This is a genomic window from Paenibacillus typhae (assembly GCF_900099765.1).
In the GTDB taxonomy this organism is placed as follows: domain Bacteria; phylum Bacillota; class Bacilli; order Paenibacillales; family Paenibacillaceae; genus Paenibacillus_AQ; species Paenibacillus_AQ typhae.
Genome location: NZ_FNDX01000046.1, coordinates 1 through 48,576, shown reverse-complemented (window position 1 = coordinate 48,576; position 48,576 = coordinate 1). Strand labels below are relative to the sequence as shown.

Here is a 48,576-nt window from a genome sequence, read left to right as displayed (position 1 = left end):
AGCAGCGAGTAGATCATGGCAGGAATGTTTAGCTCCTGCGGCCGACCACGGTGGTTCTTTTTCCGAAGGACGTGCAGGACCGGAGCCAGATCTAAGTGTTCAAAGATTTGGCAGTATTTATTTTCTGGGCGCATCAGGAGCAATTCCTCAAAGGAAAATAGCTCTTCTTGTCGAATTGAATAGATAGGGATTACCTCTTTTCTTTCTCGGGTGTCGGTTTGGTCGCCTATAACTTCGAGAATTTGGGGAGGTACTCCTTTTTCTATGCTCAAAAAATCCAAGCGCAGCAAGGGTTTTGGATTATGAAATTGTCTCCAAAGTGCAGCTATTCCAGAAAACAGAGCGTTTCTCCTCCATATAGCTGTAGAAAGTACACTTATTTAGTTTGACGGACAAAATGTGCTGGGCCGAATGCGTTGTATTGGTGGATCAGCGTTGGCAGGCCGGCATTAGCGGCTCAGTATCAGTGGCGGGGCATCAGTAACTCAGCATCGAGAACTCACTATTAGCACCTCAACATTAGCTACTCAACTTCAATAGCTCAGCACCCAACTCACTATAGATAACTCGGCCATCAGGAGCTCACTATCAGCGACTCAACTTCAGGAGCTCAGCATCAGCAACTCAACTTCAGCTGCTACACTGGCAGATCAGCATTAAAGCTCAGCATGTTCACTCCAGCATTAACACAAGCGACGCCGCTGGACCATTACAAAGCAGCATGTGCCTAACAACGAGCATGGAACCTCTATCCTGCTATAGTTACTGTATTGCAAGAAGGGGCATCCCATCTGGGACGCCCCTCCTTTATCGCTTCGCCCTAATCAACGGCAGCGCCTTATCCTCACGTTTCACGCGGCAGAGCGGGAGCATCTCTTCTCCCTCCTCACCCAGCGGAACGCCAGCAACTGCCACCTCATGCTTCACCAGCGGAACGCCAGCAGCGGCTCCCTCACACTTCCCCCAGCGGGAACAACAACGGCACTACCTTGCCCGCAACGACATCGATCAGCCCGAAATCCGTAATCTTCAGCGCCGGGCTGACCGGCAGTGAATGCGTACTGATGGACATGATCGGGTTGTAGTGGTTGTAGCCCAGCGACTCCATCGCTGTGCGCAGGCCCAGCACCCGCTCCGCCGTCTCGGCGAGCGGCGCCTCGGTCAGGATGCCACCGACCGGCAGCGCCAGCAGGGCCAGCACTACGCCGTCACAGACGACGCAGAAGCCGCCCTGCTCGGCAATGACCGTGTTCGCGGCGAGCGCCATGTCCTCGGCGTTGTGTCCGACAACGAGCAGGTTGTGGTTGTCGTGCGAATACGTCGTCGCGATCGCACCGCGTTTGATCGTGTCGCCGCCGATCAGGCCGTAGGAGCGGCCGCCGGTTTTGCCGTACCGCTCAAAGGTAGCGATCAGGCCGCAGCCGGTGTCCTGCCATTGCAGCAGGCCGTTCTTCACTTCGGCCTCCACATGCTTTTCTTCGGTAAACGTGGACACGTTGTTGACCGTCATCACACGGGCGCCGTAGCGGCCGTCAGGCAGCTCCGGGCGCACCGCGAAGTCACCGGCGCTAAGCGGCGCGAGCTGCACGCTCCGGTAGAAATGCGCCGGGAAGCGCGGCGCAGGTGCAGGCTGTGCCTGCGGCCGGCTGCGGTCCCAGACCTGCGCGCCGCGCTTGTACACCGCCTCAATCGTGAAGCTGCTGAGGTCGGACAGCAGCAGGTAGTCGGCGGTTTTGTTCGGCGCGATCACGCCGCGGTCGTCCAGCTTCATCCGCCGGGCCGGCGTGTAGGTGGCCGCATAGACAGCGGCCTCTGGTGCCATACCCATAGCGATGGCCTTGCGGACGAGATGATCCAGATGGCCGGTCGCCGCCAGCGAGTCGGTCATTACATCGTCGGTCACGAAGCAGAAATGCTCGCTCACCGGATGCTGGATCAGGTAGTCGACAACCTCCGGGGTCATCGACTTCTCCTGAATCTCGATGAACATCCCGGCGGCAATCCGCGCGGTCAGACCCTCGATGCTCTGATGGGTGTGATCGGAATCGATCCCGGCAAAGATCAGCTGGTGCAGGTCGAGGTCCAGCAGCTTTGGCGTATGCCCCTCGATAACCAGACCGGGGTACTTGCTGCGGACGTGCTGGAGAATCTGGTTGCTTTTGCAATCGGGATCACGAATCACATCGACGAAATTCATCACCTCGCCCAGGCAGATCATCTGCTCCGTCGCCATCAGCTCATCAATATCGGCAATTTCAATCGAGCCGCCCGTCGTTTCCAGCGGAGTCGCCGGCACCGAGCTCGGAATCGCGTAGAACATATCCACCAGGCAGTCCTGGCTGGCCCGGATCATCTCATGCACACCTTCAACGCCGAACACATTGGCCATCTCATGCGGCTCGGGAACAATCGTCGTCACCCCATGCTGCAGAATACCGTAGGAGAACGTCTCCGGTGTAATCATCGTACTCTCAATATGCAGGTGGATATCGATCAGCCCGGGCACCAGATACTGCCCCTCAGCCTCAATTATCTCTCTAGCTGCGAACGTTTCCGCACCAAGCTGGCCGACATAGAGAAAACGCCCGTCTTTTACAGCAACATTCGCCGTCTCGAACCGTTTATAGTAACTGTTGTACACTTTAGCGTTCAAAATAAGTTGATCTGTAATCATCATGTCTGCTCCTTATGAAGCGCTACTGCACCAGCACCAGCTTCTCTTTTGGAAAATAAACCGTAACCCGCTGTCCCTGCACGAATGGCTGCTCCATCTCCTGATTCACCGTGAACACACCCAGCTCCGTCTCCACCTGATACTGGTAGCTGCGGCCGAGGTATGTGCTGATCTGCACCGTTCCCGGCAAAATGTTACTGGCCGTGCCCGGCTCCGGACTGGCTGCAAACAGCTGCAAATCATCAGGACGGATCGCCCCGAGCAATCCTGTGTTACCGAGGCCCTCCGGCCGTTTGGCAGCCTGGAACTTCAGCGCCCCTCTGCTAAGTTCAATATCTGAACCCGTATCATTCCGTCCGTCAAAAGCGATAAAGTTCCCGAACCCGATAAACCGGGCCACGAACTCGCTCGCCGGATATTTGAAGATGGCTGACGGCTTGTCGAGCTGCTCGATTTTGCCATTGTTCATGACCGCCACCTGGTCGGAGATCGAGAAGCATTCCTCCTGGTCATGCGAGACATAGACGGTCGTGATGCCCAGCTCCTGCTGGATGCGGCGGATTTCCACACGCATGTTCACCCGCAGGTTGGCGTCGAGGTTACTCAGCGGTTCGTCGAACAGCAGCAGATCCGGCTCAATGACGAGCGCCCGGGCAATTGCCACCCGCTGACGCTGTCCGCCGGACAGGGCTGCCGGAAGTCTTTTCTCAAAGCCGCCCAGACTGACAATCTCCAGCATCCGGGTTACCCGCTTCTTCACTTCCGCCTCCTTCAGCTTGCGCAGCCGCAGGCCGAACGCCACGTTATCAAACACCGACAGATGCGGGAATAACGCATAGCTCTGGAACACGAAGCCGAAATTACGCTTTTCGACCGGAACCTTGGTGTAATCCTTGCCGCCGAACATAAAAGCTCCCGCTTCCGCATTCAGAAACCCGGCGATGAGGCGCAGGGTCGTTGTTTTGCCGCAGCCGCTGGGGCCGAGCAGGGAAAGCAGTTGCCCTTTTGCCAGCGACAGATTGAAATCCTCCAGTATCAGACGGTTGTCATAAGCAACCGATACCTGCTCAAGACTTAAAAGTGACATTGCGTTATGCCTCCGTTATCCTTTAATAGGCTATCTTTTGGTAAAATAAGCGAATCCCATCAGCCGCTCGATGACGAACATCAGCGCTGCCGTCAGCACCATCAGAATGACGGAGATTGCGGCAATCGTAGGATCGAAGTAATTTTGCACATAGGTCAGCATTTGAATCGGCAGGGTACTGATCCCCGGACCGGTCATGAAGACGGAAATATCCACGTTGTTGAACGACTCCAGAAAAGCGATCAGAATCGCCGCCAGAATCCCCGAGCGGATGTTGGGCAGTACGATTTTGAAAAACGTGTACAGCCTCGAAGCTCCCAGGCTCTGCGCCGCCTCCTCCACCGCGAAATCGAAATTCTCCAGACTTGAAGCAATAACCCGGATAATAAACGGCAGCATAATCACTGTATGTCCTATCAGCAAACCGGCCACAATCGGCAGCCCGTAGACGACTATCAGGTAGCGCAGCAGCGTGAAGCCCAGCACAATCCCCGGAATCAGCACCGGTGACAGGAAAATCGCATTCAGCGTATCCCGCCCGCGGAACCGGTAACGGCTCAGCGCATAGGCCGCAGGCACACCCAGCAGGAGCGCCAGCAGATTGCCGAGCAGCGAGATGATAATCGAGGTTTTGAAGGTGTCCATAAAGGCGCTGACCTCAAAAATATTCCTGTACCATTTCAGCGAAAAGCCCTCAGGGGGGAATTTCAGGACCGTGCCCGGCTCAAAGGAAGTAATCGAGATGATTACGAGCGGACCCAGCAAAAATATAAAGACCAGCAGTGTGTACAAGGACAGCGCGCGGTTGCCTTCCTTCATGTTCTCACCCCTTCGGATTCAGGCGGTTAGCCCAGGCATTCATCAGCCCGACCACCACAAATGTAATGACAATCATAATGACCGCGATGACCGAGGCCGCCTGCCAGTCGTTCAGCGTCATGGCGTTCTGGTACAGGAAGGTGGAGACCACCCGTTCCTTACCGCCGAGCAGCGCAGGCGTTGTATACGCCGTAAGGCTGCCGACAAAGACGAGAATGCCGCCGATAATCAGGCCCGGCACCGTCAGCGGGAAGGTGATTTTGCGGAATGCGGCAAACGGGGAAGCCCCCAGACTGCGCGCCGCGCGCACCAGCTCGTGATCCAGATTCTCCATCACGCCGAGAAGGGTGATAATGATCAGCGGCAGGAACAGATGCACAAGTCCGATCATCATCGCCGTCGGCGTATAGAGAATGTCGAGCGGCTTATCGATCAGCCCTATGTTGACCAGGAAGGAGTTGATCAGCCCTTTTTTGCCGAGGATAATCATCCAGCTAAACGAACGAACCACAGGGCTCGTCAGCAGCGGAAAAATCGACAGTGCCAGCAGAATGCTTTTTTTGCGGGCGCTTGCCCGTGAGATATAATAAGCCGCCGGATAGCCGAGCAGCATGCAGACCAGCGTTGTCACCACACTCACCCGGAGCGTAGTCAGCAGGATGCGGTTAAAGTAACCGTCCCGGAAAAAATGCAGATACCCTTCCAGCGTCAGCTTCCCGTCCTGTACAAAAGTCGAGGCAACCGTCAGCGTAATCGGGACCAGCATGAAGGCCGCCAGAAATAATAGGCCCGGCAGCAGCAGGTACAGTGCTTTTTTGTTCATTCTATTGACTCCCGTCCTTCTTCTGCTATTGATTCAGGCTGTTAAAGCTATTGCTGTTCAAACTGTTAATGAAGCATTCCAGAAAAGCAGGTGCGTCCACCTCCAGGCAGACACCGGCGTTCGCCGGCCGTCCCAGCCGGTTCTGGAAATCGCAGACGGTCTGGCCGTCGCAAAGGTCACTTCTTGTCTCAACATCCACATAATAATCACGCACAGTAACGAACGAGCGGTTCAGCGCTACGCCTACCGCCAGCGGATCATGCAGCGCACAGGCCTGTACACCGTTCCGTTCCCAATAACGCTTACGGTAATCCGCCGTACTCTTCTCCACATAATCGCGGATCACCGGATTCTGCAGCCTCGCTATATCATCTGCGCTTAGCAGCGCCTTGCGGGTCACATCCAGCCCGACCAGCGTCAGCCTGGGAAAACCGGCTGCCAGCACCAGCTTGGCCGCCTCCGGATCGACGTACATGTTGTATTCGGCCGTCGGCGTAATGTTGCCGAAGCCCTGCACCACGCCGCCCATCACAATCACCTCGGCGGCATGCTCCGTCAGCTCCGGGCATTTGTGCAGCGCACGTGCCAGGTTGGTCAGCGGTGCGGTCATAATCAGTGTGACCTCACCGGGCTGCGCCAGCACCTGGCGGATGATGAAATCCTCCGCCCGCTCCGCTTCAGGCTGCTTCGTTACCGTCATGCCGGTAAGCGCGCCGCCAATTCCGTCCGAGCCGTGTACACGGTGCTCGAACACGCTATCCCGGACCAGCGGCTTATCCGCCCCGCGGCAGACCGGAATCTGCCCGGACACGCCGAGCAGCTCCAGAATCTTGCAGGTGTTCAGGGTCGCCTGATCCAGTGAGACATTGCCGCTGACCGTGGTGATTCCGAGAATATCGAGTTCTCCGCTCGTTACAGCCAGCATAATGGCCAGCGCATCGTCCACTCCAGTATCTACATCCAGAATGACCTTCTTACGTGCTGTCATCCTTAGCCGCCGATCTCACGGTTGAAACGGTCGGTCCACTCGGTAATGTGCTGGTTCACGAACGACATATCCAGCTTGCGCAGCTGGCCGATAACATCCGCTCCGTAAGTCACGCCCACCGCCTCTTCAGGTGTCAGCATTACGTTCATGTTAACCGGAGAATCCACTTTTGCTTTGGCGGATGCCGCCTGTACTTCTTCACTCAGCTGCCAGTTAATGAATTCCTCAGCCAGCTCTTTATTGTCACTGCCTTTAACTACGTTAACGGTGTTCATTACGGCATATGCGCCTTCGGAAGGTGCCACAAATTTGGCATCAGGCACAGCCGCCTGCAGATCCTTGAAATACATTTCCATGATCGGGCCGCCGGCGATTTCCTCCTGGCCGAACATGTTTACATACTCCGAGGTCTGGCCGTAGTATTTCACAACATTGCTGTCCAGCTCTTTCAGCTTCGTGAACGCTGTATCTTCATTGAAGTCTGCGTTGCCTGCAGCAAGGGATGCCGCGTCAACGATCATCGGGCCTGCTGTAGCGGTAATCGCCGGCATCGCCAGGTTTTTATCAAACTTGGTCCACAGATCGCTCCATGCGGTTACTTCCCCTGAGGTCAGAGCCGGATTGTAGGCAATACCTAAACGTCCGATCGTGTACGCAGGACCATACTCTGCGCCAAGGGGCGCTTTTGCGATATCATAAATATTCTGGAGGTTCGGGATTTTGCTGCTGTCGATCGTATCGAACAGCCCTTCGTTAATAGCCTGCTGAGCATAATAATCAGACAGATAGACTACGTCCACGTCGGAGCTGCCCTGACGGATTTTGTTCAGCCGCTCGGCGTTGTTGCCGATTTCCACGACGATTTTGACGTTATGCTCTTTCTCAAACGGAGCGTAGACCGATTCCTTGAAGAAGTCTTCCGAGAAGCCCCAGGTGGAGATAACCAGTTCTGTCGGCTCTCCGGAAGCTGTATTTTGTGTTGCTGCATTGTCAGTGCCTGTGTTGTTGGTGGTCGCCGCATTGTTTGCGCCGCAAGCCGCCAGCATTGAAGTCAGGGCCAGTGCAAGGCCGGTTGTCATGATCTTTTTCATTAGTAAATAACCTCCCAGAAATGTTTGTATGGTCTATTTTTTCAATAAAAAAAGAAAAGCATTCTTGTAGGAACAAGAACACTTTTCTTTGTGTAAACAAAGTCAAGAGCTACCCGTTATAGAAGGACGGTCTTCGCTTAAGATAGATCAAAAGCAAAAATCCGCAGATATTAAGATGAAGCTGTTATTCTCCGGCCAGTATCATATTCGTAAAAGCCCACTGGGTCGGTGCATCGTAATCTCTGAGCAGAACCTCAATCGTCAGGCCCATCTCTTCTTCAAGCCTTTCCTTAAAACGCTTCTTAAACAGCAGCGACATCCGGAAGTCCACTTCCTGCTTAAGCTCCGGCGCCTCCCCTTCCAGGGCGGTCGACCGTGGAGACCTGCGGTGCTTGGCGTGAAAGGTAATGACCCGCTGATCGACAGTTACGCGAAGCAAGGTCGTCCCGAAACCAAACAATTCCTTGGAGATCTCATTGTAGATCTGGCACATCTTTTTCTTCTGCTCGCTGTTTTCCAGTTCTGCCATGAAACCACCTTTGAAAACCAGAATATCGTACAATCACATCGAGATTAATTGTTATTATACATAGTTAAAGTATTTTCGGCAACAAAAAAACTAAAACTAACATGAAAGTAACGCTAAACACGAACATTTACCGTTATGCACATAGGGAATGATCAGGAAGAGGCAGCGGTGTGCTCATACAGTACGCCGGTGATTCAAGGGCATTTTTGCCTTTGATTCCGCCATCTCGCCCGCGTCCGCTGAAATCAGAGGCATTTTTGCCCTTCACTTTTATTATTCCCAAGACAAATAAAAAAAGCCAGGTTTCCCTGGCTCATTCATACTATTCATTTAATTAATCACGTTGTTTAATTAAACCTGTTAATCCTGTACCTTCAAGTGGAAGCAGCCGCTCACATAGTCACGCTGGATGTCCGGCAGCGCCAGCCCGGCTTGCATCAGCCGGTCACCGCCGAAGACTTCACCGCTATCCAGCACCGTATAGTCGAGGTCCGGGTTCAGGCCGCGGACTTTCAGCGTCCGGCGTGCCGGATATGGCACCGCCATTACGCGGAAGTAATACACCAGCGCCTCGCGCTGATCATCGGAAACAAACATCCACGCCGTTTCGTTACCTTCGAATGGACTCTGCAGGCGGTACAGGTTCCCTTGCTGCACGAGGCTGCGGATTTCCTTGTAATTCGCAACCTGCTGCTTCACCAGTTCCTTTTCCTCGTAGGTGAACTTCGTCAGGTCAAGCTCGTAGCCGAAGTTACCGGACATGGCGACATCCCCGCGGAACGACAGCGGTGTAACCCGGCCGACCTGGTGATTCGGCACCGCCGAGACATGCGCACCCATTGCGCTTATCGGATACACCAGGCTGGTGCCGTACTGAATCTTCAGGCGCTCCGCTGCGTCGGTGTCGTCGCTGGTCCAGGTCTGCGGCATGTAGTAGAGCATACCCGGGTCGAACCGGCCGCCCCCGCTGGAGCAGCTTTCAAACAGAATATGCGGGAAATCACCCGTAAGGCGGTCGATCAGCTCGTACAGCCCCAGCACATATCGGTGGGCAGTTTCACCCTGCCGCTCAACTGGCAGCTCAGCAGAACCAATCTCCGTCAGGTTACGGTTCATATCCCATTTCACATAAGCGATAGGCACGCTGGAGAAAATTTTGCTGAGTGCATTATACACATAATCCCTTACCTCAGCACGCGTAAGATCAAGCACCAGCTGCCAGCGCGCTTCGGTGCGCCGGCGTCCGTGCACATGCAGACACCAGTCCGGATGTGCACGGTACAGATCGCTGTCCGGGGAGATCATCTCCGGCTCAACCCACAGGCCGAACTGCATGCCCAGGTCATTGACCCGCTTCGCCACGTCGGCCAGTCCGCCGGGCAGCTTGCGCAGATCCTCGGTCCAGTCACCGAGGGAAGAATTGTCGGCATCACGCTTGCCGAACCAGCCGTCATCGAGCACGAACAGCTCGATGCCCAGCTTCGAGCCTTCAGCAGCAATATCCACCAGTTTATCAGCATTGAAGTTGAAGTAGGTCGCTTCCCAGTTGTTCACCAGGATTGGGCGTTCCTTATCACGGAACGTTCCCCGCACCAGACGTGTGCGGTACAGGCGGTGATAGGTCCGCGACATGCCGCCGAGGCCTTCAGCAGAGTAGACCATTACCGCTTCCGGTGTCTGGAAGCTTTCTCCGGGAGCCAGCCGCCAGGAAAAATCAAACGGATTCAGCCCGATGCCCAGCCGGGTATGGCTGAACGCGTCCACTTCGGCTTCAATGGCAAAGCCGCCGCTGTAGACCAGCGAGAAGCCATATACTTCTCCATGGTGCTCGTCGGTTCCAGGCTTGGCCAGCGCAGCGAACGGATTGTGCTGATGGCTGCTCATGCCGCGGCGGGACTGCAGTGCCGTCGTACCCTGCTCCAGCCGTCTTCGGGTCAGATTTCCTTCCCGCGACCAGCCGCCGGACAGATAGATCAGATCGAATTGGCCGTCTTCCGGGAAATCAACGGAAGCGCTCAGCGCGCGCAGCAGATCCAGCGGGGCCTGCCCGTCATTGACCAGCTCCACCGAGCGGGCAATAACATCCGTGTCACGGTACACGGTATACCGCAGGATTACATTCAGCGAGGCATAATCATCGCGCAGCGTAATCTCCAGCGTATCCGCTTCATCCGGGGACTCCACATATACAGACGGAAGTCCGGCAAGCTGCGGCTTGCCTGCCAGCACCCGGTATCCGGTATATTGCAGCTCTGTAATCCGCGTGCCGTCCTGCAGCTTGACCTGGTAAGCCGGCACCCGGTAATCTCCTGTGCCGTACTGCGGATATTCCTGCGGAAGCCGGTCAAGCGCAGTGCCCACACCCAGATGCGGCAGTCCGTCCAAATTGCCGTCATGGCGCAGCTTCTTGCCCCAGTATACGTGTATCGGATAGTTATTATATAGGCCGATAATATAGCTCATGCCCTTACTCTGCAGATGAAAGATCCCCTTGTCTTCCTGTACCCAAATCGCCATTTTACGGCTCCTTCTCCCTAAAAGTTAGGTGTATTTTGTTCCACTCCGCCAATTTGTCCGCGCCTGGTGAATGTAGTGGGAAATAGAGGGATTCTTCCCTCTATTCCGGCCTTGGTGGCCCACTTCAGCCTCATTTAGTGGGATTTTCCCCTTTGATCTGAGCCTGGCAGCGCCCTTCAGCCCCGATTAGAGGGATTTTTCCCTTTGATCTGACCCTGGCGGCTCCCTTCGGCCCCAATCAGAGGGATTTTTCCCTCTATTTCGGCCCGGATGGCCCCCATCAGCCCCAGTTAGAGGGATTATTCCCTCTATTTCGGCCCCGGCGGCACCCTTCAGCCCCAGTTAGAGGGATTTTTCCCTCTATTTTGGCCCTGGCGGCCCTCTTCAGCCTCATTTAGAGGGATTTTTCCCTCTATTTCAGTCCAGGCGGCCCTCTTCAGCCCCAATTAGAGGGATTTTCCCCTCTAATCCGGCCATGGTGGCCCCCATCAGCCCCAGTTAGAGGGATTTTCCCCTCTAACTCAATACTTTGCGCAAGCAGACTTCCAACTTGCGCATCATCATGGCTATGCGCCCGCTTTACTTCACATAATCCGCCATTGAGCGGACTTCCAGCCCTTGCGGAACAGCAGGAGTGAAGTCCGGCGCACCAGCACCAGCTTTCGCCCCATTCATTACTCCGGCACCAGTAGCACCCGCTTTCGCCCCATTCATTACTCCGGCACCAGTAGCCGCAGCTTCCACTCCAGCTCTAGCCCCGTCATTTCCACCGGCTTCCAACCGGGCACTTGCCGCAGCCTCAGCACTTCCTCCAGCCGTTACCCCGCCACGCCGCAGGAACTGCACCGTCTTCTCCTCCCCCGGAAGCAGGTCGAAGAAGTTGTCGGAGAAGATGCCCTCCTGCTCCGCCGTCAGGTACACGCCTCTGGCCAGCACGTCGCTGCTGACCGTGAAGCTCAGGCCGCCGCTGCCCGGCACCTCTGCTACTGTCAGAGCTGGCCGTGCCAGCTTTAGCTCCTTGGCCTCAGCAAAGTAGTGCTCCTTGCGCTCAAGCAGCGTACCGTCCGCCGCCTCCAGAGCAGCTACCAGCACCACCTGCTCCAGCGAACTTCCCCCTAGCAGCTCCGCCACCGGCACAGTGAATACCACCGCTGACGAATCAGCGGCCAGCTGCACAGGCTGCTTCCACTCCTTCAGCACCGCTCCGCTGAAGTCATGCAGCCGGACTACCAGCTCTGCGGCCAGCGCTTCCCGCAGGTCAGACACTGCATGAACCTGCAGTTTCTCACCGTCCATCGCCTCCACAGAGAGCAGGACATCCTTGAAGCTCCGGCGCGCTGTATACTGCAGCGCCTTCCAGCGGCCGTAGTAGTCCATACCTGCCCAGGAAGCCACCGGCCAGCAGTCATTCATCTGCCAGTACAGGGTGCCCATACAGTAAGGCTTGTTCCGGCGGTGGCTCTCAATGGCCATCCGCATGGCCTCTGCCTGAAGAATCTGGCTCATGTACAGGAACGAGCGGAAATCCTTCGGCTCCGGCAGATAGATGTCCATATATTCCTTGATGATCTGATTGCCCCGGCCGTTCTTCTGGTGGGCCAGCATGACTTCCGACTCCAGCTCCATGTCCTTTTCTTCCGCATAGGTCAGTACCGATTTCAGCTCAGGGAAGGACTGGAAGCCGTATTCGCTCATGAAGCGGCCAACCTTTACATTGTAGTTCTCGAACGGCTCAATACCGTGCCACACACCCCAGTAATGAACGTCCCCGTCGCCTGCAATCCGTACAGCGTGCTGGTCGATATCATTCGTGAGCTCACGGAGCGGAGAGGACGGCCAGTATTCCATACCCGGATGATGAGCCGCTACCGCCTCCGGCAGAATCCGGTGAAAAATCTCTTCATAAGCAGTCCACAGCGTCGCACGGATTTCGGCACTCAGCTTCTCCTTCCAGCCCCAGCCCTTATTCTCCTCGAATTGCGCCCAGGCAGAGTCAATCTCGTTATTGCCGCACCAGAGAGCAATACATGGATGATTGCGCAGCCGTTTCACATTATAAGCCGCTTCTTTTTGCACATTCAGAAGGAACGCCCCGTCTCCCGGGTACATGCTGCAGGCAAACATAAAATCCTGCCACACCAGCAAGCCGTATTCGTCACACAGCCGGTAAAAATCCTCTTCCTCATAAAAGCCGCCGCCCCACACCCGCAGCATATTCATATTCGACGCTGCCGCTGATGCGATCTCATGGCGGTAGCGTTCTTCCGTTACTTCCGTAATGAAGCTGTCGTTCGGGATATGGTTCGCCCCCTTGGCGAATACCGGCACACCGTTCAGCTCAAACTTGAATGAGGCGCCCTTCGCATCCGGTTTGCGGATCAGCTTGATCTCGCGCAGACCGGTCTTCACTTCAGCACCAGCCACGGCCGCCCCGTTCTCCAGCAGCTCTGCCCGGAACGATGTTAACTCCGGCGCTCCCAGCCCGTTGCACCACCACAGGCGCGGCTGATTAATCTCCAGTTCAAGCTCCACTGTGCCCTTACCCGGTTCCAATGTAACTTCCCGCGTCCACTCCTGCCCTTCAGCAGTAATCCGCAGCGTTCCCGCCCATGTTTCCGGCGTATCCACTTCCACTATGGCTGTCACGCGTGCCGACGCCTGTTTAACCTCATCCTGCCGGATGTACACATCAGCAATCACAGCAGCATCCCTTCCTGAAAGCACCGCTTCACGCCAGATGCCGCTGGTCAGAAAGCGCGGGCCCCAGTCCCAGCCGTAATGATAAGGCGCTTTGCGGGCAAACACGCTGATCCGCTGCTCCTGCAGCCCGCCCAGCTCAGACTGGTCATTCGGTGCCGGCAGGTCATAGCCGAGATGCTCCAGCTTCGGCAGGTCCTCTTTTACAGCGGAGCGGAATTTCACCAGGATTTCATTTTCTCCGGCCCGCAGCAGCCCTTTGACATCCACCGTCCACGCCAGGAACATATTATCTGCAGAAAGCGCATGCACATTATTCACGTAGACATCAGCATAAGTATCCAGTCCGGCAAAATTAAGCTCGGTAACCGTCAGGCTCTGCCAATCCTCATCCAGCTGCAAGATCGTTCTGTACTCCCAGTCCTTTTTGTCGATCCACTGCAGCTCGTGCTCATTCTTTCCATAAAAGGGCTGCGGAATCAGCCCGTTGCGCAGCAGGTCCGTATGCACCGTTCCCGGCACAACTGCCGGAAACCATTTTTCCTCACCGCAGGCCCTGAATTCCCAATTTGTTAAAGCAAGCTGTTTGTGCGTCATGAGTCCTCCTAAAAGTTTTGTTAGCCTATGCCCTCTATACTTGCTTCGTACAAAACTCGCTCCGAAAGCATACGCTAAAAGTTTTGTGAGCCTATGCCCTCTATACTCGCTTCGTACAAAACTCGCTTCGAAAGCATACACTTAATTTTTGTGAGCATACACTCTAATCCCGTTAATCAATAAATAATGGCGTTTTCAGAATCTCGTACGATAACCATTGTATTTTGTTATTATATTGTTAGCAACAACCTAATTATAATCCTAGAAAGAAAACAAATAAAGACAATAAATAATAAATCAATACATTTCTCAGGCCAGAAAATCACGCTATAATATCCATGTAAACGCTAACAATAAAACGAAAAGGGGACAAAGCAATGAGAAACAAGTTATTTTCGTTATCTTTTGTTATTATTATGATTCTTTCTCTATCCCTGACAGGCTGCGGTTCAAACAACAATAACAACAATGCCGCTACAGCTACAGACGAACCCGCAGCGACTGCTGCTCCTGCCGACAACGGCGGAAATGCAGCAGCGACCACTGAACCGGCAGCCCCAAGCGGCGCAGACATCAGCGGCAAAATCACCTTCCTGACCAACAGAACCGACATGATCGGCAAAGAGTATGACGAATATGTCAAGCGCTTTAATGAAAAGTATCCGAATATCAAGGTTGAATTTGAAGCCTCACAGACCGACTACAACCAGCAGGCAAAAGTCAGAATGGCCAGCGGCGAGCTTCCTGACGTTATGTTCATCCCGACCATCCCTAACTCGGACCTGCCGAAATATTTTGCACCGCTTGACGATCTCGGCCTGACGGACCAGATTACCTTTAAAGATTTCAAATCCTATGAAGGCCAGCTGTACGGTATCACCACCGGTAACTCCACTACAGGAATTGTCTACAATAAAAAAGCGTTCGCCGATGCCGGCATCACCGAAATTCCCAAGACCTGGGATGAATTCCTCGCTGCCTGCGAAAAGCTGAAAGCAGCCGGCGTTGTGCCGCTCGCTTCCAACTTTAAAGACAAATGGCCGCTGAACGACTGGGTATACTCCGTTCCCCGCATTATCGACGGCGACCCTAATTTCCCGAACGAAAAGCTGACCTCCGATACTCCTTTTACCATGGACAACGGCTACGGCAAATCGCTGAGCCTGCTTAGAGAGCTGAATGAGAAGGGCTATCTGGAAAAAGACATCAACTCCACCAACTGGGAACAATCGAAGAAAGACATCGCATCCGGCAAATTCGCCATGTACTATCTGGGCAACTGGGTTATCAACCAGGTTATCGGCGCAGGCACAACTTCGGACAATGTAGGCTTCTTCCCGCTTCCTTATGACAATTCAGGCACGATCACTGCACCGCTGAGCCCTGACTTCTTCTATGCAGTAGCCAAGAACAGCAAAAATGTAGACGCTGCCAAGGCATTTGTCAAATGGATGATCGAAGAATCCGGTTATGAGGATTTTGCCGGCTTCATCTCTCCGCTTAAGGGCAAAGAATCCAACCTGACTCAGCTGAAGGAATTCCAGGCTACCGGCGTAGTCCTGCAGGAAGGCACTGTGGATGACGCCAAGGTTACTGAAATCACCAACAAAGCACAGCTCGACCTGCCGGCTATGGCTCAGGAATTCGTTCTGGCCAAAGATCCGCAAACCGTCTTCGACAAATGGAACAAAGCATGGGCCAAAGCCAAAAAAGACCTCGGCTATTGATCCTGTAGACACGCAGCAGCTTAGCTGCGCATAAACTTCGGCGCAAAATGGATTATGCCTTCTCCGGGTAATCCATTTTGTCTTCATACCCATGAAACGCTTTTACGGAAAGAAGGTTGAAGACATGTTCGGCACATTATCCTATAACAAACAAAAGATGATTATCATCATTTCCTTTCTGACCATTCCGCTGCTGCTTCTGGCAACGTTCACCTACTACCCTGCCCTTAAGCTGGTCTATTACAGCTTCACCAACTGGGACGGCTACAGCCCGGAGAAACCTTGGGTCGGCCTGGACAATTACCGCGAGGTGTTCGGCAATCCGGATATTTTCAAGGTGTTCACGCATAACTTTGCCTACTTCGTCATGGGGATTGTCCAGAATATCGTCGCCATCTACTTCGCTGTCGTACTGAGCAGCAGGCTGCGCGGCAAAAATGCCTTCCGCATTATGCTCTTCCTGCCTTATATTATGAACGGCGTCGCGGTGGCTTTTATGTTCGGCTATGTTTTTGATACGACCAACGGCTCCCTGAACCTGTTCCTGAACAGCATTGGACTGACCGGACTCAGCCAGACCAGCTGGCTCGGTACCGAAGGGCTGGTTAACTACTCGCTTGCTTCCACCGGCTTCTGGCGGTTTATGGGCTATAACATGGTCATCTACATCGCTTCTTTGCAGGCTATTCCGAAGGATATTTATGAAGCGGCCAAAATAGACGGTGCGGGCTCTTTTCAGACACTATGGAGAATTACCCTGCCTAACATGAAGCCGGTCATCCAGCTCAACCTGTTCCTGACCGTTACCGGCGCGCTCGAAGTATTCGATCTGCCGTTCGTCCTGACGAAAGGCGGCCCTGCCGGCGCCAGTGAGACTTATGTGCAGAAGGTCGTCGATACGGCATTTGCTTTTAATAACTACGGACTGGCTTCGGCGATGAGCATCATCCTGCTCTTCTTTGTCGTCATTGTGCTGCTGGTGCAGCAGCTGGTGCTTAGCCGGGGAGGAGACAAATAATATGACCCGCAGCAAATTCCGCACTGTTGATTTTCTCAAATACGTTACGCTCCTGATCGGGGTGTTTGTCGTCCTTTTCCCGCCTTACGTGGTGATCGTCAATGCCTTCAAATCTACGGATGAATTCAACACCAGCAGCTCGATGGCTCTTCCGAAAAGCTTCCTGAACTTCGACAACTTCATCGCCGTGTTCCAGCGCGGGGGTCTGCTCAGCGGCTTCGGCAACGTGCTGGTCATCATCATCATTACATTGACCCTGAACATTCTGTTTGGCACAATGGTGGCATACGTGCTGGGCCGCTTCAATTTCAGACTGAAACCGCTTGTATTCGGAGCTTATCTGGTCGCCACCATCATTCCGAGCATCACTACCCAGGTCGCCACCTTCGGTATTATCAAAAGCCTGGGACTCTACAACACGCTCGGCGCTCCCATTGTTCTGTACATCGGTGCTGACGTGATCCAGATCATTCTGTATCTGCAGTTTATCCGTAACATTCCGTTTGATCTAGACGAGAGTGCTATGGTAGAAGGCGCTTCCCTGTTCAAAATCTACCGTTCGATCATCTTCCCGCTCCTCACTCCGGCGACAGCAACGCTGGTGATTCTGAAGACGATCAGCATCTACAATGACATGTACATCCCTTACCTTTATATGCCCAAACAAAGCCTTGGCGTAGTGACCACGATCCTGATGCGGTTCCAGGGGGTCAACTCGGGCGAATGGAATCTGATCTGTGCGGCGATTCTGCTGATTTTGCTGCCGACAGTCATTCTGTACTTCTTCCTGCAGCGTTATATTTTTGAAGGAGTCACCAGCGGCGCGGTAAAATAGGGGTGTACGGAAAGGAACAACTTCAGTGGTTTCCTATATCCTGAGCATTCCCCGCAGACTCTGGCTGTTCCTGGCCAACCTGCCGATGGAGCGCAAGCTGATTGTCGTATTCATCTTTGTGCTTTCCCTTCCGATCACCTATGTCAGCTACCTGTCCTCGCGCTCTACCTTCAATTCGGTGCTGCAGAGCTCCACGAAGAGTGCCGGGCAGATGGCGGGCAATGCTTCGGATACCATCGACAGATATATCGCCGACCTGAAAAGATACACCGCATTGCCGCTATACAATACCGATGTGCAATTTTATCTGGAGCAGCAGAACACCGACTGGGAAAAGAATACCAGCATGTCGATGTTCCTGAGCTATTTGATCCATACCAAAGAAGAAATGACTGCCGTATACCTGGTGGATAAATACGGCTATGTATTCTATGACCGGGCTCCCGGAATTAATGAGCTGTTCCCGTCAGAACGGATGGCACAGTGGCGCAGCCTGACGGAAGAAGCCGGGGTAGCCCCCGTTGTGCAGGGCCGTCATACCCTCCGGGTGAACTCCGGCGAGCACCGGGAAGTGTTCAGCGTGATGCGCACAGTCTCCTCGGTCAGCATGCTGAAGCCGATCGGGATGATTGTATTCGATATCGACATCAAGCTGTTCAAGGGCATCGCCGATCCGGTAAACGCCGTCACCCAGGGCAACACAATCATTGTTGATGAGCATGGCGGGCTGGTCTATGGCGGTATTTCTGCTGAGTCAGCCGGTTCTGCCCATGCAGACAGCCCGGACCGGGAGCAGCAGGATATCGCTCTGCTGCTGGAGAAGACAGGCGCGCCGGAAGGCCATTTTCAGATCAGGCTGGAGGAGCAGGATTATCTGGCCGTATACACCGTATCGCAGAAAACCGGATGGACAACGATGGTCACAATCCCGCTTGAACGTATCCTGACTCCGGTGCAGAAAACCCGCAACACGCTGATTTTGACTACACTGGCGATTGTCGCCATTGCTCTGGTGGTAGCCACCTTTATTTCCCATGCGCTGACCAAGCCGCTGAAATCGCTGGTCCGCCTGATGAAGCAGGTGCAGCATGGCAATCTGGATGTCTGGCTGTCACCCAAATATAATGATGAGATCGGAATGATCGGCAGCCACTTCAACCGGATGATTATCCGGGTCAAGGATCTGATCCAGGAAGTGTCGCTGACGGAGAAACGCAAGCAGAAGGCCGATATGCGTGCCTTGCAGAACCAGATTAACCCGCATTTTATTTACAATACGCTGGAGTCCATCCGCATGCTGGCAGAGAGCAGCGAAGATCCGCGTGTAGCAGAGCTGACCTACTTGCTCGGACTGCAGATGCGCTACGGCATCGTTCGCAGCGAGGAAATGGTAACGGTCCGCCATGAGCTGGATCATGTACGCAATTATCTCAACCTGCTGCATATCCGCTTTCCGGATAAGTTCAGGCTGCAGATGAATGTTCCGGAGGCGTTTCTGCCGCTTCCCCTGCTTAAGCTGGTGTTTCAGCCTGTAGTCGAAAATGCGGTATTCCACGGCCTGGAGGCAAAAGAAGGTCCGGGTACCCTCCTGATTACCGCCTGGAGCGAGGATGGGAAAACGGTATTTTGCGTTGAGGATGACGGTGTCGGCATGGACGGGGAAACGCTGCGGCTGTTGAACAGCAACCTGCTGAACAGCACCGACAGCGAAAAGTTTGGCATCGGGCTGCGCAATGTCAATGAGCGGCTGCGCCTGCATTACGGCAGCGCTTGCGGCCTGCAGGTCTTTAGCGAGCCGGGCCGCGGCACCCGTGTCATCATCCGGATTGACACTCTTGCTGATACACGCGATACGGAATGATAGGGCAGTATAGCCAGGAAAGGGGGAAGCCGCATTGCTGCGTATAGTAATCGTAGATGACGAGGTTCTGATCCGTGAAGGCCTGGCCCGGATGATCAGTAAAGAGAGCAGTACCTTCTGTGTCGTTGGTACCTATGCGGACGGCAAGCAGCTGCTGGATGAGCTGCCCTCCCTGCAGGTGGATGCCGTCATTACCGACATCCGCATGCCGCAGATTGATGGCCTGGAGCTGATCAAACGGCTGAAAGTCAGCCACCCGCAGATCCGTACGCTGCTGATGAGCGGGTTCACGGAATTTAATTATGCCCGGGAGGCGATCCGCAGCTCAGCTGTGGATTACCTGCTGAAGCCGATTAACAAGGAGCAGCTCTTTGAGGTGCTCTATTCGCTTGAGCAGGAACGGAAGCAGCAGCAGGACAAAGAAAACCGCCAGCGCGCCGGCCTGCTCCTCTCCCTGCTGCAGATCCAAGAGCCTGCGGCTGCGCTGATAGGCGGCATTCTCCTGCCCCTTCCCTATTTCACAGTCACTGTAGTGAAAGGCGGCCGTCTGGAAGGCGCTATCGCCTATGCCGACCGCCTTCGGGCAGATCAGAGGATTATCTCTGATCTGCTCGAGGTTCATAAAGGGCTGCTGGCCTGGGTCCGCTATTCCCCGGAGCCGCTCACGCCTGCAGAGCGCCGGGAACCGGCCGGCGGGATCGGAGCGGCCTGCCCGCAGCAGCGGCTGCACCTTGGAGTCAGCCGCTCTTATGACGATCCGGCCCGGCTGCGCACCGCTTATCTCGAGGCCAAGCTGGCCTGTGATGCAGGAATCTATAACCCGCAGCCGCTGCATTATGCTACTATTGAAGAGTTGAAGCCTGCCGGTCACATGGCCTCTGCAGATCCCTTTCTCCCGGTCCGGGGGCCGCTCATTCATGAGCTGCAGATTCTGAATATTTCCGGGGTCCGGGAATGGGTTCACCGGCTGTTCTGCGCCTTCGAGGCTGAGCAGGCCGATCCGGAGCTGATCATCCGCTGCCTGCAGCAGGTGGAGGAAACGGTACGCAATGAGCTGAAGGAATTTGAAGAGACTCACCGGCAGCAGAGCCGTCCGAGGCTGGAGGAAAGTGTGAGAGCGTGCATGAGTCTTGGCGAGATCGAGAAACTGTTCACCTCCACATTAACTGCTGTACTGGAGGATATCCGCACCCGCCGGCTGGAGCTGTCCGGGACGGCCGTTGAAACCGTAAAACGCTGGATCGCCGCCAACTATAAGCAGCACGCCGATCTGAACATGCTTGCCGGAATGGTATTTCTGACACCCAGCTACTTAAGCAAGCTGTTCAAGCAGGAGACGGGTCTGACCCTGACCGACTATGTGATCGAAATCCGTATCCGGACGGCCAAGCTGCTGCTGAAGAATGCCCCGGATCTGAAGGTGCACGAGATCGGCACCGAGGTCGGCTATCCCGATCCCGCCTATTTCAACAAGCTGTTCAAAAAAACCGTCGGCGTCACGCCGAATGAATACAAACGAATTTCTCACGTGTAAGGAGTCCTTGATTTGCACCCACAGCATGACGACAATGAAATTCAGGTATATGAAACTACTGAGCTATATGGTGAAAAAGGGCGCTTCCGCGTCCTCCAGTTCTCCGGCGATGCCATCCAGGGCGCGCTTGACCTGGAGCAGCCGAAGCGGGTTGTGTTCGAATACCCGCGGGCGATGATTCATTTGATGGAATACAACAGGCCGTTGTTTCAGGATGTGTTCTTGATCGGGCACGGGATCGGCACGATTGCCGGGTATTTTGCAGAGAAGCGCTTCAAGGTAGCCGAGGTGAATGAGGAGGTTGTCCGCTACAGCAGGTCCCATTTCGGCTACACGCAGGACAATGTCCTGATCGGCGACGGCCGGAGCCTGCTTGAAGCGGAGCGGGACGGCCAGTATGATTACATTCTGCTGGATGCCTTCACCGCTGCCGGTACGCCGCAGCATCTGATCTCCAGCGGATTTTTCGGTCTTACCCGCTCCAAGCTCCATTCCGGCGGCTCCATCCTCATGAACCTGATGGGCAAAAGCGAAAACGACCGGCTGATGGGCGCCGTCCACACGACGCTCAGCGAACACTACCCTTATGTTGAAGCCTTCGCCCTGCCGGCCGAAGGCGCTGCCGATGTCCGCAACATCCTGCTGATGGGCAGCGGCCGCCCGGTCCGCTACCAGGCCCGCCAGCTGGCCGGCTTCGTCCCGGTCACCCTCGGCCAGGGGCATGTGATCCGGGATTGAGGCGTTTACGTTCCTGTAATCACTGTCACTGTATCTCCAGGCAGATCAGACATACATCATCCAGCTCGATCTGCTTGTCTGCTTTTCCTGAAGCAAGCACTGTATCCATAACCATGGAGATCGGCTTATCTTTTGTTTCTCTCATTACTTCCGACAACAGATCCAGCTGCTTTTTCAATAATCGTCCTGGGCTTTCTATTAAGCCATCTGTATAGAGCAGCAGTCTGACTGGGCCCTTGAACAGAATCGTTTGTTTCTCCGCCTTCAGCACCGGAATCAGACCGATAGGAAGACAAGAGGACTTAAGCTCCGATATTTTCCCGTTTCCGTCCATCAATATCCCGCTTGGATGCCCCGCATTTATATATTCGATCGTTCTATTCTTTAGATCCACTAATAAATAAATGGCAGTGAAATAAAAGTTTGCGGCAGGCACAGCCCCTTTAAAAAGCTTATTCATATGATTATTAAGTTCGGTGATTACTTCTTCAGGACTAAGATTGGCCTGAATGATCCCTCTAAGCAGCGAACGGGTAGACATACAAATAAGTGCTGATGACACTCCATGTCCCATTACATCCATGATCAATATGCCATACCGGTGTTCTTCTATACGGTACCAGGCATACATATCTCCTCCAAGGCTCTTGGAGGGAATATAGCGGGCATCTATAGAAAACGCCGGAGTGTAGATAGGAGGGCTGAGAACACTCTTCTGCACCTCTCGCGCCAAGTCCAAATCGGTCTGGATATTTTTCTCAACCAGCTTTTTATGGGTAATGTCCAGTACTACGCCGTTTACTGTAGTCTTCCTGTTCCTTTCATCATAAGAAGAAAACAACCGGCTCTCTACCCAGCGCATTTCACCACTTGAGTGGATGACCCGGTATTCCAGAGAGGTATCAACCGGAATCTTTTTTGAGGCGGCGCTGATTCTGTTATTCACCAAAGCTTTATCCCCATCATAAATTTGTGCTGCCCATAAACCAGGATATTCATAGTATTCCTCGGGTGAATACCCGAATATCTTCTCGCAGGCGGGTGAAATGGTTAGTAATTTATTCTCATCTGCATCATAAGACCATAAAATAATGTCGATACTTCCAAAAATATTATTCAGCTGAGTTTGGGCATCAGCCAGTCTACGCTGCATCCTTTCAAATTCTGTGATATCTTTGGCAAAACCGATGACTCCCTTAATTTCTCCGTCAGCCTTAAGGGGGACACTGGATAAATCAAAGGTAAGATATTCACCGTCTTTACGCCGCATTTGTAATTTTCTTGATGTAGAACGAAGGCTTCCCCTGATGATATCCGCAAAGGTCTGCTGAACTAACCTCCTGTCTTCAGGACGGAACAGGCTTGAAAACAAGGTGTTTTGAATTTCTGCTTCTGTATATCCGAGAAGCTCCAGCAGATTCGGGCTTGCAGTGTTCAGTGAACCATCCAGATTGACCACATAGATGCCTGCGTTGTTATACAAAAATAATGATTTATAGCGCTGTTCACTTTCCTGAAGCTTCCGCGTGTTATCAATTTCTTGTCTATGCATAATATAAAGAGGCAGCAAAATAACGCATTGAGTAAATAGATCAACAACAAACTCATAAGCAAACTTTTTATCAACAAAGATCAGATTATAACAGTCTAGTAACAAGAGAATAAGGAGGATTAGTTGAAACCTGTATCTCTGATGCCATTTCCCCAAGATGTTAAGGGAGGTATTGTTCATGTCACTCTCCTTCCTCTTCGCATTAAGAGTGTGACATAGGCTCCAGAGGGGATTAGTTTTACTTCATCCATAATTCCTTTAATAAGGACAAGTCCCCTCCCCCTTGACCCCGTTTTAACGGGAGAGAGCGGATCATTATGCAGCTCATAGGCCTCTCCGCTTTGGCAAATGGTTATCTCCATAACGTCCGATTGTACCAGCCAGGTTATTTTGAACATACAATTTCCTGCAGGACAGCCATGCTCGAATGCATTCATGCAGGCCTCTTCCGTTACGAGCTGCAGCAAAATGGAATCATGCTCGGAAAAGCCTGCCCTGGCTGCAATTGTCCTGGTGATTTCCATAGCTAGTGCAATGTCATCGGCTCTATAAATAACTAAAATTTGACTGTATATCCCCTCAGAGAGTCCATTCATCACTCTTCACCTTTACAATAAGCATACGCTTCGTTTATATCCGGGAAAATCTTCATCAGGGTACGGAAATGAACGATTTCAAATATTTCGCTTACAGTGGCTTGCACTCCACCGATCAGGATCTCCTTATTGGCTCTTCCTGCACTGAGCACGGCGTCTGCAATTACACCCAGCGCAGCGCTGTTCAAATAGGAGACTTCCGTAAGGTTTAATATCAGTTTGGTCTTCTGCGAATCTGACAAGCTCAGAAGAGCTTTGCGGAAATCATCTACATTCTTCAGCGTTACATCTGACTTCCAATTCAGCTGCTCCACTTTATCCTTCAAGGAATTCTCCATGCCTCATCCAACCTCTTTCCGTTTAGGTTCAAGTTTCAGCGCCTTCTCTAAATTCAATAAATGGATAAACTGTTGGTTTTCCTTATAAATGGCTTCAAGCAGTTCCGAATTTATTAGCAAGTGCTCCGGTGCCGGCTCCAAATGAGCCTGTGAAAGGAGACATACCTTTGAAACCGCATCCACCAGCAATCCGATCTCATGGCCTGACACTTCACAGATCAGAATACGGGAGCTGGATGAGCATCCGTTGTCAAGCATCCCCAATCTGGATTTGAGATCATATAGCGGAAATAGTAATCCTCTCAAATTAATCATACCCAGGACATGGGACGAAGCCGCAGCCAGCATATGAATCTCCTGGACGGGGACAATTTCTTTTATTTTACGGACGGGAATGGCAAAATCCATTTCTGCCAGACTAAAGGTTATATACTTTTCACTTTGTGAATCCATGATTTCGCTGTCATTCGCTTTAGGCAGGTGAGTTTCATAATGCGAGCCTGCCTCACGGATAATGTAGCGTACATCCAGTATATGTGCGACATTACCATCTCCCAGAATGGTAGCTCCCGCAAGATAGGGGACATTCCCGATATAGTGCCCCAATGATTTAATTACAATCTCCTGGTTTCCGATCGTTTGGTCTACAACCAGACAGACCCGCTGATCCGCCAAGCCAATAATTACAACATACAGTGGATTCTGATCATGATCTCCCTCTGTCTGCACCTGCAGCTTGCGGTGCATACGGACCAGCGGAAGCACCTGATTGCGGAATTTACACACTTCTCTCCCTTGCACCGTAAAAATATCCTCAGTTCTCAGTCTGAATATTTCAATTACATTTATTAAAGGAACTGCATATGTGCTTGTTCCAAGCTTAATGAGCAGAGAGCGGATGATTGCCAGCGTCAACGGAACCTTGATGGTAAAGACGGTTCCTTCATTAGGCGTCGTCGCAATATCGATAACTCCGTTTAATTTCTCAATGTGTGATTTTACAATATCCATCCCCACCCCGCGTCCGGACAAATCTGTGACTGTCTGGGCAGTGGATACGCCGGAACGGAAAATTAGAAGTACCAGCTCCTTTTCAGTCATTTGTTCAATCTCAGCAGCTGTCACAAACCCTTTGCGAAGCGCCGTTTCCTTAACCTTCCCGACATCAATCCCCCGGCCATCATCCGCAACCGTAATGATAATCATATTTCCCTGATGGCTGGCCCGGAGTACAATTGTTCCTTTGCGCGGCTTGCCCATAGCAGAACGTTCCTCGGGCAGTTCTAGCCCATGATCAGCAGAATTACGTAGAATATGAATCAGCGGATCACTAATTTCTTCAATTAAGGTACGGTCGAGCTCGGTTTCTTTACCCTCAATGTGGAGCTCAATTTCTTTATTTGATTTTTGCGCAAGATCACGCATCATCCGCGGAAAGCGGCCAAATAAATGTTCTATCGGTATCATCCGGGTTTTCATCATGCCTTCCTGGAGATCTGACACTACTGTGTTCAAATGGCCCGCGATATCATTCAGGTCATTAATATCACTATTATTTCTGAACTGCTCGCTTAATCTGGAACGGATGCTGTGGAGTCTTGTATTGTCAATGATCAGCTCCCCTACTAAATTCAGCAAATTCTCCAGACGCTCCACATCAACACGGACCGTTCGGGATACCTGCATCTTACTCTCCGGTAACACCGTTATCGCCTTTGCTTTATCCCTTATATTGTCTTTGTTTCTTTCGATCTCTGGAATCTCTTTCCCTTCTACAAAGGTATCCAGATTCAAATTTGTAATATATTCGATATGAATAGAGTCTATCTGGGAGATCTGCTTCAGACTCTGAATAATGTCGTGCTCTACTTGTTTGGTTATCAGAATGTAGACTACAGTACCCGAAAATAAATTATCCTTTTCTATGAGTTCCAGCTCCGGGTAGCACACAGCAATCTCACCATGCTCTGTCAGATTAATTTCAACAAGCTTGGCCCGGACATATTTCATCGACTCTTCTTCAGCCAAATGGACATGTATGGCCATAACTTCATATCCATCTGTCAAGGCCGCTGCAATCTTTCCCCTCTGGGTACTATTGAAAACGATATGCAGAGCGGGTGCCTGTGGTTTGGTTACCTGTTCAACCGGGTGGGGAACGGCCGAATTCTTGATTGCTTCCAGCCGGTTCATCAGAACAGAAACATCCTCCTCCTCCATCACACCAGTTAAGATAGAGCACCGGAGCTGCTTAATAAAATCTACGCATTCAAACAAAATATTCAGTAAAGTACTTTCCACTTCCAGCTGTCCTCCCCGGATCAGCTCAAATACGTTTTCCATTTGATGTGTCAGCCTATTGAGCTGCTTAAAGCCCATTACCGCCGAAGATCCCTTTAAGGTATGGGCCGCCCGGAATATTTTCTGTATGGTATCCCCGTGACAACCTGCATTTTCCAGTAATAGCAAGGACTCATCCAAACACTGCAGCTGCTCGTCCATCTCATCCAAAAAAACACCCAGATACTCTGAATTATAAAAGTCATTCATTCTTTATCGCGCCCCCCCCCCCATATTGTTCCCCCCTTCACCCAATAGACGCTGAATGTTCAGAATACTGATCATCCCGTCAGCAACTTGTCCGATCCCCTCCATATATTCGCTTCCCATAGTCTCGTTATCATCGAGAGGAGGCTCAATCTCCTCAAAAGAGGTTACCTTCTCCACCGCGTCAACGATAATTCCTATAGCCTCCTGCTGGTATCGCACCACTATGATGCGTGACTGAGCATGTATAGGGGTGTCAGGTATACCAATTCTCCTGCACATACTGATCACCGGCACAATTCTGCCGCGCAAATTAATGACCCCGCGAATGAATGGTCTACTGTTAGGCACTGCTGTAATATGCTGTAATTTAATAATTTCATCTATATCGCGAATGTTTATAGCGTGCCGTTCGTTTCCCAGACGGGATATAATGTATTGTTCAGACCCTCCAGCCGGCATATGTTCTCCTCCTATAACTTGAAAGCCGATACAGAACTGTTCAACTCATCGGCTAGTCCTGCAAGCATTTGTGAGGAGGAGGCCGTTTCCTGGGCAGCGGCTGCCGATTCCTCGCTTCCTGCGGCTACGGCTTCAATAGAGAAGAGTACCTCACTCGTTTGAGCCGCCTGTTCCTCGCAAGCTGCAGCGATGCTAGTGATTTGCTGGGTGGTTTCGTTGACGCGGTAGACAATCCCTTTAATCAGTCCCTCGGTACGCTCTGACAGTGCGCTTACCTTACTGACAGCCTGTACACTCAGGACGGTGTTCTTCTGCATCCCCCGGATAATATGGGCAATTTGTTTCGTGGCTTCGCTGCTGCGCTCTGCCAGCTTGCGTACTTCATCAGCTACAACTGCAAATCCTCTGCCCTGCTCTCCTGCACGCGCCGCTTCAATCGCCGCGTTTAAGGCAAGCAGATTCGTTTGTTCAGCGATTTCATTAATAACTTCGATAATTTCACCGATTTTTTGCGAGTCTTGTTCAAGCAGTTCCATCTTTTGAGATAAGTCATTCATACCCTGACTGGATTCCCTTACGGCATCGCTGCCTTCTTCAGCACCCTGGCGGGTTTGAATGGACAGCTCTGAAACCACCTCGGCATTTTTGGCGACCTCATCAATTCCTCTGACCAGATCCTGTATAAGCTGATTCATGTTTTGAGCTGCCTGGGCCTGCGACTGGCTCCCGGTAGCGATCTGTTCGGTAGTTGCCGATATTTGCTGGGAGGAAGCAGCCACGCTCTGGGCGGATTCCACTGCCCCACCAATTAGTTTTCTTAAGCTGGCCGTCATATCATTCACAGCCGTGGCGAGTCTGCCAAATTCGTCCCGATTCTTAATGTTTACCTGCTCTCTCAGATCGCCACCGGCCATCTTAATCATTAAGGAGAGGATATTGGATACTGGCCCGACAATTCCCTGTGAGATAATTAAGGCTAGTCCAATGGCAATCACTGTAGCGAGGACCCCAAAGATGAGGATCGTAGTTCTGCCTGAGGTGTAACTGTCTACCGTAATTTCTATTTTGGTGTTTGCACTGTTCACCAGATCTTCAACTGCAAGATCAGCAGTGTCCAGCGCCTGCTGCAAACCAGGGAGGGCATCCAGTAACAGTTGATACCCCTTGATATTATCATTTGCCATTCCCGCTTCGATTACATCCGGTACGAACGCGTTATAGTTATCGATACCCTGCTTAATCTTCTCCAATGTCGATCTTTGCTCGGCATTCAGTTGAAGTTTATCGTATGCTTTGATACTCGCTGTGAGTTTGTCCTGGTCTTCCTTGATTGCCGACTGAATTCCGCTAAATTCAGAACTGCGAGTTTCCAGAATAATCTTCATTAAGTCGCCCCGCAGCTTATAGAGATCCGCACGGATATTCTCCATGTTGACTAATCCCGGCAGGTTATAGTCGCGCATTTCTTCAGAGTTACTGTTCATCTGTCCCATTTTCACAATCGATAAACCGCCGATGAACAGAAGCAATGCGACAATAGCCAAAAAGCTGCCCAATAATTTCACACGGATATTGAATTTCAATGTAAACACTCCTTTTGTAAAGTAATCCCTTTTATGAATTTAAATGCGTTTTCGGATTATAGCCTCAAACAAGTTATTGTGAAATATTTCTCTTAAATTATCGTATTTTAAGGTCTTTGTGCCTATCCCCGCTAATTCCCGTTTATTACTAAAAGCTTCCTATAGCTCACATAGCTCATATAGGAACTGATTCCTATAGTTGAACTTTCCCGTAGCCGAAACGGAACAAAAAAAGAACAACAGCGATTCTCCAGTTACGGGAAAATCGCTGCTGTTCTCATTTATTGTGGCAGTAAGAATAAAGAGCACTATCCCCTCCACTTAAAAATCTACTTTGGAGACTGCCTCTTCGGGGCAGGTTCTGGTGAGGGACCTTGATACATTTGGGAGATGGCTTGAACACGGCCGCTGACTCCAAGTTTTTCATAAATCTTAGTAATGTGATTTTTAACAGTATGCGCACTGATAAACAGCTTTTCGGCGATTTCCTTATTGTTTAATCCATGCATAACGTGGGCTAATATCTCTTCTTCTCTGGCCGTCAGTTGAACCCTGATTTCCAGCCGGGGCTCCCTTGCCCCCGGTGCCAGGGAGCTCAGATAAAGTTCAGCGGGCCGCAATATGGACTCTTTGACGGGAACCGGAAGAGTTACCTTCCAATCCCTTCCCCCTTTCTCCAAGTACCAAACCATGATAAGCAAGACTGTACCCAAAAACTCATAGGGCTCTATACCCGTTCTCTCCTTGTCGCTCCGTCCCTCCCTGCAGGACTGATATTGACGCAATACAATAACAAGAGGGGTCTCACCGAAATATTTGGTTAGCAGTGCAGGATCATATTCAGTAAGAACACTAGCATTGCCTATCAGTTCTACCTCATCATTTGGACGGTTCAATTCCCGGAGAAATCCAACCGTTAGCTCTTTGGCTTTGGCACTCTTGTTGTAGGCTTCAGGATTCCAGATTAGCAGATTATCATGGAGAAGATTAAATATAGCTGTCTGGGTTAAGGGAACGGTGACCGTCTCCAATTGCATTTTAGTTATGACCAGGAAATGGATGGCATTTAAAAACATAGTGCTTTCCTTCATCTTCCGTTCATTCTCAAAATGTACAGCTATTACACCCAAAAGTCTATGCTCCAAAGCTATAGGGAATTCCAGCAGGCTCCTGCCCTCCCATTGCCTCTTTATAGGTCTGCGAAGCATGGCAACACCAGGCCTGTCATCCGCAAAATAAGTTGCCTCCACATTGGCGGCGTATGCTGAATAACCATCTGCCTGGTCTTTAAAAGGGGTATATATGTCCATCCCTCCGCCCCTTTGTTGATATAGCAGAAGGCACAGAAAGGTACTGTCAATTTGTTGATGTATGGATTTCACCAGTATTTGCAGAAAGGTGTCCAGCTCCTTGATCACCACAGCATCCTGAGCCAGCTCCTGAAAGATCCCGATCCGTATCCGCCGCCGCTCAGTTATGATCTCATTATTCAAGGCATACAGTGCAGAAGATATCTGATTAGCTACCAGCATCCCCATATCCGCAAGTTGTTCAGAAATCTCCGGCAGTATTGAACTCCCGCCAAACAGGACCCCGAATAACTGATTATCATATTTGATCGGGTAGCAGATGATTACCTTTGGTTTTATTCCCCTCATCGTGAAGAAAGAGGCTCTGGGATCCCGGTCTGACTTCTCCCAATACCCCATTTGTTTGGTAAGCCCCACCTGACCGAGGTAACCTTCTCCCGGATAAAATGAAGCTCCAAGCATTGCATTGTCTTCGTTCAAACCCACCGTTTCGGTAACACGGAATAGCTCCCCGTCTAAATCATTAGCGGCATAACCTGTAAATTCAAGTCCCATCACACGGTTAAAAATAGTTAGTACACCCTGGAGCCATGTTGGACTGGTAGAATCCATCAAACGGACAAGATTCATCAATTGCAGTTTATACGCATAATGATCCTCATCCTGTTCCCGCTCCAGAACCATCCCCATAATCTCGGCCAATTCTTCCATCTGATTAAGAATGCGTTTAATGTGTTCTGCCGTAAAGACACGCGCACCACAAAGAAAGCGCTCCCATAATTTATGTTCCTCAAGTGGTTTGGATTGATACACCATGCCCTCAACCCATTCTTTAGTGTTTTCATCTACCAGGATCCCCGCAAGAATAAAATAAGGCCTAAATTGCTTGGTTACTACAGGAGCAATCAGGAGTTTGAATCCTGAAGAGGTTTCATATACAATCGGCTTTTGTATGTCCTTAACTTTTGTTAGAATATTAGGTATTGCATTCTTCAGGCTATTGCCTGCGAACTTTAACACATCACCAAATTCTTCAGATAATCCAGAAGGCTGCGTTAAGCGATCATCCTCTTGATTTGTTACTACCATCATCAATCCGCAAATAGAAGAGTATGCATTTTGTAAAGACTGCAAATAGACAGCCGCTTTTTTCTTCATTCCATCAACCTCTCTCCCCGGCTAATAAATTTCGTTCTATTGAGGCCATATTCCTGCTTTTTGCGCGTTTTTTTACATATGAAGATAAAGATCACGCAAGGCTTCCTTTCATATGCGTAATCATACAATATCCGGATTCATGAATTCCATTATTCAGCCTCGCCCTTTACCATAGACTTCCCGCCTGCATCGGGAACCGGATGAATACGAGCTCGTCCCCATCATTCAGTACCAGAGGCTCCTGCAGCCGCTGACATGCTTCCCCACGTACAAACACCTTATACAGCCCGTCCTCAAATCCCAGCAGCGCAGCTTCCAACGCTTTCCCCAGCTCAGGCAGATTGTCGTTATAGACCGTTCCGAAGCCGGTTTTACCGCTGCCCCGCTGATTGTTAATGGCACCACCCGTCAAAAAGTGAATCAGCTCGCCGCGCCCCTGCTTATCAGTAAGTTCCTTCATCTGTGTAGCCACAACGGCAGTAATCAGTTCCTCCAGGTTGCCCGGAGTCTGAGCAAGAATCAATTCACGGCGTCCCAGCACCGGCTTGCGTTTGCCTCCACTTTTCACAGTTACATACAGCCGCATGAAGTATTCCCCCTCCTCCGTCTATAACGTTCCGCTCTAATAAACAGAGCATCCCAAATTATTACCCATTTTACACCATTAATTCCCAGAAATCCTAAGAAACCGAAAGAATGCTCCAGCTGCTCAAAATTCTCCTGCAAAGATGTACTTCCCCCTGCCTCCATGACTCTAGGAGCAAACCGCTAGCCCCTTTTTTTGCCTGCACGGCGGGGGTTCCACGCGGTTCTCCCTTTTATCTGCATTTTTTGCTAAAATAGAAAGGTCGGCGCATTCTTTTCTTTACAAGCGCCAGTCAATGAAAACGGAGGCATCACCTGTGGATTATATTATTCTGGACATCGAATTCAACGGCCGCAAATTTGCCAGCGAGCATCCTATGGAGGTCATTGAGATTGGAGCCGTCCGGTTAGACGCTTCCCTGCAGTTTAAGGATGAGTTCACGGCCTTAATCAAGCCTATATATTTCTCTACCCTCAATTCGTTCATTAAGAAAAAAACCGGCATCCCGCAGGAGGACATCGACGTCGCCTCCCGGTTCCCCAAAGTCATCACCGCTTTCCGGAGCTGGCTTGATCAGAGTCCTGACGGTGTGCTGCTGCTGACCTGGGGCGGCGAGGACATGAAGCGGATCATCCAGGACGTGCGTATGCACAAAATGGACGAGTCCTACTGGATGGAGGCCACTTATTTTGATCTGCTGAAAGGGCTGCTGCGCGCCCGCGGACTTACCAACGATATCAGCGTAGAAGGTGCGATGGCGCTGCTCGGCCTTGAGCCTTCCGGCTCCGCCCACCGGGCTCTCGACGATGCGCGGATGACGGCGGAAATTTTCCGTGCGGTATTTGAAGAGCTGGACTTCTCACGGTCCCAGCATTTTGTGGATACCTTCTCCAACGCCAGAGAACGCAAAACGGTCAAAATCGCCATCAAAGCGATGACCGCCCAAAAAATCGTTCCTACCTGGGAGCTGGTAGCCGAGCATTACTTCAAGGGCGAGGGCGCTTTGGCTGATCCGCGGAAGGTCGCGGAGCTGCAGGCGTACTTTACAGCCCAGCTCGGCAAAAAATAATAAGGCTATCTGCGGCTGCGGCAATTTTCCATAAGGGCTTCCTGTGGGAGATTGCCGCTTTTTGTATGACTGCTTTGCTCTCCGGTTACGCTAAAATTAGCGTTTGACATTGCCGTAACGTCAAGGTGTAGAGTTGTTTTTGTAAGCAGGAGCTTACAGACGTAAGGCACGATCATCCGGTGAATGAACCAAGGAGGTGGCGTACATGGAATATACCGTGCAGAAGCTGGGGGCGCTGGCGGGCATCAGTCCGCGGACATTGCGGTATTACGATGAATTTGGTCTTCTCAAGCCGGCGAGAATCAATTCCTCGGGATACCGCATTTACGGCCAGGCGGAGGTCAATCTACTGCAGCAGATTCTTTTTTACCGCGAGCTTGGCCTTACACTGGAGGCAATCCGGGACATCGTGACCTCCCCGTCCTTTGACGGCGCCCGGGCCTTGCGGGAACACCATGAGCAGCTGCTTCAGCGGCGGAAACAGCTGGATGAGCTGATCGCAAACGTCGAGCAGACACTGGCCCAGTCCGAAGGGAGAATAACCATGAGCAATGAAGAGAAATTTGCAGGCTTTAAGCAGAAGCTGATTGAGGATAACGAGCAGCAATACGGACAGGAGATCCGCGGGAAATACGGTGAGGAGGCCGTCGAGAAGTCGAACTCCAGGCTGAGAAATATGACGGAGGAGCAGTATGCCGCCTGCCGGCAGCTGGAGGAGGACATCTTTGCCGCACTTGAGCAGGCGATGGAGGAAGGCGATTCAGCAAGTGAGCTGGCGCAAAAGGCTGCCGACCTGCACCGCCAGTGGCTCGGCTTCTCCTGGGATACCTATACGAAGGAAGCCCATGCCGGATTGGCGCAAATGTATGTCGATGATGAGCGCTTCACCGCTTATTACGACAAGCGCCGTCCCGGTATGGCCGCCTTTCTGCGGGATGCCGTGCATGTCTATACGGGAGCGAAGCAGTAGGATTACTGTAGAGCGGACGCAGTCAAGTTATATAAAAAAGCACATGAAAAAGGCAGCCGGTTTCCGGCTGCCTCTCTTTCTGATTTTAATCATCATAACCATCGTTATCGTCATCATCGGAATCTACATCCGTGTACAGTACCTTGCCTGTATAGGCATCAACGCCGACTTCCGTCGATGTCCGTCCGTTTCTGATTTCCACCTCATAGACAGCCGTTCCGTCATCCCGGTCAAGGTCTACATCCGTTACCTTTCCCGCGACTTTGGCTGTTGCCGCCTCTGCCGCCTTGGCTGCAGTGATCAGCGCCGCACCTGATGCTGCGGATGAGGACGTATAGTGATCATCATCGTCATTGTTGTCGGTTTCTTTGCGCACACTCAGAACTTTACCGGTATAAGCATCGACTCTTACATCGATCTCCTGGTTTTTCTGCTGAATATCGATGTCGTAATAAGTACCGCTTAGCTTCTTCTCCAGATCAATGCTCTCCACCTGACCCGGTGCCGCCTTCAGGGCAATCTCTTCCGCTTTGGCCACACCGATCAGCGTTTTGCTCTGAGTCTGCTGGACCGCTGATGCCGCTTCTGCTGTTCCGCTCCGGATTTCATTGATGCCGTAAGTCCCCCCGAGAATGATCGCCGCTGCTGCTACACTGCTGAGTAATTGTTTCTTCATCTTTTTCCCCCTCCTGGTTTTAATCTGGCCTGCTCATGTATTTAATATAAGGCTTCAACATGAGAGGACAGCGGCAGCAAGATTAGAAATCGATGAGAAAACACTTCATTTCTTGCTCATTCATGATCATCATCCGGCTCTTCCCAGGTAACCGAACGGATATTACCCGATATCGCATCAACCTGTACTACCGCCTCGCGGTCATCAGGCGTTGAAATCTCCACCAGGTAAAAGGCCCCGTCTTCATTGATTCCGGTATCCACGTCATCTGCCTCCCCCGGTACCTCCTGCAAGGCCAGCTTTACAGCCTCGGCCTCGGACACTACCCGCTGCGGCGGGGATGTTGAGGGCGCGGGAGGAGTTGCCGAAGCTGCTCCTGCCGGCGGTGAGGCTGAGACCACTGGAGCTCCTGAAGCATCGGGACTTGGCTGGACTTCCGGCGTAGGTCCAGGCGCAGGAACCGCCTGCAGCAGCACAATGGATATGATCTCGCCGGTAGCACCGTCCAGCTTAACCTCGTACAGTCCCTGAGCTGTCTGCAGCTTGGCTGCGTAATTGCCGGCTCGCTCGCTTAGCTGCTGGATCGTCCCAGGGTACTCCTCCAGCAGTGCCTGCTCTGCAGCCTCCCTGCTGAGCAGCGGGCCTGTTTCTTTCCGGAAAAACCATAGGCAGGCTATTGCCAGCAGGAGGACGGCAGCGGCGATCAGTATTGTTTTGTATGGAATGTTCAGGTGTATTCTCGGTCTGCTCATGTTCTTCCCCTGCTCTCAGCGGCAATCCGGATGGTGACCGAGGTCCCCCGGCCGGGTGTACTGTCCATGGACAGCTCCGCACCGATTGCCCCGGCTATCTCGGCAGCGAGCGACAGGCCGAGGCCTGCCCCGCCGCCCTGACGGCTTCTTGCCGTATCCACCCGGTAAAAGCGGTCAAATATTCTGGGCAGCTCGTCCGGAGAGATACCGATCCCGCGGTCGGTAATGACGATAATGCTCTCGCGGCCGGCAGCCTCAAGACTGATGGTGATAGCTTCATCACTGTATTTACGGGCATTATCCAGAAAAATAAACAGCAGCTGCCGCAGCTTGGCTTCATCAGTGTATCCCTGGACTGTCCCCTGCGAGCGGACAAGAACATCCCTTCCATACGCTTTGTAAAAAGCTTTGGCCGAAGCCCGGGCCAGCTCCCCCAGATCCATAAGCTTCATGGAGAGTACCCACTGCTCCTGATGCTTTGCCAGCAGCAGCAGCTGCTCTGTCAGCTCCTTCATCCGGACTGCCTCGGAATGGATCGCCTCGACCGATTCATTGAACAGCTCCGGATGAGCGAGTCCTCTGCGCTTCAACAGACTGGCATAGCTCTCGATGACAGTAAGCGGTGTGCGCAGCTCATGCGAGGCATCGGACACAAACTTCTCCTGCTTGAGATAATTGCTCTCCAGAAGGGCAATCATCCCGTTGAAGGTATGTCCCATCTCCACCAGTTCATCCTTGGCATCATCCTGCAGCGTCAGCCGCCGGAATTTCCCGCTGTCCTTGATCTCCCGCATCGTGGCGGTCATCAGGACAATCGGCCGCATAATCAGCCCGGACAGCAGCCGGCTGGAGAGCAGCAGCGGAATCAGCGCAAATGCAGTCGCTCCGGCAAGCACAATCCTGAGCACCCTTAGCGTACTCATCGTGCTCTCCAGACTTTTCGTCATCTGCACATTCATTACCGTCCCGTCGATCCAGATGACCGGAACGGATACGAAGGCATAGGAACGCCCGTCCAAGCTGAGCATACGGGTCTGCCTCTCCTGATGGTACGCAGGCTTCAGCCGGCTAAGCTCCTGTTCCGAGGCCGAGGTTACAGGCGCCGGTCCGCCCCCGCCTTCGGCCAGCAGCCGGAGCATTCCCTCAACCGGGACATAAGCGCGGAGAAGCTCGGCCGGAGGCACCTCCCCGGCGGCCCTGCGCATATCGGCGGCGATTTTGGCTGTCTCTGCCCCGGCCTGCTCCAGCTCATTCTCGGTCAGCAGCCGGCTGAACACCGCATAGATAAACAGATTCATAATGATCAGAAGCACGGCGAACAGCACGTTGGAATAAAGGTAGATTTTGCTGCGCAGCTTCATGGATTATCCTTCAGCACATAACCGATGCCCCGTACCGTATGGATAAGCTCACTCCCGTTATCCAGGGCAATCTTTTTACGGACATAGCGGATATAGACATCCACCACATTGGTGTCACCGTAATAATCATAGCCCCAGACGGCGGACATGATCTGCTCCCTGTTCAGTACCTGGCGCTTGTTCTTCAGCAGGTATACGAGCAGGTCGAACTCCCGCGGAGTCAGCTCAATGCTCCGGCCTGCGCGGATCACCTCACGGGTGGCCTCGTTCAGCTCCAGATCCTCTGCCCGCAGCCAGGAGTCCGGCTCCCTGTCTGTTTCCGCTGTCCTGCGGCTTGCCGCCAGTCTAAGTGCAGCCCGTACACGTGCCAGCACCTCCTCGATCTGGAAAGGCTTTGTAATATAATCGTTTGCGCCCAGGTCAAGCCCGGAGACCTTATCTTCAACCGAGCTTTTGGCGGTCAGCAGCAGAACTGGAGTATGGGCATCACTGGCCCGGATGCGCCGCAGCAGCTCAATTCCGCTGAAGCCGGGCAGCATCACATCCAGAAGCAAGAGCCCGGGCTGCTGCTCCTGGTACATTTCAAGCCCGCCGGGGCCGCTGCCGGCGATGGATACCTGATACCCCTCGCATTCCAGCTCAATCTGCAGCAGGCGGGCGATTTTCTCCTCATCCTCAACAACCAGAATGGATTCCGTCATGGGCATTTCTGCCTCCTTTTCCGGCGTAAGCCGATTTCGATGTCTTCCTCCATCTCCTTGTAGTACTGAATTTTGCCAGCAATCTTCTCCAGATTCTCGCCGAGCTTAAGCATCTGCTGCTCAACCCTGAGCTGGTGGGCTTCCAGCATAAGCCTGCGCTCATGCACAGTAGAAGGTCCTTGGCTGCGCAGACTGGAATATCGCTTCATCTCGCGGATCGGAATATCCAGCTCCCGCAGGATCACCAGAAATTGTACCCATGATACATCTGCCTCTGAATAAACACGGTATCCCTGTTCACTCCGCGCCACGCCCTCCAGCATTCCTTCTTTCTCGTAATAACGCAAAGTATGTGCGGAGAGTCCCGTTAAGCGGGACATTTCCTGAATCGTAAGCAGCTTGTCCATGGCTGCATTTTACCACAACAAATAAACAGTTGCATTAGAGCGCGCTCTAAACTGTACGCTTGGATCAGAAACAATAATTCACTCAAATGGAGGGCTAACTTATGACTGTCGAACGATACGAACGCGGATGGGAGAAGCTGATGGAGGTGGATGGCACCGGGGGAGCCAAAGTCATTGAATCGCTGAAGACATCTCTCCCGATCTGGGGCAATTCATTATCGAGTTTGCCTTTGGCGATATTTACACCCGCGAAGGGCTGGATTTGCGGCAGCGCCAGCTTATCACGATCTCCTCGCTCACCGCTCTGGGCGGCTGCGAGCCACAGCTTAACGTTCACATCAATGCCGCGCTTAATGTAGGACTCACTCCCGAGCAAATCGTGGAAGCCATCCTGCTCTGCGCGCCCTATTCCGGATTTCCGCGTGTGCTGAATGCAACCTTTGTGGCTAAAGACGTCTTTCATTCACGGGGAATAACGGTGCAGGATCAGCATAAAGACAGCTCCAACTGACGGAGCTGTCTATAATCAGCTGATTTCTTCAATGCCCGCGGATCATAGACTGCGGTGCAGCAGCTCCAGCACACTGCGCAGCTCGGTTACCGCCACCTGGCCCGGAGCGGAGGGCTTGTGCGCTGCACCAAAGGTCAGCGCCGAGCCGAAGATTTCCCCGGCCAGGCGGCTTATTACCCCTTCCCCGGCCATGGACATTGTAATAATCGGACGGTCCGCATATTGCTCCTGCATCCTATTGGTTGCCGCCAGCAGCGTCAGCACATCCCCCGGACTCCCCGGCATAACGGCAATCTTCGGCAGATCGCCGCCCAGCTCCTGCGCCCTGCACAGCCGGGATACAATCTCCTCTTCGGACGGCGTTCCCTGAAAATCATGATTGGACAGGATTACGAATACTCCGCTAGCGTGCGCAGCCGCAATCAAATCACGAACGGTATTCTCCTCGTTGAACAGCTCCACATCAATAATATCGACCAGGCCGCTCTGGGCGGCAGCCTTATTCAGCTGAATATAATAGTCCGTGGAAATCTCCTTCTCTCCGCCCTCTCTGGCGCTGCGGAAGGTGAAGATCAGCGGAAGGTCCGGCAGAATGGCCTGAATCCGCTCCAGTGCTGCTATAACCGCCGTGATATCTTCCACTTCAGCAAAGAAATCGCTCCGCCACTCCACTACATCCGGCGCGAGAGCCCTCAGCGCCCCGGCCTCTTTTTCCAGCTCAGCCAGGGTCCCGCTAACCAGCGGTACACAGATTTTAGGCATTCCCTCGCCTAGCGTTACCTCTTTAACCGTTACAGTGCCGCTCACCATGCTCAGCTCCTTATGTATCTGAATATGCTTATTAACCTTAGGGTCTAGCCGACTCCTTGAGGAACTGTTCAACCTCCGCCAGCTGCGGCAGGGATGGAATTGCCCCCTGCTTGCCTACCGCCAGAGCCCCGACCGCATTGGCGAAACGGACGGCCTCGGTAAGCGTCTTTCCGGAGGTCAGCTGATAGGCCAGCGCCCCGTTAAAAGAATCCCCCGCAGCTACCGTGTCGACAGCTTGCACAGGAAACCCCGGAATGTGCCGGCTTCCGGCATGATTCACAATCAGTGCCCCTTTGGAGCCGAGCGTGACGATAATATTCTCTACACCTTTTTGCAGCAGAAGCCGTGCGGCCTGCTCGGCATCCGCGATGCTGTTCACGGCCATTCCCGCCAGGATGCCCGCCTCCGTTTCATTGGGGGTCAGATAAGCCACATGCTGCAGCAATTCATCAGTAAGCACGCGGGCCGGGGCCGGGTTCAGAATTACCGGAATGCCATGGCTATGAGCCATAGACGCTGCCTGTTCACACATGGAGAGGTCTGTTTCCAGCTGCATCACCACCATTTCCGCCTGGCGGATAACCGGTTCCAGCGCTGCGATATCCTCCCGGCCCATTTCGAGATTCGCCCCGGGCACCACGATAATCCGGTTCTCTCCTTCCTCGTCCACCACGATGGAAGCCACACCTGTAGCCTGTGTCTCACTCTGCCCAATATAATCAGTATGGACCCCCTCTTGCCGCATTACCTCAAGCAGCTCACGGCCGAATCCATCCTTGCCCACTCTGCCGATCATCGTCACTTCTGCGCCCAGACGGGCTGCGGCTGCCGCCTGATTCGCCCCTTTTCCCCCGGGAGATAAGGCAAAGGCTTGTCCAAACAAGGTCTCTCCGGCCTCAGGAGCCCGGCTTGTGCGCACCACCATATCCATATTCAGACTGCCGATTATTACGATTCCCAATTTTTTCACCATCCTTAATAGTTACTTTCTATCTTACTCGGATTTCCCCGGTTTAATCAAACATCAAAAGACACGACAGGATCTGCCGTGCCTTAGCGAATTTACAATGTATATTATTTTCCCGTTGGCCAGTCTCTACCGCAAAACCCTACTCTTCGTAGATGACTACAGATTGGGATACCGGCTCCCATTTAACGGTAGCTTTCAAGGCTTCACTGACAAAGCGGGCTGGCACCACGGTAGTGCCCTTAACGATTGCAGGTGTTACCTGGAGAATGACCTCCTGACCGTTGACATACGCAGTCTTCTTATCGATAAACAGCTTCACGGTAGTGCCTTCCCGGGTCATGGTGACAGAACGTTCCTTCGCATTCCAGATCACCTCGGCCTGCAGGGCCTCCGCAATCGCTTTGAACGGTACTAATGTATTTCCTGCTTTGAGAACCGGAGCAACCTCTGTGGCGGATTCTTCGCCGTTAACATACAGCTTGATCCCTTTTTGACCGGTTTGTGCATAGAGCTCGCCAAGCTTTCTGTACGAGTTGAGATTCTTGACATTGGCCAGAATAGCTTCCTTCTGTACATACACAGCATCCGTTACACTTCCCTGCTGCTTCAGCATTTCCGCCAATGCTGTCAGCGCGGCATCCTTATCCTGAATGGCTTCCAGCTCAGCTTTCATTTGCGGTGTCAGCTCCGTGTTATATTTAGTCAGCAAGAGTCCCGCAATAACAGCCCCTGCCGGCTTGTCCTTCACGTTTTCGATCGCATTCAGAAGCCCCTTATATCCATTGTGGCCCTTGTTTCCATATGTATCATAAGTGACCGAAGTAACGCTTTCCTTACCCTTTTCATTGCCTTTGTCATTGCCTTTGTCATTGCCCTTCTCTTTGTCCTTTTCTTTCGCATTGCCAGATGTAGGGTTCGCTGCAGGTGCAGCTGCTTCTTTATTGCTGTTACCGTTACCGTTGCCGTTACCCTTTCCGTTACCGTTTTCAGATTTTGCCAGCGCTGCTCCCGACATCATGCTTACCGCCAAAACACAGCTTGCCAGAATACTTAGGATTTTTTTCATGTGCTCAGTTCCCCCTATGTTGTGTTATGCTTCATCCTTTATTTCGGCCGCCATCCTCCGTCTGATAAACAAAAATGAAGATTTGGGAAGTTCAGCTCAGTCCCGAAACTGCCATACTCCCTCGGCACTAGCCAAGGATACCTACTGCGTGCATAATTTCAGCCTGCTACATTTGTGCCCTTTTTCCAGGCAAAATTGTTTTTCAAACTTCGCTGTGCTTTTTTTCAGCAAATGTGCTAGAATAAGTGTGCAATCGCTTCCAGGGAAGTTTTTGCCGTTTTGAGCAAACGTTTGCACCTTAGATGTAGCCTGCAGCAGCACCTGATTATAATCCAATTCGTATTTAGGAGGCTTATCAAGTGAACCAGAACAAATTACCGTCTGTCGCTTATTTCAGCATGGAGTATGGCCTGCATTCCGACTTCAAAATGTACGCCGGCGGCTTAGGCATTCTTGCTGGAGATTACATCAAAGGTGCAAAGGACATCGGTGCCCCCATCATCCCGATCGGGCTGAAATGGAAGCAGGGCTATACCGACCAGAAGATTGATGCGAACGGCAATCCCTATGACTCCTACCACAATTATGTTTATGATTTTCTTGAAGATACAGGCGTTAAGGTCACCGTAAAGGTGAGAAAAGTGGATGTGGTCTGCAAAGTCTGGAAAACAGACAAGTTCGGCAATAACCCCCTCTATCTGCTCGATACGGACATTCCGGAGAACGGTGACGCCTGGATTACCGGCCAGCTGTACGGCTGGTTCGGCGAAGAACGGATTGCCCAGGAGATTGTGCTCGGGATTGGCGGGGTAAAAGCAATGCGTGCGCTGGAAATTCCAATCGACGTCTATCATTTTAATGAAGGCCATGCGGCCCTTGCTGCCATCGAGCTGATCCGCGAGAAGATGTCCGGAGGCAGCACCTTTGAGGAAGCCTGGAAGGCTACGCGCGAAGAGGTGGTATTTACTACCCATACTCCGATAAAAGAGGGCAACGAAACCCACCCGCTGGACCGTCTCGAGTACATGGGCGCTTTTAACGGCCTGACGCGAGCACAGATGGAGCGGATCGGCGGCGAGCCGTTCAATATGACCGTGGCCGGCCTGCGTCTGTCCCGCATCTCCAATGGTGTGGCCCAGCTGCATGCGGATACAGCCAACAAAATGTGGAAGGAAGTCGCCGGCAGATCGGAAATCATCGGCATCACTAATGCAATTCACACACCTACCTGGGTGGACGAACGGATCACACGCACCTACGAGGAAGGCGGCGACCTGTGGGCTGCGCACAAGGAGATCAAGAACGAGCTGATCGGCTTCATTGAAGAGCGCTCCGGTATCGCCCTGAATCCTGAGAACCTGCTGATCGGCTTCTCCCGCCGGGCTGCTCCATACAAGCGCAGTGACCTGATTTTTTCCCAGCCTGATATCATTGAGCCTTACCTGCAGGACGGCAAAATCCAGATCGTCTTCTCCGGCAAAGCCCATCCGCTGGATGACAATGGCAAAAAAATCGTCAGCAACCTCGTCGCCATGATGAAAAAGTATCCGAAGAGCGTAGTCTTCCTGGAAAACTACGATATGACCATCGGCGCACAGCTGACCCGCGGCTCCGACATCTGGCTCAACAATCCGCGCCGTCCGCTGGAAGCCAGCGGCACCTCCGGCATGAAGGCTGCGATGAACGGCGTGCTGAACTGCTCCATTCTCGACGGCTGGTGGCCGGAAGCCTGCATCGACGGCGAGAACGGCTGGCAGATCGGTGAAGGCTTCGAGACAACGGATTTTGCCGTGCTCGACAAGCATGACAGCGACGCGCTGTACGATACCCTGCTGAACCGCGTACTGCCAACCTTCTACGAAAACCGTGAGAAATGGGTGGAAATGATGCGCAAGAGTATCGAAACCACCCGCACCGAGTTCGCAACCAAACGGATGCTGGATGAGTATTACAGCAAAATGTACATCAAGGAGTAGCCTGTCAGCTTCTCCTCTACTCCACGATATTGGAATAACATCAAGCCTCTGTCTGCTTCTCGCGGATGGGGGCTTTTTTTGAGGATTAGACTAGGAAAATAAAGTTTTTATACGTCAGTTTGCAGGCCCATAATTGGCCAGACTTAACTTAACTGCGAACCGCTAGCCTGTTTTGAGTTTTACAACCATATTCTTCATGTTTAAAATTATCATTAACAAAGACGAGGGGTCAATTGAAAACCTGAAGAAGGTCAAACAGCAATGAAAGGGGTTTAACAATGAAGATTCTCATCGTTGGCTATTTTAACGAGATCTCAAAATCAAATATAGCAAGATACTTTCCGCAAGAATGGAATGTTGTAATTGTCCCGCCCGGAGAAGAAATGCTGCATCATATTAAAGATTGTCAGGTTATCATTCCCGAGCATATTAAAGTGGATCACCGCCTGCTTTCTATCGCAAAAAATTTAAAACTGGTACAGACGGGTGCAGGATTTGATAACGTAGATGTCCCAGCCTGCACTGAGCTCGGTATTTGGGTGGCCAATGCTGCAGGAGTGAATGCACAGGCAGTGGCTGAGCACGTCATGGCACTGATATTGTCATATTATAAAAACATACCGTTTCTTGATACCTTCATGAAAAACAGGATGAATGAAAATCAACTGAACTATACAGGGAGTGAATTAGAGGGCAAAACGGTTGGGATTATCGGTTTGGGTGCTATCGGAAAAAAAGTAGCGGCATTTTGCAGTGTTTTTGATATGAATGTGCTGGCTTATGCGAGAAATCCCGCTGTACAATCTGATTCTTTTGTGAAAATGAGTGATTTCGATACGCTTGTAAGCACATCGGACATAGTCAGTGTACACTTACCCTTGAATCAGCAGACTAAGCAGCTGATCAACAAAACGACATTCAAGAAAATGAAGAACACCGCTCTTTTTATCAATACAGCCCGCGGCGGGATAGTCAACGAAAGAGACTTGATTGATGCATTAAAAAACGGCGATATTTCTGGCGCATGCCTGGATGTCTTTGAATCTGAACCGCTTCCTATCGACAGTGAGCTGCGGAATCTGGGTAATGTGATACTCACTCCCCATACAGCAGGAATGCCCGATGGTCGAAAATTTCATAAAAAACGGTATGATTTCTTTGTAAGCAATATAAAACGTGTAGAAAATGGTGAAGAGCCTGAAAGCAGGCTCAATCAGTTGTTATAATGGCGAGGGGAGCACGGAAGCGCTGCAGACGGGCCAGCTGTTGCAGCGCGGCGCTCTCTTGATGCCCATTCTAATACATACTGTTTATTACCTGACCCATTTTCGTTACCGAAAACCGCGTAAATCAGCCTCCCTCATCATCTCCACTTTTTCCTCCGGCACCTTAACTAATCTTATCCAATACCTTAACTGTCAGATCGTAACAGCTTATACCCGTTCTACTTTCCGCATATTGTTAATTATAATAATTATAAAAAAGGATTGATTTCTTTAAAATTTTTGTTAATATAGAACTTATACTAATTCTAAATTCAAATCCTATACCGAGGTGATTGTATTCATGAGTCAAAGCAACAACAAACTAACCACAAGCTGGGGCGCCCCCGTCGGAGACAACCAGAATTCAATGACAGCAGGCTCACGAGGACCTACTTTGCTGCAGGACGTTCATCTGCTGGAGAAGCTGGCCCATTTTAACAGAGAGCGTGTTCCTGAACGGGTTGTCCATGCCAAGGGAGCGGGTGCTCATGGATACTTTGAGGTTACACAGGATTTGTCCCAATATACCAAGGCCGCCTTTTTGTCTGAAGTAGGCAAGCGTACGCCTATGTTCATCCGCTTCTCGACTGTAGCCGGTGAGCTCGGTTCTGCTGATACGGTCCGTGATCCGCGCGGTTTTGCCGTTAAATTTTATACAGAGGAAGGCAATTATGATCTTGTCGGCAACAATACGCCGGTCTTCTTCATCCGCGATGCCATTAAGTTCCCGGACTTCATTCATACGCAGAAGCGTCATCCGCAGACTCACCTGAAAAATCCGAACGCGGTGTGGGATTTCTGGTCTCTGTCGCCTGAATCACTGCATCAGGTTACTATCCTGATGTCCGACCGCGGCATTCCCGCAACGCTCCGTCATATGCACGGGTTCGGAAGCCATACCTTTAAGTGGGTTAATGCTGAGGGCAAGGCTGTGTGGGTGAAATATCATTTTAAAACAGAGCAGGGTGTCAAAAATCTGGATGTCAAACTGGCGGCACAGCTGGCGGGTGAGAATCCGGATTACCATACAGAGGACTTGTTTAATGCGATTGACAAAGGGGATTTCCCGGCATGGAGACTGTGTGTGCAGATTATGCCAGAGGAGGATGCGGATACGTACCGGTTCGATCCTTTTGACGTAACCAAGGTCTGGTCACAGAAGGATTACCCGCTGATCGAGGTTGGCCGGATGGTGCTGAACCGTAACCCGGAGAACTATTTTGCGGAGGTTGAGCAGGCTACCTTCTCCCCGGGGTCGTTCGTGCCCGGCATTGAAGCCTCCCCTGACAAAATGCTGCAGGGCCGCCTGTTCGCTTACGCCGATGCCCACCGTTACCGGGTAGGGGCTAATCACAATCAGCTGCCGATTAACCGTCCTGTGGCCGAGGTGAACAACAACCAGCGTGACGGTGCCATGAACTCGACCCGCAACGGCGGCGGTTCCGTCTACTATGAACCCAACAGCTTTGGCGGAGCCAAGGAATCTCCGCAGGATAAGCCGGCCCCGTTCCAGGTTTCCGGCCAGGCCGACAGTGTCGCTTACGATCATAATGATCATTACACCCAAGCCGGTGACCTGTACCGTCTGCTGAGTGAAGAGGAGCGTGCCCGCCTTGTGGAGAACATCGTTGGCGCCATGACACCGGTAGAATACGATGAGATCAAAATCCGTCAGATCGGCCATTTCTACAAGGCTGATCCTGAATTCGGGCAGCGTGTTGCTGCCGGACTCGGATTGCCTGCTTGGGCGGATGCCGCCCAGGCTGAGTAATCCATTTTCATAAAATAATACGTTATGCTGTGGCACAACTTCCCGTACTCTATTTGCTTCGGGCAGTTGTGCTTTTTTTCTACTGATACATCTTGATCCACCGCTCCAGCTTCAGCTTCATTTCCAGTCTGGCCGATGCCGGCTCCAGAATCTCCGCCTCCGGGCCATACTGCAGAATCCATTTCATGAATTCCTTGGCGTTATTGACGGTCACCTCAAACAGCAGGCTGCCGTCCTTCTGATCGCTCATCCGCGGATGCACGAACAGCTCCTCCTCTCTGATATATCGTGCCACATCAGGGGAAAAGCGTACCTTAAACCTGATATTTTTGCTGCCGCGGTCAATGGACCATGTGTTTTTGAGATAATGCTTGATGTTGAAGCTGCTTTTGTCAAAGGTGATACCCGTAGCCTCAACCTGCTGAAACCGGCTAATGCGGAAGGTGCGGATATCCTGCTTCAGATGACAATACCCGATCAGATAAAAGCGCTGGTCCCGCGGAATCAGATAATAAGGATCGATTTCACGTTCAGTTGTGGTATTACGCGCCTGTGAGTGATAGACCGTCCGGATGCTCTGCTGCTCCAGGATAGCTCCTATAATCGGCTGGAGAAAATTACGGCTTTCCTTACGATACGCAGGCGTCCCCATCTGGATGATATTTGCAATATTTTCAAGCACACCGTTTAGTTTAGATTTCTCCTTGAGATGTGTTCCCATCACTTTATCATAGGCGGTATGGAAGCCCGGAGGGACTTTGTCTTCATGCAGCACCGAAGGCAGGAGTGAAAAAGCAAGGGCTTCCTGTTCGGAGAAATCAAGCGGATATTGAAAAAACGTCCCCAGAAACCTGTACCCCGTGCCCCTGCCTTCATTCGCAACCGGTGCAAAATGGCTGATGACATCCAGATCCCTATAAATCGTCCTGATGTTCACATCGCATCGGAACGCTAAATCTGCTGCTGTAATGCCTGGGTTAGATTGAATGGCGTTGATGATTTTAAAAATCCTTATTACTTTGTCTGTCATTGCTGTGCTCCTTGATTACCTGTAGTAGTGAGGATAATTTTGTAAGTATACCATAACAGACTTAGGCCCCTGTCAGCTGTCATTTAACACACTTCTGGACGGCAAAAAAACACCCCTGCAGATTACAGGCGTGTTGTTGGTGAGCAATAAGAAACAAGAGCTGCGGATAATCCACAGCCCTTGCTCTGTTTCGTAAGCGGGTGATGGGAATCGAACCCACGCTATTAGCTTGGAAGGCTAAAGTTCTACCATTGAACTACACCCGCAAAATATAGAATCGGGATGACACGATTTGAACATGCGACCCCCTGGTCCCAAACCAGGTGCTCTACCAAGCTGAGCTACATCCCGTAATACAGTGGTTCGTGTTGCCTGTAAAAATAAATGGCGCGCCCTAAGAGATTCGAACTCCTGACCTTTTGATTCGTAGTCAAACGCTCTATCCAGCTGAGCTAAGGGCGCACAATCTATATGGAGCGGACGACGGGAATCGAACCCGCGACCCTCGCCTTGGCAAGGCGATGCTCTACCGCTGAGCCACGTCCGCATAAACATGGTGCGCGTGAAGGGACTTGAACCCCCACGTCGTGAAACGCCAGATCCTAAGTCTGGTGCGTCTGCCATTCCGCCACACGCGCACGCTTTGTAAGGAATGGTGAGCCATGAAGGACTCGAACCTTCGACACCCTGATTAAAAGTCAGGTGCTCTACCAACTGAGCTAATGGCTCTCAAACATTAAAGTAAAATGGCTGGGGATATAGGATTTGAACCTATGCATGACGGAGTCAAAGTCCGTTGCCTTACCGCTTGGCTAATCCCCAACAATAATAATTAGCAAATGCTACGGAATCGGATGGGTACTCTATACTTCGAGATATAGGATGCTCAATTCCTATTACCTTCATACCAATTAAATCAATGGCGGAACCGACGGGATTCGAACCCGCGATCTCCTGCGTGACAGGCAGGCATGTTAGGCCAACTACACCACGGTTCCAGGATAAAGATTTTGGGGTCCCCGAAAAGTAATCGGAATATGCTACAAAGCATTTCTTCACTTTTTGGGGATGTATTGCGGGGGCAGGATTTGAACCTGCGGCCTTCGGGTTATGAGCCCGACGAGCTACCGGGCTGCTCCACCCCGCGTCAGTAATAATTATTAATTCCACATAAGAGAATTTATGGTGGAGGCTGAGGGGATCGAACCCCCGACCCTCTGCTTGTAAGGCAGATGCTCTCCCAGCTGAGCTAAGCCTCCATCTTATGACCCGTAGGGGATTCGAACCCCTGTTACCTCCGTGAAAGGGAGGTGTCTTAACCCCTTGACCAACGGGCCATGCTACTATCAATGCTGTTCTACGAACCACTGAGGGTTCTCATCCCTATACAGGGAGGTAACGCTACGGAGAGAGAGGGATTCGAACCCTCGAGACGCTTGTGGCGCCTACACGATTTCCAATCGTGCTCCTTCGGCCAAACTCGGACACCTCTCCAGATGGCTCCCCGAACAGGACTCGAACCTGTGACAACTCGATTAACAGTCGAGTGCTCTACCAACTGAGCTATCAGGGAA

General features: G+C 51.8%; 38 protein-coding genes, 13 tRNA genes and 1 pseudogene. 13 read left to right on the top strand and 39 right to left on the bottom strand.

What is annotated here, in order from left to right:
* On the top strand, positions 1 to 187 hold a 187-nt coding region (locus BLR64_RS30620; protein WP_208607228.1), incomplete at its 5' end, for a hypothetical protein.
* A gap of 765 nt (positions 188 to 952) precedes the next feature.
* Here the strand turns inward: BLR64_RS30620 and BLR64_RS25040 are convergent.
* The 9 genes from BLR64_RS25040 to BLR64_RS25000 all read right to left on the bottom strand — a co-directional run bounded on the left by BLR64_RS25040 (position 953) and on the right by BLR64_RS25000 (position 13,822).
* On the bottom strand, positions 953 to 2,674 hold the full coding sequence (locus BLR64_RS25040) for an adenine deaminase (protein WP_090718807.1): 1,722 nt from the start codon (positions 2,672 to 2,674) through the stop codon (positions 953 to 955).
* Positions 2,675 to 2,696: 22 nt separating this feature from the next.
* Positions 2,697 to 3,761 (bottom strand): ABC transporter ATP-binding protein, encoded by a 1,065-nt coding sequence (locus BLR64_RS25035; protein WP_090718805.1) that lies wholly within the window; start codon positions 3,759 to 3,761, stop codon positions 2,697 to 2,699.
* Positions 3,762 to 3,791: 30 nt separating this feature from the next.
* Complete coding sequence (locus BLR64_RS25030) at positions 3,792 to 4,580, bottom strand: ABC transporter permease (RefSeq protein ID WP_090718803.1); 789 nt, start codon at positions 4,578 to 4,580, stop codon at positions 3,792 to 3,794.
* A 4-nt stretch (positions 4,581 to 4,584) separates the two neighbouring features.
* The gene (locus BLR64_RS25025) at positions 4,585 to 5,403 is read right to left on the bottom strand and encodes an ABC transporter permease (protein ID WP_039869910.1); all 819 of its coding nucleotides are present in this window, start codon (positions 5,401 to 5,403) and stop codon (positions 4,585 to 4,587) included.
* Between the two features lie 25 nt (positions 5,404 to 5,428).
* The gene (locus BLR64_RS25020; protein WP_090718802.1) at positions 5,429 to 6,391 is read right to left on the bottom strand and encodes a nucleoside hydrolase; all 963 of its coding nucleotides are present in this window, start codon (positions 6,389 to 6,391) and stop codon (positions 5,429 to 5,431) included.
* Between the two features lie 2 nt (positions 6,392 to 6,393).
* Positions 6,394 to 7,482, bottom strand: a complete 1,089-nt coding sequence (locus tag BLR64_RS25015; protein ID WP_090718800.1) for an ABC transporter substrate-binding protein — start codon at positions 7,480 to 7,482, stop codon at positions 6,394 to 6,396.
* A 184-nt stretch (positions 7,483 to 7,666) separates the two neighbouring features.
* Positions 7,667 to 8,011: a hypothetical protein gene (locus tag BLR64_RS25010; protein ID WP_039869907.1), complete on the bottom strand. Its 345-nt coding sequence runs from the start codon at positions 8,009 to 8,011 to the stop codon at positions 7,667 to 7,669.
* 360 nt (positions 8,012 to 8,371) lie between these two features.
* A complete protein-coding gene (locus BLR64_RS25005) occupies positions 8,372 to 10,528 on the bottom strand; it encodes an alpha-galactosidase (RefSeq protein WP_090718798.1) in 2,157 nt (718 codons plus the stop codon).
* 579 nt (positions 10,529 to 11,107) lie between these two features.
* A complete protein-coding gene (locus BLR64_RS25000; protein WP_090718796.1) occupies positions 11,108 to 13,822 on the bottom strand; it encodes a beta-mannosidase in 2,715 nt (904 codons plus the stop codon).
* 377 nt (positions 13,823 to 14,199) lie between these two features.
* Here BLR64_RS25000 and BLR64_RS24995 point away from each other — a divergent pair, with 377 nt between their 5' ends.
* The 6 genes from BLR64_RS24995 (at position 14,200) to BLR64_RS24970 (ending at position 21,535) form a co-directional block, all read left to right on the top strand.
* Positions 14,200 to 15,549, top strand: coding sequence for an ABC transporter substrate-binding protein (locus BLR64_RS24995; protein WP_090718794.1), 1,350 nt, complete (start codon positions 14,200 to 14,202; stop codon positions 15,547 to 15,549).
* Positions 15,550 to 15,673: 124 nt separating this feature from the next.
* Positions 15,674 to 16,567 (top strand): carbohydrate ABC transporter permease, encoded by an 894-nt coding sequence (locus tag BLR64_RS24990; protein ID WP_090718792.1) that lies wholly within the window; start codon positions 15,674 to 15,676, stop codon positions 16,565 to 16,567.
* Between the two features lies 1 nt (position 16,568).
* Entirely contained in the window at positions 16,569 to 17,402 is an 834-nt protein-coding gene (locus BLR64_RS24985; RefSeq protein WP_090718790.1) for a carbohydrate ABC transporter permease, read from the top strand.
* 25 nt (positions 17,403 to 17,427) lie between these two features.
* Complete coding sequence (locus tag BLR64_RS24980; protein WP_090718788.1) at positions 17,428 to 19,263, top strand: cache domain-containing sensor histidine kinase; 1,836 nt, start codon at positions 17,428 to 17,430, stop codon at positions 19,261 to 19,263.
* A gap of 34 nt (positions 19,264 to 19,297) precedes the next feature.
* The gene (locus BLR64_RS24975; RefSeq protein ID WP_090718786.1) at positions 19,298 to 20,797 is read left to right on the top strand and encodes a response regulator; all 1,500 of its coding nucleotides are present in this window, start codon (positions 19,298 to 19,300) and stop codon (positions 20,795 to 20,797) included.
* A gap of 12 nt (positions 20,798 to 20,809) precedes the next feature.
* Positions 20,810 to 21,535, top strand: coding sequence for a spermidine synthase (locus BLR64_RS24970; protein WP_090718784.1), 726 nt, complete (start codon positions 20,810 to 20,812; stop codon positions 21,533 to 21,535).
* A 25-nt stretch (positions 21,536 to 21,560) separates the two neighbouring features.
* Here BLR64_RS24970 and BLR64_RS24965 read toward each other — a convergent pair whose 3' ends face one another.
* The 8 genes from BLR64_RS24965 to BLR64_RS24930 all read right to left on the bottom strand — a co-directional run bounded on the left by BLR64_RS24965 (position 21,561) and on the right by BLR64_RS24930 (position 31,667).
* Complete coding sequence (locus BLR64_RS24965) at positions 21,561 to 23,267, bottom strand: SpoIIE family protein phosphatase (protein ID WP_090718782.1); 1,707 nt, start codon at positions 23,265 to 23,267, stop codon at positions 21,561 to 21,563.
* Positions 23,264 to 23,683: an ATP-binding protein gene (locus tag BLR64_RS24960; protein WP_090718780.1), complete on the bottom strand. Its 420-nt coding sequence runs from the start codon at positions 23,681 to 23,683 to the stop codon at positions 23,264 to 23,266. The genes BLR64_RS24965 and BLR64_RS24960 overlap by 4 nt, the downstream gene beginning before the upstream one ends.
* Positions 23,683 to 24,021, bottom strand: coding sequence for an STAS domain-containing protein (locus BLR64_RS24955; protein WP_090718778.1), 339 nt, complete (start codon positions 24,019 to 24,021; stop codon positions 23,683 to 23,685). The genes BLR64_RS24960 and BLR64_RS24955 overlap by 1 nt, the downstream gene beginning before the upstream one ends.
* Positions 24,022 to 24,024: 3 nt before the next feature.
* On the bottom strand, positions 24,025 to 26,571 hold the full coding sequence (locus tag BLR64_RS24950) for a chemotaxis protein CheA (RefSeq protein ID WP_090718776.1): 2,547 nt from the start codon (positions 26,569 to 26,571) through the stop codon (positions 24,025 to 24,027).
* 3 nt (positions 26,572 to 26,574) lie between these two features.
* Entirely contained in the window at positions 26,575 to 27,030 is a 456-nt protein-coding gene (locus BLR64_RS24945; RefSeq protein ID WP_090718774.1) for a chemotaxis protein CheW, read from the bottom strand.
* Between the two features lie 11 nt (positions 27,031 to 27,041).
* Positions 27,042 to 28,613 (bottom strand): methyl-accepting chemotaxis protein, encoded by a 1,572-nt coding sequence (locus BLR64_RS24940; protein WP_139172090.1) that lies wholly within the window; start codon positions 28,611 to 28,613, stop codon positions 27,042 to 27,044.
* Between the two features lie 329 nt (positions 28,614 to 28,942).
* On the bottom strand, positions 28,943 to 31,081 hold the full coding sequence (locus BLR64_RS30935) for a LuxR C-terminal-related transcriptional regulator (RefSeq protein ID WP_090718770.1): 2,139 nt from the start codon (positions 31,079 to 31,081) through the stop codon (positions 28,943 to 28,945).
* Between the two features lie 166 nt (positions 31,082 to 31,247).
* A complete protein-coding gene (locus tag BLR64_RS24930; protein ID WP_090718768.1) occupies positions 31,248 to 31,667 on the bottom strand; it encodes a hypothetical protein in 420 nt (139 codons plus the stop codon).
* 316 nt (positions 31,668 to 31,983) lie between these two features.
* On the opposite strand from BLR64_RS24930, the gene BLR64_RS24925 reads away from it, so the two are divergent.
* Both BLR64_RS24925 and BLR64_RS24920 read left to right on the top strand, forming a co-directional pair.
* The gene (locus BLR64_RS24925) at positions 31,984 to 32,736 is read left to right on the top strand and encodes a 3'-5' exonuclease (RefSeq protein WP_090718766.1); all 753 of its coding nucleotides are present in this window, start codon (positions 31,984 to 31,986) and stop codon (positions 32,734 to 32,736) included.
* Positions 32,737 to 32,941: 205 nt separating this feature from the next.
* Positions 32,942 to 33,706 carry a MerR family transcriptional regulator gene (locus tag BLR64_RS24920; protein WP_090718764.1) on the top strand — a complete coding sequence of 255 codons (765 nt, stop codon included), beginning with the start codon at positions 32,942 to 32,944 and terminating at the stop codon, positions 33,704 to 33,706.
* An 85-nt stretch (positions 33,707 to 33,791) separates the two neighbouring features.
* Here the strand turns inward: BLR64_RS24920 and BLR64_RS24915 are convergent, their stop codons facing one another.
* The 5 genes from BLR64_RS24915 to BLR64_RS24895 all read right to left on the bottom strand — a co-directional run bounded on the left by BLR64_RS24915 (position 33,792) and on the right by BLR64_RS24895 (position 37,603).
* Positions 33,792 to 34,382, bottom strand: coding sequence for a PepSY domain-containing protein (locus tag BLR64_RS24915; RefSeq protein WP_090718761.1), 591 nt, complete (start codon positions 34,380 to 34,382; stop codon positions 33,792 to 33,794).
* Between the two features lie 116 nt (positions 34,383 to 34,498).
* On the bottom strand, positions 34,499 to 35,134 hold the full coding sequence (locus BLR64_RS24910; RefSeq protein WP_090718759.1) for a PepSY domain-containing protein: 636 nt from the start codon (positions 35,132 to 35,134) through the stop codon (positions 34,499 to 34,501).
* The gene (locus BLR64_RS24905; RefSeq protein ID WP_090718758.1) at positions 35,131 to 36,495 is read right to left on the bottom strand and encodes a sensor histidine kinase; all 1,365 of its coding nucleotides are present in this window, start codon (positions 36,493 to 36,495) and stop codon (positions 35,131 to 35,133) included. The genes BLR64_RS24910 and BLR64_RS24905 overlap by 4 nt, the downstream gene beginning before the upstream one ends.
* On the bottom strand, positions 36,492 to 37,196 hold the full coding sequence (locus BLR64_RS24900; protein ID WP_090718756.1) for a response regulator transcription factor: 705 nt from the start codon (positions 37,194 to 37,196) through the stop codon (positions 36,492 to 36,494). Before BLR64_RS24900 ends, BLR64_RS24905 begins: the two co-directional genes overlap by 4 nt.
* The gene (locus BLR64_RS24895; protein ID WP_244157845.1) at positions 37,193 to 37,603 is read right to left on the bottom strand and encodes a MerR family transcriptional regulator; all 411 of its coding nucleotides are present in this window, start codon (positions 37,601 to 37,603) and stop codon (positions 37,193 to 37,195) included. The genes BLR64_RS24900 and BLR64_RS24895 overlap by 4 nt, the downstream gene beginning before the upstream one ends.
* Positions 37,604 to 37,704: 101 nt before the next feature.
* On the opposite strand from BLR64_RS24895, the pseudogene BLR64_RS24890 reads away from it, so the two are divergent.
* A pseudogene (locus BLR64_RS24890) lies at positions 37,705 to 38,114 on the top strand (carboxymuconolactone decarboxylase family protein).
* A 42-nt stretch (positions 38,115 to 38,156) separates the two neighbouring features.
* Here BLR64_RS24890 and aroD read toward each other — a convergent pair.
* The 3 genes from aroD to BLR64_RS24875 all read right to left on the bottom strand — a co-directional run bounded on the left by aroD (position 38,157) and on the right by BLR64_RS24875 (position 40,960).
* A complete protein-coding gene (gene aroD, locus BLR64_RS24885) occupies positions 38,157 to 38,924 on the bottom strand; it encodes a type I 3-dehydroquinate dehydratase (protein ID WP_415841230.1) in 768 nt (255 codons plus the stop codon).
* 37 nt (positions 38,925 to 38,961) lie between these two features.
* On the bottom strand, positions 38,962 to 39,894 hold the full coding sequence (rbsK, locus tag BLR64_RS24880; RefSeq protein ID WP_244157846.1) for a ribokinase: 933 nt from the start codon (positions 39,892 to 39,894) through the stop codon (positions 38,962 to 38,964).
* Positions 39,895 to 40,033: 139 nt separating this feature from the next.
* Positions 40,034 to 40,960 (bottom strand): copper amine oxidase N-terminal domain-containing protein, encoded by a 927-nt coding sequence (locus BLR64_RS24875; protein WP_090718752.1) that lies wholly within the window; start codon positions 40,958 to 40,960, stop codon positions 40,034 to 40,036.
* 359 nt (positions 40,961 to 41,319) lie between these two features.
* Between BLR64_RS24875 and glgP the strand changes: the two genes are divergently transcribed.
* The 3 genes from glgP (at position 41,320) to katA (ending at position 45,972) form a co-directional block, all read left to right on the top strand.
* Positions 41,320 to 42,936 (top strand): alpha-glucan family phosphorylase, encoded by a 1,617-nt coding sequence (glgP, locus tag BLR64_RS24870; protein WP_090718751.1) that lies wholly within the window; start codon positions 41,320 to 41,322, stop codon positions 42,934 to 42,936.
* Between the two features lie 278 nt (positions 42,937 to 43,214).
* The gene (locus BLR64_RS24865; RefSeq protein ID WP_090718748.1) at positions 43,215 to 44,162 is read left to right on the top strand and encodes an NAD(P)-dependent oxidoreductase; all 948 of its coding nucleotides are present in this window, start codon (positions 43,215 to 43,217) and stop codon (positions 44,160 to 44,162) included.
* 340 nt (positions 44,163 to 44,502) lie between these two features.
* A complete protein-coding gene (gene katA / locus BLR64_RS24860; protein ID WP_090718746.1) occupies positions 44,503 to 45,972 on the top strand; it encodes a catalase KatA in 1,470 nt (489 codons plus the stop codon).
* A gap of 79 nt (positions 45,973 to 46,051) precedes the next feature.
* Here the strand turns inward: katA and BLR64_RS24855 are convergent, their stop codons facing one another.
* The 14 genes from BLR64_RS24855 to BLR64_RS24790 form a co-directional block, all read right to left on the bottom strand.
* Positions 46,052 to 47,002 carry a helix-turn-helix transcriptional regulator gene (locus BLR64_RS24855; protein WP_090718744.1) on the bottom strand — a complete coding sequence of 317 codons (951 nt, stop codon included), beginning with the start codon at positions 47,000 to 47,002 and terminating at the stop codon, positions 46,052 to 46,054.
* Between the two features lie 195 nt (positions 47,003 to 47,197).
* Positions 47,198 to 47,268 (bottom strand) — tRNA-Gly (locus BLR64_RS24850).
* 11 nt (positions 47,269 to 47,279) lie between these two features.
* Positions 47,280 to 47,353, bottom strand: a tRNA-Pro gene (locus BLR64_RS24845).
* A gap of 34 nt (positions 47,354 to 47,387) precedes the next feature.
* Positions 47,388 to 47,464 (bottom strand) — tRNA-Arg (locus BLR64_RS24840).
* A 10-nt stretch (positions 47,465 to 47,474) separates the two neighbouring features.
* A tRNA-Gly gene (locus BLR64_RS24835) sits at positions 47,475 to 47,549 on the bottom strand.
* A gap of 7 nt (positions 47,550 to 47,556) precedes the next feature.
* Positions 47,557 to 47,640 (bottom strand) — tRNA-Leu (locus BLR64_RS24830).
* Between the two features lie 15 nt (positions 47,641 to 47,655).
* Positions 47,656 to 47,731, bottom strand: a tRNA-Lys gene (locus BLR64_RS24825).
* Positions 47,732 to 47,749: 18 nt separating this feature from the next.
* Positions 47,750 to 47,824, bottom strand: a tRNA-Gln gene (locus tag BLR64_RS24820).
* A gap of 98 nt (positions 47,825 to 47,922) precedes the next feature.
* Positions 47,923 to 48,000: transfer RNA gene (locus BLR64_RS24815), tRNA-Asp, on the bottom strand.
* A 75-nt stretch (positions 48,001 to 48,075) separates the two neighbouring features.
* Positions 48,076 to 48,149: transfer RNA gene (locus BLR64_RS24810), tRNA-Met, on the bottom strand.
* A gap of 36 nt (positions 48,150 to 48,185) precedes the next feature.
* A tRNA-Val gene (locus tag BLR64_RS24805) sits at positions 48,186 to 48,261 on the bottom strand.
* A 6-nt stretch (positions 48,262 to 48,267) separates the two neighbouring features.
* Positions 48,268 to 48,339: transfer RNA gene (locus BLR64_RS24800), tRNA-Glu, on the bottom strand.
* Positions 48,340 to 48,406: 67 nt separating this feature from the next.
* Positions 48,407 to 48,496, bottom strand: a tRNA-Ser gene (locus BLR64_RS24795).
* A gap of 3 nt (positions 48,497 to 48,499) precedes the next feature.
* A tRNA-Asn gene (locus BLR64_RS24790) sits at positions 48,500 to 48,575 on the bottom strand.
* Between the last annotated feature and the right edge of the window lies 1 nt (position 48,576).

Coding starts and splice junctions, on each gene's coding strand:
- BLR64_RS25040 (WP_090718807.1), bottom strand. CDS start 2,674: ATGATTACAGATCAACTTATTTTGAACGCTAAAGTGTACAACAGTTAC.
- BLR64_RS25035 (WP_090718805.1), bottom strand. CDS start 3,761: ATGTCACTTTTAAGTCTTGAGCAGGTATCGGTTGCTTATGACAACCGT.
- BLR64_RS25030 (WP_090718803.1), bottom strand. CDS start 4,580: ATGAAGGAAGGCAACCGCGCGCTGTCCTTGTACACACTGCTGGTCTTT.
- BLR64_RS25025 (WP_039869910.1), bottom strand. CDS start 5,403: ATGAACAAAAAAGCACTGTACCTGCTGCTGCCGGGCCTATTATTTCTG.
- BLR64_RS25020 (WP_090718802.1), bottom strand. CDS start 6,391: ATGACAGCACGTAAGAAGGTCATTCTGGATGTAGATACTGGAGTGGAC.
- BLR64_RS25015 (WP_090718800.1), bottom strand. CDS start 7,482: ATGAAAAAGATCATGACAACCGGCCTTGCACTGGCCCTGACTTCAATG.
- BLR64_RS25010 (WP_039869907.1), bottom strand. CDS start 8,011: ATGGCAGAACTGGAAAACAGCGAGCAGAAGAAAAAGATGTGCCAGATC.
- BLR64_RS25005 (WP_090718798.1), bottom strand. CDS start 10,528: ATGGCGATTTGGGTACAGGAAGACAAGGGGATCTTTCATCTGCAGAGT.
- BLR64_RS25000 (WP_090718796.1), bottom strand. CDS start 13,822: ATGACGCACAAACAGCTTGCTTTAACAAATTGGGAATTCAGGGCCTGC.
- BLR64_RS24995 (WP_090718794.1), top strand. CDS start 14,200: ATGAGAAACAAGTTATTTTCGTTATCTTTTGTTATTATTATGATTCTT.
- BLR64_RS24990 (WP_090718792.1), top strand. CDS start 15,674: ATGTTCGGCACATTATCCTATAACAAACAAAAGATGATTATCATCATT.
- BLR64_RS24985 (WP_090718790.1), top strand. CDS start 16,569: ATGACCCGCAGCAAATTCCGCACTGTTGATTTTCTCAAATACGTTACG.
- BLR64_RS24965 (WP_090718782.1), bottom strand. CDS start 23,267: ATGAACAATACCTCCCTTAACATCTTGGGGAAATGGCATCAGAGATAC.
- BLR64_RS24960 (WP_090718780.1), bottom strand. CDS start 23,683: ATGAATGGACTCTCTGAGGGGATATACAGTCAAATTTTAGTTATTTAT.
- BLR64_RS24955 (WP_090718778.1), bottom strand. CDS start 24,021: ATGGAGAATTCCTTGAAGGATAAAGTGGAGCAGCTGAATTGGAAGTCA.
- BLR64_RS24950 (WP_090718776.1), bottom strand. CDS start 26,571: ATGAATGACTTTTATAATTCAGAGTATCTGGGTGTTTTTTTGGATGAG.
- BLR64_RS24945 (WP_090718774.1), bottom strand. CDS start 27,030: ATGCCGGCTGGAGGGTCTGAACAATACATTATATCCCGTCTGGGAAAC.
- BLR64_RS30935 (WP_090718770.1), bottom strand. CDS start 31,081: ATGAAGAAAAAAGCGGCTGTCTATTTGCAGTCTTTACAAAATGCATAC.
- BLR64_RS24930 (WP_090718768.1), bottom strand. CDS start 31,667: ATGCGGCTGTATGTAACTGTGAAAAGTGGAGGCAAACGCAAGCCGGTG.
- BLR64_RS24920 (WP_090718764.1), top strand. CDS start 32,942: ATGGAATATACCGTGCAGAAGCTGGGGGCGCTGGCGGGCATCAGTCCG.
- BLR64_RS24915 (WP_090718761.1), bottom strand. CDS start 34,382: ATGAAGAAACAATTACTCAGCAGTGTAGCAGCAGCGGCGATCATTCTC.
- BLR64_RS24910 (WP_090718759.1), bottom strand. CDS start 35,134: ATGAGCAGACCGAGAATACACCTGAACATTCCATACAAAACAATACTG.
- BLR64_RS24905 (WP_090718758.1), bottom strand. CDS start 36,495: ATGAAGCTGCGCAGCAAAATCTACCTTTATTCCAACGTGCTGTTCGCC.
- BLR64_RS24900 (WP_090718756.1), bottom strand. CDS start 37,196: ATGACGGAATCCATTCTGGTTGTTGAGGATGAGGAGAAAATCGCCCGC.
- BLR64_RS24895 (WP_244157845.1), bottom strand. CDS start 37,603: ATGGACAAGCTGCTTACGATTCAGGAAATGTCCCGCTTAACGGGACTC.
- aroD (WP_415841230.1), bottom strand. CDS start 38,924: ATGGTGAGCGGCACTGTAACGGTTAAAGAGGTAACGCTAGGCGAGGGA.
- BLR64_RS24875 (WP_090718752.1), bottom strand. CDS start 40,960: ATGAAAAAAATCCTAAGTATTCTGGCAAGCTGTGTTTTGGCGGTAAGC.
- BLR64_RS24865 (WP_090718748.1), top strand. CDS start 43,215: ATGAAGATTCTCATCGTTGGCTATTTTAACGAGATCTCAAAATCAAAT.
- katA (WP_090718746.1), top strand. CDS start 44,503: ATGAGTCAAAGCAACAACAAACTAACCACAAGCTGGGGCGCCCCCGTC.
- BLR64_RS24855 (WP_090718744.1), bottom strand. CDS start 47,002: ATGACAGACAAAGTAATAAGGATTTTTAAAATCATCAACGCCATTCAA.